The organism is Pullulanibacillus pueri (assembly GCF_014639255.1).
GTDB classification, from domain to species: Bacteria; Bacillota; Bacilli; order Bacillales; family Sporolactobacillaceae; genus Pullulanibacillus; species Pullulanibacillus pueri.
In genome coordinates this window covers 1-54417 of sequence record NZ_BMFV01000032.1, presented here as the reverse complement: position 1 = coordinate 54417, position 54417 = coordinate 1, and the positions used below count along the sequence as shown (strand labels likewise).

39 protein-coding genes and 1 pseudogene are annotated in these 54417 nt (G+C 39.0%); 6 read left to right on the top strand and 34 right to left on the bottom strand.

Going from position 1 to position 54417, the window contains the following annotated elements; genetic code table 11:
* Nucleotides 1-872: 872 nt before the first annotated feature.
* Nucleotides 873-2030 (top strand): SEC-C metal-binding domain-containing protein, encoded by a 1158-nt coding sequence (locus IEV91_RS16885; protein ID WP_188498604.1) that lies wholly within the window; start codon nt 873-875, stop codon nt 2028-2030.
* A 135-nt stretch (nt 2031-2165) separates the two neighbouring features.
* On the opposite strand, the gene IEV91_RS16880 is transcribed toward IEV91_RS16885, so the two are convergent.
* The 6 genes from IEV91_RS16880 to IEV91_RS16855 all read right to left on the bottom strand — a co-directional run bounded on the left by IEV91_RS16880 (nt 2166) and on the right by IEV91_RS16855 (nt 9490).
* Nucleotides 2166-2585 (bottom strand): MaoC family dehydratase, encoded by a 420-nt coding sequence (locus IEV91_RS16880; protein ID WP_188498603.1) that lies wholly within the window; start codon nt 2583-2585, stop codon nt 2166-2168.
* 343 nt (nt 2586-2928) lie between these two features.
* Nucleotides 2929-3534, bottom strand: a complete 606-nt coding sequence (locus IEV91_RS16875; RefSeq protein ID WP_188498602.1) for a pyroglutamyl-peptidase I — start codon at nt 3532-3534, stop codon at nt 2929-2931.
* A gap of 1094 nt (nt 3535-4628) precedes the next feature.
* Nucleotides 4629-6215 carry an alpha-amylase family protein gene (locus IEV91_RS16870; protein WP_188498601.1) on the bottom strand — a complete coding sequence of 529 codons (1587 nt, stop codon included), beginning with the start codon at nt 6213-6215 and terminating at the stop codon, nt 4629-4631.
* Between the two features lie 105 nt (nt 6216-6320).
* Nucleotides 6321-7154 carry a carbohydrate ABC transporter permease gene (locus tag IEV91_RS16865; RefSeq protein WP_188498600.1) on the bottom strand — a complete coding sequence of 278 codons (834 nt, stop codon included), beginning with the start codon at nt 7152-7154 and terminating at the stop codon, nt 6321-6323.
* A 12-nt stretch (nt 7155-7166) separates the two neighbouring features.
* Nucleotides 7167-8063 (bottom strand): carbohydrate ABC transporter permease, encoded by an 897-nt coding sequence (locus IEV91_RS16860; RefSeq protein WP_188498599.1) that lies wholly within the window; start codon nt 8061-8063, stop codon nt 7167-7169.
* 140 nt (nt 8064-8203) lie between these two features.
* Complete coding sequence (locus tag IEV91_RS16855) at nt 8204-9490, bottom strand: ABC transporter substrate-binding protein (protein ID WP_188498598.1); 1287 nt, start codon at nt 9488-9490, stop codon at nt 8204-8206.
* A 135-nt stretch (nt 9491-9625) separates the two neighbouring features.
* Between IEV91_RS16855 and IEV91_RS16850 the strand changes: the two genes are divergently transcribed.
* From IEV91_RS16850 to IEV91_RS21990, 4 genes are all read left to right on the top strand, one after another.
* Nucleotides 9626-11479: a cache domain-containing sensor histidine kinase gene (locus tag IEV91_RS16850; protein WP_229745628.1), complete on the top strand. Its 1854-nt coding sequence runs from the start codon at nt 9626-9628 to the stop codon at nt 11477-11479.
* Entirely contained in the window at nt 11467-12942 is a 1476-nt protein-coding gene (locus IEV91_RS16845) for a response regulator transcription factor (protein WP_188498597.1), read from the top strand. The genes IEV91_RS16850 and IEV91_RS16845 overlap by 13 nt, the downstream gene beginning before the upstream one ends.
* A gap of 320 nt (nt 12943-13262) precedes the next feature.
* Nucleotides 13263-14108, top strand: coding sequence for a class A beta-lactamase (gene bla / locus IEV91_RS16840; RefSeq protein WP_188498609.1), 846 nt, complete (start codon nt 13263-13265; stop codon nt 14106-14108).
* 252 nt (nt 14109-14360) lie between these two features.
* Nucleotides 14361-14669: a helix-turn-helix transcriptional regulator gene (locus IEV91_RS21990; protein WP_308420044.1), complete on the top strand. Its 309-nt coding sequence runs from the start codon at nt 14361-14363 to the stop codon at nt 14667-14669.
* A 441-nt stretch (nt 14670-15110) separates the two neighbouring features.
* Here IEV91_RS21990 and IEV91_RS16830 read toward each other — a convergent pair whose 3' ends face one another.
* The 28 genes and pseudogenes from IEV91_RS16830 to IEV91_RS16695 form a co-directional block, all read right to left on the bottom strand.
* Nucleotides 15111-17396: a glycoside hydrolase family 95 protein gene (locus IEV91_RS16830; RefSeq protein WP_188498595.1), complete on the bottom strand. Its 2286-nt coding sequence runs from the start codon at nt 17394-17396 to the stop codon at nt 15111-15113.
* A gap of 139 nt (nt 17397-17535) precedes the next feature.
* Complete coding sequence (locus IEV91_RS16825) at nt 17536-19929, bottom strand: glycoside hydrolase family 95 protein (RefSeq protein ID WP_188498594.1); 2394 nt, start codon at nt 19927-19929, stop codon at nt 17536-17538.
* 188 nt (nt 19930-20117) lie between these two features.
* Nucleotides 20118-22418 (bottom strand): DUF5703 domain-containing protein, encoded by a 2301-nt coding sequence (locus tag IEV91_RS16820; RefSeq protein ID WP_188498593.1) that lies wholly within the window; start codon nt 22416-22418, stop codon nt 20118-20120.
* Between the two features lie 225 nt (nt 22419-22643).
* Complete coding sequence (locus IEV91_RS16815; RefSeq protein WP_188498592.1) at nt 22644-24299, bottom strand: type 2 periplasmic-binding domain-containing protein; 1656 nt, start codon at nt 24297-24299, stop codon at nt 22644-22646.
* A 27-nt stretch (nt 24300-24326) separates the two neighbouring features.
* Complete coding sequence (locus IEV91_RS16810; RefSeq protein WP_188498591.1) at nt 24327-25226, bottom strand: carbohydrate ABC transporter permease; 900 nt, start codon at nt 25224-25226, stop codon at nt 24327-24329.
* A 27-nt stretch (nt 25227-25253) separates the two neighbouring features.
* Complete coding sequence (locus tag IEV91_RS16805; RefSeq protein WP_188498590.1) at nt 25254-26207, bottom strand: ABC transporter permease; 954 nt, start codon at nt 26205-26207, stop codon at nt 25254-25256.
* 260 nt (nt 26208-26467) lie between these two features.
* Entirely contained in the window at nt 26468-28765 is a 2298-nt protein-coding gene (locus IEV91_RS16800; RefSeq protein WP_188498589.1) for a helix-turn-helix domain-containing protein, read from the bottom strand.
* A gap of 1359 nt (nt 28766-30124) precedes the next feature.
* The gene (locus IEV91_RS16795) at nt 30125-31423 is read right to left on the bottom strand and encodes an MFS transporter (protein WP_188498588.1); all 1299 of its coding nucleotides are present in this window, start codon (nt 31421-31423) and stop codon (nt 30125-30127) included.
* Between the two features lie 142 nt (nt 31424-31565).
* The gene (locus IEV91_RS16790; RefSeq protein ID WP_188498587.1) at nt 31566-32990 is read right to left on the bottom strand and encodes a sulfatase family protein; all 1425 of its coding nucleotides are present in this window, start codon (nt 32988-32990) and stop codon (nt 31566-31568) included.
* Between the two features lie 596 nt (nt 32991-33586).
* Complete coding sequence (locus tag IEV91_RS16785) at nt 33587-34300, bottom strand: GDSL-type esterase/lipase family protein (protein ID WP_204871322.1); 714 nt, start codon at nt 34298-34300, stop codon at nt 33587-33589.
* Nucleotides 34301-35011: 711 nt separating this feature from the next.
* A complete protein-coding gene (locus tag IEV91_RS16780) occupies nt 35012-35872 on the bottom strand; it encodes a manganese catalase (RefSeq protein ID WP_188498586.1) in 861 nt (286 codons plus the stop codon).
* 296 nt (nt 35873-36168) lie between these two features.
* Nucleotides 36169-36495: a gamma-type small acid-soluble spore protein gene (locus tag IEV91_RS16775; RefSeq protein ID WP_188498585.1), complete on the bottom strand. Its 327-nt coding sequence runs from the start codon at nt 36493-36495 to the stop codon at nt 36169-36171.
* 49 nt (nt 36496-36544) lie between these two features.
* Nucleotides 36545-36841, bottom strand: a complete 297-nt coding sequence (locus tag IEV91_RS16770) for a spore coat protein (protein ID WP_188498584.1) — start codon at nt 36839-36841, stop codon at nt 36545-36547.
* A 16-nt stretch (nt 36842-36857) separates the two neighbouring features.
* Nucleotides 36858-37046: a spore coat protein gene (locus tag IEV91_RS16765; RefSeq protein WP_188498583.1), complete on the bottom strand. Its 189-nt coding sequence runs from the start codon at nt 37044-37046 to the stop codon at nt 36858-36860.
* Nucleotides 37047-38173: 1127 nt separating this feature from the next.
* Nucleotides 38174-38731: a sporulation initiation factor Spo0A C-terminal domain-containing protein gene (locus IEV91_RS16760; protein WP_188498582.1), complete on the bottom strand. Its 558-nt coding sequence runs from the start codon at nt 38729-38731 to the stop codon at nt 38174-38176.
* A gap of 173 nt (nt 38732-38904) precedes the next feature.
* Entirely contained in the window at nt 38905-39042 is a 138-nt protein-coding gene (gene sinI, locus IEV91_RS16755; protein ID WP_188498581.1) for a DNA-binding anti-repressor SinI, read from the bottom strand.
* Between the two features lie 793 nt (nt 39043-39835).
* Nucleotides 39836-41140 carry an MFS transporter gene (locus IEV91_RS16750; RefSeq protein WP_188498580.1) on the bottom strand — a complete coding sequence of 435 codons (1305 nt, stop codon included), beginning with the start codon at nt 41138-41140 and terminating at the stop codon, nt 39836-39838.
* Nucleotides 41141-41263: 123 nt separating this feature from the next.
* Entirely contained in the window at nt 41264-42652 is a 1389-nt protein-coding gene (locus tag IEV91_RS16745; RefSeq protein WP_188498579.1) for an aminotransferase-like domain-containing protein, read from the bottom strand.
* A 377-nt stretch (nt 42653-43029) separates the two neighbouring features.
* Nucleotides 43030-43785 carry a sugar isomerase domain-containing protein gene (locus tag IEV91_RS16740; protein ID WP_229745627.1) on the bottom strand — a complete coding sequence of 252 codons (756 nt, stop codon included), beginning with the start codon at nt 43783-43785 and terminating at the stop codon, nt 43030-43032.
* A gap of 18 nt (nt 43786-43803) precedes the next feature.
* Entirely contained in the window at nt 43804-44979 is a 1176-nt protein-coding gene (locus IEV91_RS16735; protein ID WP_188498577.1) for an N-acetylglucosamine-6-phosphate deacetylase, read from the bottom strand.
* Between the two features lie 2 nt (nt 44980-44981).
* Nucleotides 44982-45752 (bottom strand): glucosamine-6-phosphate deaminase, encoded by a 771-nt coding sequence (locus IEV91_RS16730; protein WP_188498576.1) that lies wholly within the window; start codon nt 45750-45752, stop codon nt 44982-44984.
* A gap of 14 nt (nt 45753-45766) precedes the next feature.
* A complete protein-coding gene (locus tag IEV91_RS16725; RefSeq protein WP_188498575.1) occupies nt 45767-47038 on the bottom strand; it encodes a neutral/alkaline non-lysosomal ceramidase N-terminal domain-containing protein in 1272 nt (423 codons plus the stop codon).
* 19 nt (nt 47039-47057) lie between these two features.
* Nucleotides 47058-48329 (bottom strand): AGE family epimerase/isomerase, encoded by a 1272-nt coding sequence (locus tag IEV91_RS16720; protein WP_188498574.1) that lies wholly within the window; start codon nt 48327-48329, stop codon nt 47058-47060.
* An 80-nt stretch (nt 48330-48409) separates the two neighbouring features.
* Nucleotides 48410-49888 carry a sodium:solute symporter family protein gene (locus tag IEV91_RS16715; protein WP_188498573.1) on the bottom strand — a complete coding sequence of 493 codons (1479 nt, stop codon included), beginning with the start codon at nt 49886-49888 and terminating at the stop codon, nt 48410-48412.
* Nucleotides 49889-50010: 122 nt separating this feature from the next.
* Nucleotides 50011-51159, bottom strand: coding sequence for an ROK family transcriptional regulator (locus IEV91_RS16710; RefSeq protein WP_188498572.1), 1149 nt, complete (start codon nt 51157-51159; stop codon nt 50011-50013).
* Between the two features lie 414 nt (nt 51160-51573).
* On the bottom strand, nt 51574-51873 hold the full coding sequence (locus IEV91_RS16705) for a retropepsin-like aspartic protease (protein ID WP_229745626.1): 300 nt from the start codon (nt 51871-51873) through the stop codon (nt 51574-51576).
* A gap of 80 nt (nt 51874-51953) precedes the next feature.
* A complete protein-coding gene (locus IEV91_RS16700) occupies nt 51954-52211 on the bottom strand; it encodes a hypothetical protein (protein WP_188498571.1) in 258 nt (85 codons plus the stop codon).
* 538 nt (nt 52212-52749) lie between these two features.
* Nucleotides 52750-53520 (bottom strand): annotated as a pseudogene (locus IEV91_RS16695) (glycoside hydrolase family 130 protein); the annotation flags it as partial.
* A 58-nt stretch (nt 53521-53578) separates the two neighbouring features.
* Between IEV91_RS16695 and IEV91_RS16690 the strand changes: the two are divergent.
* A complete protein-coding gene (locus IEV91_RS16690; protein ID WP_188498606.1) occupies nt 53579-54352 on the top strand; it encodes a substrate-binding domain-containing protein in 774 nt (257 codons plus the stop codon).
* Nucleotides 54353-54417 lie beyond the last annotated feature (65 nt).

The following is a 54417-nucleotide window of genomic DNA, read 5'->3' as shown; positions in this document are numbered from 1 at the left end:
CTTGAAACCTTCCCATTCCGGTCGCACACCCGAACGAGATTTATTACTAATTTCAATAGCTTGCCTTATATAATCAACATGAAACTGTTCAATTCTTTCCTGTCTTTCTGTATAACCAATATCTGTGTGTGAATGATGAATAACATGAATTTTCCACTTCTTTTTTGGCCTCTGCATTCCCTACGTCCTTTCTAATATCCTTATATTTTCTCCTCTAGGGTCTTTAAAGGTTAAATTAAAAACTCTACTAACTAACAAGTCACCACCCTTTTAAAATAACAGGATAATCCGGTCCTGTTTTGCTAAACATTAACATAGTAATATTGTTATAACATTATGTTATCCTCAAAAACTTAAAGAGTCAATACTGATGCCAGTATCGTGACATAGAAATTTCGAATAGTAGTTTTTCATTCTAAATGATAGGGTAACGATCTCTTATCGGTTACCGCAGTGGTGGTTGAGGACTATTTAAAACTAGTTGAAAGAAGATGAACATTTCGGCTCTTATGTCACCTACCAGCACGATCTATCAATGGCGTTCACTTATAGTGAAACATTATCCATTTTCTTTTTATCTCTCCCCTATGTTTGGGGAAGAGAGACAAACTCTACTAGTTATATGCGAGTGACTTTAGCTTCAATATATGAGATCAAGCTAGTGAAAGGAGAAAAGGCTTGCCCAAAACTGAGCTAAAAAGAGGTAAACACATATCCAGCCGAGGTAGAGTGGCTATCCTTTTGTACTATCATGATGACAATCTGGGTAATGGTTGCAGTATGCACAGCTTCTAAAGTAAAATGGGCAAAGAACCTAACCCCTTAATCCTGTGAAAATCGTTCGTAAACTTTGCAAAAAAGGAGGATCTGTAGTGTCATTCTTGGAAAAAGTTGAACCCTATATTTTAAGTGATTATAAATTCTTACGTAAATTCGCCTTGGAATCTATTCATAGTAGTTATTTAGGCACTGAGCAAACCTACTTCTATGCCCTTGAGGCTCTGGACAAGCTTCCTGTACATAAAGTAAAAAACTCAATTATGCCTTATGTTCGAAACATCCCAATCACAGAGAATATTTTAAAAGAGTTACTTCATCGTTTGGAAAAAAATGATGGGAATGGTGTATGGTATACCCTTGCACTCGCGAAGCTTGATACCGATTTAATTGTCAAATATCAGGATTCTCTTAAATCCCATATGTCAGCAGATTTCCTTAAATCGGTGACTGCCATTAAGACACTGAGTGTGGAAGAGTTATTTATGGAAGCCGGCGAAGTCATGAGTATGCTAGAAGAAAAATATAATCAAGGTTTATTTGAATACGGTAAACGAATTTTTAATGAACTGATTGACCGCAAGGAATATAGCGACAAAAACATTTGGGAAATCGAAGTCGCCATTAAAGATAAATTAGAAAATGACTTTCTACCAATGAATGTCCTTTTCAATATCTATCTCGCAGGCGCTCTAAAAATTCATTCGCTTGTCCCACTGCTTACAAAATTATTGAGTCGAGAAGACGATGGCTTCCTTCAAGAAAGTTTAGAAACGACACTAATTAAAATAGGTACAGACGAAGTCGTGGAGAAAGTAGAACCCTATGTTCTAAAGGGAGACGCCGCTTTTACTGCTATAGGAATCCTTGAAAACATCAAAAGCCCACGAGCAGAGGAAATCCTGCTTCGACAATTTCATAAAACGGATGATATCACTATAAAAACCTTATTGGCCGACGCCTTGTGTAAACAACTATCGACTAAGGCCATCCCATTAGTTGAAACCCTTATAGATAAAGGCTATGACGAAACCATGCTATCTCTTGAAGAATCACTATATGCCAATTGTGTGATGAATCAAATCGATCATCCCAAACTCAATGATTGGAAACAACACATCACAAAAATCGATGACGATATAGCCCTCAGAGAAAAAGAACTCACCCGTCAAATGGCCAAAAAGAACAACGTTGGCAGAAACGACCCCTGCCCTTGTGGGAGTGGGAAAAAATTTAAGAAGTGCTGTGGTTGATTGGGACAGAGGGACAGGTTTACTGTCCCAGTAGAGGTTCTCAGCAACCTAGAAAAAAGTCATTGCTGAATTCTATCTCTATAACAAAGTTCAGCAACAGCTCATCGTCGTTTCAACCCAATAACCCATTCACTCTTACAACTCAAAAAATTTAACAATATGTTTAATTGATGTACATAGCTTACCATGCTGGTTATAAATTCGAACATTGGAGATCGCCGTCAGGTTTTCGTCATCAATGTCTTTAACCGTATATTGTACAGTAATTGTATCTCCAATAAAGGTCGGGCGAATGAAACGGAGCTTATCGTAGCCATATGAAACAGCACCCATGTCCAAGTCATTTAACAGAGCGGTTGCCGCAGCAGTGGAAAAACCAACAGAAAGCAAGCCTGGCGCAATCCGTTGCTCAAACTTGGTAGATTTCATATACTCTTCATCAATGTGAAAACGATTAAAATCCCCAGTAATGCCAACAAACATATAGACATCTGATTCACTAATCGTTTTCGTAAAGGTTGTGTGATCACCAATTTTAAGTGGCACTTTACTCATAACGTCCATCCTTCTTTCTAGTAAAATTTTGTAAGAAACGCCCTTGTCCAACGTCCATATTTGCCTATGTATTAGTATAGCCAATAAGCAGATCTCAGAAAAACCAGCTCACTCTTAAATCTTCTCAAACAGTGAAAGGTTTTACAATTTATTTGTATTGGGTTTATGGGATCTTGAGTCTGGAGGAGAAAGCCTAGCTAGTGGTAACTATAGCTTCAAGAATAGAATTATATTCCATAATACTTTATCCTTCTAGCTCATAAAGAAAGCCACTTGATTAGGAATATATTCCAATTAAGTGGCCAGCCTTTATTAAATCATATTTCCTGATATTCAAACACGATTATTCTTCCAGTGTCCGAATAATTATTTTTATTCCTTCTAGCAAATCATTGAGAGACCAACTTGGTAATTTCCTATTTGTTAGCGCCAGTTCATGAGAAGCTGGAATATGCACAAAACCTGCCCTCACGTTGCTATTGTTTTCAGAAAGATAATGAAGCATAGTGTACATAACGTAATTACATAAATAAGTGCCCGCTGTATTGGAAACATCGGCTGGATATCCTGCCCCATTTAATTCATTCAAGAATGAACGAAGAGGTAATTTACTAAAATAGGCATTCGGACCTTCCTGATCAATTCTATCATCCTCATAAATTATCCCTCGGTTATCTTTTGCACCACCTTTACAATTAATTGCAACACGTTCAGGTGTGATAAGATGCCTACCTGCCGCTAGACCTAAGGATATTACATCATCAGGTTCAACGTCTTTATAATGCTCGATTAATTGATTTCCCGTCACATTGTATTCAACAGGGAGTACTCGCCCATATATTTTATAGCCCCCCAACTCTTTCTCATCAAGCGCCTCAACAATGTCACTGGTTGGGTTAATTGGAAAATCAAGAAAGGGTTCAAATCCCGTTAACAATAACTTTTTCATAATTTATCATTCCCTTTGTATGAAGATATAATTTTATACTGTATATCATATGACTATGGGGCGCTGTCTCGTATACTTCCTTAAACCGTCCTTAACACAAGACTGAATAGATGATTTACTCTCAGCAATTGTTTCAAATACAGCCAAATCGAAATCGAATAGCTGATGCGCTCTAATACATTCCTCAAGAGGCTCTCCGTAAACCGTTTCATAGGCTGCTTCAGAAATAAGTTCCAGACTACACCATTATCTCCCTCTCATTAACATTGGTACAATCTCAATGGAGAAACTTTTTATAACTGTGGTACTATTAATTTATAAAAAGGACATCCTACGAAAGACAATTGAAGTTTGTAGCATTAAAGATGTGTGATAAGGAGATTAAAATGGTGTGGGGATAATATTTATACTTTTAGGGATTAGCCTTACGTTTGGATCTTATTGGTACATAAAGAAAAATAATTTATTTGATTATTAAAATCGAGGAAAAAGTGGGTTAAAGATAAAATATTGGATCATCCATTTTTTTGAACTCGAACTTTTATTGTTATATCTAGGAATAATACTATTTTTTGGTATTGCATTAGCAATAGGGGAAATCTAGGATAGCTTTAGTATTTGTTTAAATCTATTAGCCTTAATGTTGTTTTTAAATAGAAGTTACAAGTCTAATTAATAACTTCTAAAGTATTTAGAGATTAGTTTTTTCCTGTATTACACTCGTATTCTGACCTCTTATCCTTATGCTAGCTGCTTGCATGGAGCATCTTTTGCTTGTGTATGCTTTATATTGTAGTATCCCTCGCAAACTTATTTTCAATTAGTTAAATTAAAACGAAGCGTACAACTCATTTTTTTCTGCATTTTCTTTCCAATTCACGATTACGGTTTATTTCCTCACTACTGTTCTTCACAACTTTGTTGTGAAGAACAGTAGTGAGTGGAGTACTATCTTAAATGTCCACTCACGACTACCTTCTCTAGTAAGCTATATTCCAAAAGGCATCTTCCTTTTAGTATGCATCATTTACACACAGTGCTAGAAAATTATTGGATCAAATGAAGCTATATATCAATAGCTAAGAGCGATATACTTATTGATTAAACCAATCAAAAGAAGCCCTTTCTCCGTTTAATGACCATTTTACCGGACATGTGGTATTTAGCCAATCCAACGGTTCCCCAATGGTTAGTGGTCTAGAAGCCCATTCAAACGCATTTTTAATTGCTCTTTTTTGCTCTTTTCCTACTGCATCTGGATCTGCAGAGATGAACAAAGGTGTACCGCTCCTCGATAATAAATCCAACCATTTACTGTTAAGAGACCACGGAATCTCTTTAGTTATGCCAACGCAATCGGCATCAACCGCATAAAAAGTCTTGTGTTGAGGCATGCGAAAGGCTAGTGTGTTGATTCCATACTTCCGAGTCCTTTCCCATTCCTTTCCGCTAGTGTCATCTCCAGTCCGCTGTATATCCATGATACCGGCTGCTAAATGGCTAATGGTATTACATCCTATCACCAATGATTCTCCCGCCGCTACACGAATAGTTTGATATAACTCTAAAATTATTTCAGCTGTAGTTTTCATAGGATTTGAGAATGACCATCCCTCATGGGTAATTTGTTCCCCCATTTCAAAGCCCCATCTTCCAAAAATATCATAAGTACTAAAGTCGTGCTTAATCAATTCATATCCCCAATTAGACAGCCGTCTTACATCATTAAAAATGAATTCCAAAACTCCTTCCACACTCGGATCCATCACTTGCCCATCAAAAGAAAATTGTTGTTTATTTTGATTCTGCAATATCCAGGACGAAGGGATACTTTCTGTCGTTAGCATAGGTCTCATCCAGATGCCTGGCCGTGCACCTATTTCTTTAATTTGTGTTGCTAACTTCTCCATATCAGGAAACTTATAATTTCCTTTAAACCAAGGCCCCCCATTACATGCTTTAGAATGACAAATTTGCCATCCATCATCAATCACCATAAATGGTCGATTGTCTGCATTTGACGCTAACGAGGCAATTAATTTAGTATCATCTAATATCTCATCGTGGGAACTATTTCCATATGCATAATACCAGTTATTCCCACCATAAATAGGTACTTTAGGTAAACGTGGACTCTCACAAAGAAGTTGGCAAAAACGTTGGACCGCTACAAAAGGCTTCTCTGATTCCCTCCCTCTTCGCTCCACAATTGAGGCTGCATGTAACTGACGATGGCCTAACTGAACACCCTTACCCCCATTTCTTACATCAAGGCACAAACTCACACCAGATGAATCTATCTGCCAAAAACATAAAGAATTCGGACCTGTTTTGACACCATATCCATGTGTAGATGTATGATCATAAGTAAGGAAGTACCAAGGTAAGATACGTTCAGGAACTATTCCTCTCCATTCCAAATCTCCATATCCTCGTTCCCAGTGATCTCCCAGTATCTGTAACTGACTTGAGACGGCTCTATTCCAACGAATCATTATACGTTTAATCCCATCGCTTTGAGAGGATAAAAAAATCCTCATCTCTTTGTTTTGTATAGGGACATGCACCTCTATCCCACTTTTGTCCCATTCGTTTGTATTACTCCTATCTAAATCAATCCAGTTGATGTCAGTCTCAACTGAGATTTTATCAGGGGTCTGACATATTGATAGAAACGACATTGCCTACCTCCTTCATTTAGTTGATCTATTAAAATAGTTATTTCCTTAGATAGAAAGTGCACTTACTTGAAGAAATGTTTCTTTACTTTATGTGCTTCTGCATACTTAGCCTTTTATACCTGTCATTGTAATTCCTTCGATGAAATACTTTTGAGCAAAAAAGAAAAGAATTAATATAGGGGCACTCACAAATGTTGCTGCTGCCATCATTGCTCCCCAATCAGCGGTTCCGTATTGACTTTGGAAGGAGGCTAATCCGACCTGTAAGACCCGCAGCTTCTCACTATTTGTAACAACAAGTGGCCAAAAGAAGTTATCCCAAGAACCCATAAAAGTAAATATCCCCAAAGCGGCGACAGCAGGAGTAACAAGTGGTGTAATTATAGAAATAAGAATCTTTCCATGCCCAGCACCATCTATTAAAGCAGACTCGACAAATTCTGTGGGAATAGTGGCAATGAATTGCCTCATTAAGAAACATCCAAAGGCATTGGCTAGCCCTGGAATTATTAACCCTGCATAAGTATCAATCATATGCAATTGCGATAGAATCATATAAACAGGAATAATGGTAACTTGAGCCGGGACCATCATTGTCCCAATATAGGAAATAAAAACTAAATTCCTACCTTTAAATTTTAATTTTGAAAATGCATACCCACTCATAACGGAAGTAACAATGACACCAACAACCGTGCATACGGTATAAAAGGCTGTATTAAAAAAGTATCGACCCCAAGGTGCCATATTCCATGCTGTTACAAAATTTGCCCAATGAATTTTACTCGGCCAAAATTTGGGTGGATATGAGAAAACTTCTGCTGGTGCCTTTAAAGCGGTTATAATCATCCACCATAGTGGTAATAAACAAAGTATCGTTATAAAGATTAAGACTATATAGATGATAGTCTTACCCAGTAATTTTAAGGACTTATTCATTTGAAGACCTCCTTATTCTTCTTTCGTTTGATAGGATCTCCACTGCCAAATTGCTATAGCAAATAACAGTATAAAGAGAAGAATACTTACTGCAGCTCCTCGACCAATATTAAAAAACTCAAAGGCATACTGATAAATATAATAAGCAATAACATTAGTCGAATTTATTGGCCCACCTTGAGTCAAAACATAAATCTGGTCAAAAGCCTGAAAAGAGCCATTTATGGAAGTAATCAAAACAAAGAAAGTAGCAGGTCTAAGTCCCGGAATAGTGATATGAAAAAACTTTCTCATACTATTGGCACCATCTATCTCTGCTGCTTCGTAAAGTTGACGTGATATCCCTTGTAAAGCTGCCAAATAAAGAATCATATTATAGCCAAATGATTTCCAAATTGAAAAAATAATAACAGCTGTCATAGCCGTATTAGGCGAAGCAAGCCATTGAATCGGTTTAGAAGGATCGCTTATCCCAATCATTTGTAAAAAATAATTTAACAGGCCATAGGATGGCTCATATATCCAATTCCATACTTGTGCAATAGCCACAATTGGAAGAATCGTTGGCAAAAAAAATGAGGCCCGTATAAACATTCGGCCTTTAATTTTATTATTGAGCAAAACAGCAACTACTAGCGAGATAGCCATTCCAAATGGTACTGTGAACAATACAAACATAAATGTATTTTTAAGCATTTTTGCAAACAACGGATCAATTAAAGCCTTTGTATAATTTTCAAATCCTACAAATTTAAACGTATGTGCGAATAGATCAACGTTGTGAAAGCTAAGGTAAAAGGAATAAATAATCGCATATACAATAAAAATAGCTGCTAAAATAAGGTTTGGGGCCAGCATAATCATAGCCATCGGCGCATCTGGGCCAAATTTTTTCTTGAATCCTCCCATACTCGTAGACACCTCTTTTTCACTATATTAATAACAAGGAGATTCCAAGTACCTAGACCCATTAAAATGAAGTGTTAAGTAGACAATAAACTTCAGATCTAGACACTCGGAAAATCACTTTGTGAAAGATTGATTTATAACTAATTTGTTAACCAGCTTTTAACAAGAGGTTTACTCTCCTGATACGCCTTTTTGATGGCTTCCTCAGGTGTTTCCTTCTTATACAAAGCAGCTTGCACGTGAGAAGCTACAACTTGAGAGATTTGATCGTAGGATGAGAGATTATAGGGACGAATCTTTCCATACTTATAAGCATCTACATGAACTTGAACACCTGGATTTTCTTTGATAAAATCCTGCCAAACCTTTTCTTCAGAACTACTTTTCCGGACAGGGATAGATCCATAACCAGCAGCAAATTTTGCTGTGACTTCGGGTGAAGCAAGCCATGTTAAGAAATCCCATGAAGCCTTTTCCTTTTCAGAAGTTGATTTAAATATCAAATTATTAGTCCCGCCAAGACTTGTCGCCTTCCCACCAGGACCTTCAGGTAATGGAACAATGCCGAAATCTACTTTGGCTGATTTTAGATTGGGTATATCATACGGTCCGTCAATACTCATCGCAATTTTACCTGATTGGAATCCATTTTGCGGCGGTGAGATACTGGCTACTTTATATTTATTAATCAAGTCCGTCCAAAATTGAGTTGCTTTTACACCTGCTTCGTTATTGAACAATAGATCCGTACCTTTTTCATTAGCATATTCTCCCCCGGCCTGCCATAAGAAATTGTCCCATATAAAATCCATATGTCCGTTACCTTCGGTTGGGAGCTCAATGCCCCATTGTTTTTTAGCTGGATTTGTAAGCTTTTTAGCTACAGTCACTAAATCATCCCAAGTTTTCGGTGGCTCAACTCCAGCCTCTTTGAAAAGTTTTTTATTATAATAGAGTGCTAAATTGTTCGTTTCCATTGGAAAACCGTAGGTTACATCATTAAAGCGTACATTTCCATCGAGAAGTGAATCTAAAAAGTCATCTTCGTTCCATTTATCAGGATCTTCCTTAATAAAATCATCCAAGGGTTGAATGATATCCTTCAGAGGGCCAGTCCACTGTGGCCACATTAATAACCCCATATCTGGAAGAGCATTTCCGGCAGCTGCTGCAGTAATTTTCTGAACCATGTTATCCGTTGATACATACTGTAGCTTCACTTCCACTTTATCTTGTTGCGAATTATATTCTTTGACTAAACTCTGAAGAAACTTCCCCCCTTCACCACCAGCACCATGCCATGCAGTAACGGTAATCTTTTTATCCGAATGACTCTTTCCCTTAGTTCCACTACTGCCTGACGAGCAAGCATTTAACACCAATAGTACTAGAGTAATAAATAAAAAGACTCTGATAAATCTTCTCAATTGAACCCCTCCTCTTTTTAGTGGTAATGTGGGTCCTTTAGCTGATTGCTTAAGATAAGCGACCCGTTAGTACCATTTGACAACCTTAGAATAAGAATTATATTAATACTGTAAGGGCTTCCAAGGTTGCTTATTATGTTAAAAGATCGCTTTAAAAAGATAAATAGAAAAAGTATAGAACCTATGTGTAAAAATCTTATATTTCTGAAACCACTGTTAGGATCTGCTACAATAAAGGATGCGAATGCCATGACAGCAAGACGAAAGATGTTTAGTTATCTCTACATTAGAAACATCACTTATATTATTTGTTCTGTATTAGTTGTAACAATTCCATTCCTAATCATGTTATATCACTATTCGAGAAATGAAATCATCAAACAAGATAATGAGGCCATCCGTTTAATCAATGATAGACTCGATGAGTTTTTCCAATCCATACAACTCACAGAGGATACTGTGGCTACCGACTCTAATTTCATAGTTCCGCTTACACTTCACTATGCACTGCCTGATTATGATTCTGCAAAAACAGAAGTTGCTTTTCGTAATGTGAAGAAAACTATCTCAAATTTGACACTATTTCAGGAGGGGATACAATTTTGTGTTATTGGAAGGGATGGGCATTTACCCATTAATTCTACAAACCAGATGATCAATAATTCATTTGTTCCAAAAGAAGCAAATTGGTACCAAAAGGTGCTAAGCAACACGAAAATTAGCCATATTATCTTTAACAATCAACGTGATTATTATCTTTCTTCTTCAAATGCTATTTCAATCATTAGAGCGATTACAGATAATACGGATAAACCCATCGCATTTATAATTATGGATGTCACATATCCCACCATTAGAAATATTATTGCGAAGTCAGAACCCAAGATCCCAATTAAAATTTATGATCGAACAAACACATTGCTCTATACAAATATAAAAAATCCAACTAAAGATGTTCAAGATAGTGCTATTTTGAATCGTCAGACCTCACAAGAGACAGGTATAACAATAACGAGCTACACACGTAACCACTTCTTTTCCGGCGGCATCGGTCAAATTGTAATTATCAGTTTAATCACATTATTATTTTACTTAATTTGTATTTTTATTATTTCTTTATTATCTACTCGACGATTTACAAGACCTATTTTTTCCTTAATGAAAAATATGAAGGAAGTAAACGAAGGAAATCTTAATGTCACGGCAAAATATAAGGGGAACATCGTTGAGCTAAATGATTTGTTTCATTCATTTAACATGTTAGGGCAGGGTTTGAGACATATGATTAAAGTTAACTATGAAACCAATCTTTTGAAAACACGAGCTGAATTGAATGCTCTTTACCAAAAGACGGATCCTCATTTTCTTTACAATGTGTTGGAGACTATTTCAAGTCAAGCTATTATCGATGGCTCAGAATCCGCAAGTGTTATGTGTCAAAAATTAGGGGCAATGCTAGCCTATAATTTACACGGGCAAGATATCGTCTCTCTTAATTCCGAAATTGAACATACTAAGGATTATGTCTTTATCACAAAAAATTGTGTTTCCTTCCATAATATTCATATTAATTACGACCTTGATGCAGTAACCTTAAAACAACTTATACCCAAAATGACGATTCAACCCATTCTAGAAAATTGTTTTAAACACGCCTTTGATTTAGATCCAGTAATACCTCCTCAAATACTCATTAGTTCTAAAAAGGCTGATGAATTTGTAATCATTAAAATAAGCGATAATGGAAAAGGCATGTATTCAAACCAATTAAACGGGTTAAATAATCGCTTAAAACAAATGGTGAATAATCTTTCTTTTGTCTCTAAAGACCGTATTGGTATTGGCCTTCGTCAAGTACACGCACGTTTGAACGATTATTATGGATCTCTATATTCTATTAAAATACATTCTACTTTAGGAAAAGGCACAACTGTGGTCTTAACTGTTCCAAAAAAAGTTGAAGAGGATGAAACTTCATGTATAAAGTGATCATTGCTGACGACAATCCCATCATATGTCAAGCATTATTGAGACGTATTCCTTGGAAAGAACTTGGACTTGAACTAGGTGGAATATGCAATAATGGTAAGGAAGTAATAGAAAAGCTTTCTGAAGTATCACCCGATATTATTATTACAGATATACGGATGCCACTAAAAGATGGGTTATCACTTATTGAACAATTACGATCACGTCATATACACTCACAAATTATCATTGTGTCTGGATACAACGACTATATGTATTTAAAGAAAGCCATTGAATTTGATGTTATTAGTTATCTCTTCAAGCCGATCCAAGATGAAGAACTACTAAAAGGCCTTAACAAAGCGATCAACAATCTCCGTCAAACTGAGGAACTTAACCATATAAGTAATTTCGCTAAAACCCTTGAACAAAGAGAACACATAAGAGCTTTTAATGACTGCTTATTATACTTAATCAACAGTTACCACTTTCAGAATCTATCCTCCCCATCACAAGGGAGATGGATCCTATTTCAAATACCGTTTAATAATGAGCATCAGTTTCATGAAATTGATGTAGAAAAGCTATTAGATTACAAAAAAATTTTGAATAAAAAATGGCCCTGTGAAATTCAAGTATTAGCTCCCGTTAAAACCTTAGTAGCAGTTCTTTGTCCGCCCGAATCAAGGTTAGCAGAAGATGTTACTAATTTTGTTCATAAACTTTTTAAATGGGATGGTATTTTAAGTCCTCACTATTTATTAAGTCATACCTTTAATAACCCTAATCAAATGGGGAAAGAGTTTATTACTTCTCTAACACATTTATATAGCCAAATATTCGACAGCGTCTTTTCCGAGGAATCTAATAATGATAGTACCCAAGTTCTTACCATGGATATACAACAAACATTAAGAACACACCTTGCCCTTTCTGATTATAGCGGAGCTTCACAGCTTTTAATGAATAAACTAAATAGCTACCTTCACAAAAACCCTGAACTCACTGGCTTTGAATCTTTCATCAGAACTACATTGCAAATTTATTCCGAGTATATTCCTTCTCTTACAGACCTGTCCAAACTAATGGCATCTAATATATTATCACCATTAGCATTTGATTCACTTGAGCGTTTTTTTGAATTAATTAAGAATATTAATAATGAACAGCTCAAACCAGTGGATATTACTGAAGAAATCCTTAAATATATTAAACGAAACTACACTCAACAGTTAACACTGACCATAATAAGTAAAAGGTTCCATTATAATAATATTTACCTTGGTCAGCTCATTAAGCAAAAGACTGGAATGTCCTTTAATCAATATCTTAATAAGTTAAGAGTGGAACAGGCTGTTGAAATCCTTAAGAAAAATAATCAAGTGAAAATTACCGATCTATCCTTTCAATTGGGCTATTCCGATAGCCGATATTTTTCTAAAGTTTTCAAGAAAATTACCGGTGTTTCACCAAGTTCCATTTAAAGGGTAGACCCCATTTCATATATAAAAAGCCTTGGGACATGAACATAGACATATTATGCACCTCTCCTTATATAGTCGTAATAAAGAACAATGATAAGTCACAGTCTTTATCCCTAAAGCTAAAAATTTCATATCTACACGACAGATTAGCGAGCATATTTTCGAAATATTTGTAGATCTAAGTTTCCCCTGAAAGGAGAGACTTAGATCCACTTATAACTCTATTTGCTTTGGGAGGGATAAACGTGAGATCAAAGTCTTACAAAAGGAGCTTCAGTAGATTATTATTATTTACCTTAGGCATTTTAGTCTTCACCTTTATGTCAGCCCTTTCACCTCTGACAAAAGCGCATGCAAAAGACGGTGATGCTAAAGATAGGATACATAGTCAACAAAAGTTTCGTCATTTAGAAAGAAAATATGATGCTAGACTCGGAATCTACGCCATTGACACCGGGACAGGCCAGACGATAGCCTACAGACCTGATGAACGCTTTGCCTACGCCTCAACATACAAAGCACTCGCTGCAGGAGTCATCTTGAAACAAAACTCAATTAAAGATCTGAACAAGGTGATCACCTATACCAATAATGATTTGGTAGCTTATTCTCCCATTACTGAGAAGCATGTCAATACCGGAATGACACTACAGGCACTCTGTGATGCTGCTATTCGCTACAGTGACAATACAGCCGGAAACCTTTTGTTAAATGAAATCGGTGGGCCAAAAGGTCTTGAAGCCGCACTTAAGCGGATGGGTGATGATGTCACCCATGCTGATCGTTTCGAGACAGAGCTGAATGACGCTATCCCTGGAGATATTCGAGACACGAGCACACCCAGAGCACTTGCTACTGATCTTCAAACCTTTACAATTGGTCACAACATCCTTCCATCTCACAAGCGTGCACTTCTCAAGCAATGGTTGCAGACAAACACTACTGGGGATACGTTGATTCGTGCAGGCTTACCCAAAGGATGGGTCGTTGGAGATAAGAGCGGCGCCGGCAGTTATGGCACCCGTAATGACATTGCCATTTTATGGCCACCAAAAGGAGCTCCTATTGTAATGTCCATCATGTCCACTCGAGATACACAGGATGCTGCCTATGATGATGCACTTATCGCTGAGGCAGCTAAAATCGCTATTAAAGCTATTAAATGAAAAGTAACTACTATTGCTTTCGGAAAGATGTTCAGAGAAAGCCATTAGTATTCAGCAAAGACCTGGTGATTGCCAAACTTAATTACACTCCTTTCGAGAACCAGCTTTGGGCTAGTGACAGCATGAAGTGTGGTTCTCTTTTTATCGTGAAATTTTTCTTAAAGATGCTTGCACACCTAATTATCTAAGCTATAGCACTTACATCCCCTAGCGCTTAATGGAGTTCTTTATGTAAAGCATCCTTTACATTTAATGCTTTCAGAAAAAGGGAGAGCGTTTTATTTGAAAAATCGTTTGAAGGATTTAAGGAGGAAACACGGTTATTCACAGGACCGGCTTACTGAGGTCCTTAACGTTTCAAGGCAAACTATTATTTCAATTGAAAAAGGAAAATATAATCCTTCGCTCTCATTAGCACTGCAAATGAAAAAATCCCACATTATAGTTAAAGATATCTTTTTTTACGAGGACGATAAAAAAAGAGAGGGAAAATTCATCTTACCCTTAAATCTTCTCAAACACAACGAAAGGGTTTACAATTTATTTGTATTGGATTTATGAGATTGGGACTGGGGGAAAAGTTCCTAAAAGAGTAGTGGCTTACACTCAATAAGTTGTCATTGTAAGCTATGGCCTTATGAGTAGAAATAATTATTGTCCAACAAAGATATCAAAAAAAGCATCCATTCCCTCACAAAAGGAATGGATGTTAAACATATTATTCTTTAATTGTTATTCACTATCGTTTAACAACTAACCTTTACTATTTTTACCTCATATTTATCAAGTGTGATTTCACCCGCAAGTATTTCATTCGTTTCTGGATCGATTACATCGGTTTGAAACACAGTAATGGTTTGAACTTTATTAAGATACAGCACTCTTAAAAAGTGACAAATAACATCTATCACCACGTTAAATTGATATAGAAAATAGATTATAATAAAAAGATCTTATACTCCCGCCCTTGAATCAAACAATTATTAACTTATCAATATAATATTAATTTGGTTGGCGACTCAGTGTATAGATACCATTAACTTCAGTGTTAAAACTAATGGTTTCTTTATTTTTGGTTAAACCCTCTAACCCATCTTTCACATTTAAATCATAATCCGTCCTAATCTTGCACCTATTCCCGTTCAACGATTTAATCGTTGCCATGATAACCTTTCTATCCCGCCATTGAATATTAACCTCGAAACCACCTCTCGCTCGTAAGCCGCGAAAACTCCCATTTTTCCACGATTTCGGTAAGGCTGGAAGTAGATAAATCTCCCCATTATGACTCTGTATCAACATTTCGGCGATTCCGGCTGCCCCCCCGAAATTTCCATCAATTTGAAATGGTGGATGATTATCAAATAAATTAGGCAAGGTAGATCGTCTAAGCAATTCCAATAGGTTTAAGTAAGCGAGTTCCCCGTCTTCTAAGCGCGCCCACATATTAATGATCCACGCACGGCTCCATCCTGTATGTCCCCCACCGTGAGATAAACGTCGTTCTAACGTCTTTCTTGCAGCCTTAGCCAGTTCCGGAGTTTGTCGGGCCGTGATTTGATCACCCGGGTATAGAGCAAATAGATGAGAAATATGACGATGCCCAGGTTCTTTCTCCTCGTAATCTTCCAACCACTCTTGAATTTGTCCGTATTTCCCAATTTGGGGTCGCGGGATGTGGTCAAGGGCATTGCGTAAATGTTCCCTAAAAGTGTGATCAATAGATAGAATTTCACTTATCTCTAGACAACATTTAAAAAGCGCATAAAGAATTTGACTGTCCATAGAAGGAGCTATGCACAATGTCCCTGACTCTCCGTTTGATAATACATATGTGTTCTCGGGTGAGGATGAGGGGGACGTTACAAGATAACCGTCCTCAGTTTCTATTAAGTGATCCAAGAAAAACTCAACGGCCTCTTTAATGGTTTCATAGCTTTTTTCTAGGTAACCTTTTTCACCATTAAATTGATAGTGTTCCCATAAGTGCAAGCAAAGCCAAGCCGCCCCCATAGGCCAGAAAGTTGCCGGAGGATAAAGATCCTGAGGTGCTGTGTCGGCCCAAATATCCGTATTGTGATGAGCAACAAAACCACGAGCTCCGTACATAACTTTGGCAGTATGTCGCCCATTTTCCCTCATTCTTTCAATCAGATCAAACAAAGGCTCGTGACATTCTGCTAGATTGCACACTTCCGCAGGCCAATAATTCATTTCAGTATTAATATTAATGGTGTACTTGCTGTCCCATGGGGGCCGCATTTTGTCATTCCATATCCCCTGTAAATTAGCGGGGAGGGATCCTGGCCGACTGCTTGAAATCAACAAATATCTTCCAAATTGAAAATACAAAGCGATTAGACTATGATCTTCGTGTCCGTCCTGCAATCTTCTTAACCGTTCATCGGTAGGCAAGCTTTCATTCTTACCATTGCTGTCATCGATTAATTCCAGATTGACTCGATTAAAGAAATAGGAATAATCCTTTATGTGACTATTTTTTAAAAAAGTAAAATTCTCTTTTTCGACAGCATCAAGAATCTTGAGACAGGCAGCTTCTGGATCATCATGGTAAAAACTTGTTTCAGCAGCTATTAACAGTGTGGCGGCGTCCGCATTATTCACAAGTAAATTTCCACCAATAGTTTGAATGGTACCTCCTTCACAACTTACCGATAGAACCGCTCGGAAATCAGAACCACCTTCCCCGCCACAATTCCCTCTCATCACAATACGATGACCGCTTAATGCTTTTACCTCTTCCATAAGATGGCCTTGATCTCTAGTTAACCGAGTTGAAAAGGAAATAGACGCTGACTGATCAGCCGTGAGCCGTATAACAATAACGTTCGCAGGATGGCTTGAAAATACTTCTCTATGATATTGAATACCCTCACATGTGTATGTAACGGATACAATCCCGATTTCCAGATCGAGTTCACGTCTGTAGTTCACAACCCTTTCATGGTTGAAATCTAAAAAAAGATCCCCCAAACTCATATAATGCCTTTGCGTTTCAGGCGTACCTGAAAGAGCCATCAATGCTAATTTCTGCGCCTCTTTTAGCTGTCCATTTTTGAGTAATCCCCTCACCTTTGGTAAATACTCCAAAGCATCTGGATTATTACGGTCTCTTGAACCGCCGTACCAAACTGAATCCTCATTAAGTTGAATATGCTCTTGTTGGGTTTGTCCAAAAACCATCGCCCCTAAACGTCCATTACCAATCGGCAACCCCTCGTTCCATTCTTCTGCAGAACTCTTAAACCAAATAGTACTATTGCCCACGTCCGTTTCCTCCTTCGAGATAAAATAGATGCATTGGACTTTCTTAATATCCCCGTTTGAACTCCTAGTTGGATAATTTAAAAATAATTTTCCTTAGGTTATTTCAAAAATTAATTTTATAAAATTCAGATAACAATGTTTAGCCTTTAATATTTGCCTTTAAGGAGTATTCTTTATTAACCATGGTAGGAAAACTCATAATTCCTTCTTTCATTGAAATAGATTGACTGTAATTATCATGATTACTTGTAAGTTTTACGGATCTTTCCGTTTTAACCTTGCAAATACTTCCACTCAATGATCTAATCTTCGCCTTAACCAATTCTCCGTTTTCCCATTGAATATCCACTTCGAAACCACCTCTGGCTCTTAGGCCTTTGACACAACCGCTACGCCATGCCTTTGGAAGGGCTGGCAATAGATCAATATATCCGTGATGAGACTGCACGAATAATTCCGCTATTCCAGCAGTTACACCAAAATTTCCATCAATTTGAAAGGGTGGACAGGCAGTGAAAAGGTTTGGATAAACACCACCTTGAGCACCTACATTATACTCTTTATTTTCTGATATTCTGAGTAGACTGGTGATCAATTTTAGAGCCCTATCACCTTCATGGAATCGGGCCCACAACCCAACCTTCCAGCTTAGGCTCCAACCTGTACCCTCGTCGCCACGGCGAATGAGTGCTTGTTTGGCCGCCTCTAATAACTGAGGCGTCTCCTGTTTTGATAACTGCCTGCCAGGATACACACTAAACAAATGGGAGACGTGACGATGATTCACATCCTCATCTTTAAAATCGTGAATCCATTCTTGCAGTTGTCCGTGCTTTCCTATCTGCATCGGAAAAAGTCGACTAAGAGCCTCAGAAAGTTTTTTTGCGAAATTTTGATCGACTTCTAAAACTTTCGAGGCGTCAATACAATTCGTAAACAAGTCCCAAATCAACGCCAGATCCAACGTTGACGCCACGCCAACTCCGGAGAGCTCTCCATTTTTTAACATGAACTTATGTTCGGGTGAAGTCGATGGAGCTGTGATCAAACGTCCTTCTTCATCTTCAAATAACCAGTCTAGGAAAAAGCTGGCAGCCCCCTTCATCACCGGATAAGCCCTGTCTCGAAGAAAAACCTCATCCTTGCTGAAGGCATAATGTTCCCAAAGGTGTTGCGACATCCAAGCACCTGCCATGGGCCAATTTGCCCAAACCGGATCACCGTGTCCATAATTCCCTACCGGCGTTGTCTGACACCATATATCCGTATTATGGTGGGCAGTCCAGCCATTCGCGCCATAATTCACACGAGCAGTATCCTTGCCGTTCTCTGCCAAATGTTCAACCATATCTAAAAACGGCTCATGACATTCTGGCAGATTGCACGTCTCAGCTGGCCAATAATTCATTTCCACATTGATGTTCAATGTCCAGTTACTGCTCCATGGAGGTCGAGTCTCTTTATTCCATATCCCTTGTAAGTTGGCAGCCTGCGTGCCAGGGCGAGAGCTGGCGATGAGGAGATAACGGCCATATTGAAATAACAGTTCAACCAATTCTGGATCGCTGGCGCCATATTCAACAATACGCCTATCTGTCGCCACATCGTCCGATGTAATAGATTCTCCTAGATGTAATGTTGTGCGATTGAAGAGGCTTTGATAATCTGCAACATGACGCTTTCTCAATTCCTTAAAAGAATAGTCTAGTGCCTTCTGTAAATGAAATGCCGAAATTGCTAATGGATTTTTTCCGTCACGGTTCGGAGAACGTTTGAAGCCGTTAAAGCTGGTTGCGGCACTAAGACAGAGGGTCGCCTTGGATGCGCCATAAATATGTAGCCCATCTTGATTGACAAACACATCACCATCATCATCAACTCTTGCGTGAATACGACCAACAAAGGACATTGCCTCAGTAAATTTGGGATCCATATACTCAATAGGGACGTTACTCTTAAAGTAATTAGGATCTACATTGTCAGGAGCCTTCCCCGTTATTATAAACTGATTATCCTCAGCCTGAGTAAAATAACGCAACGGGCTATCCAACTTAGCATGGAAGGTTAACATCCCCGGCTGACTTGCTTTAAGGTGTAATACGATCACCTGATCCGGAAAAGAAGCAAACATGTTGCGAGTATAGATGACATCACCAATAGTGTATTCGACTCGGGATATCCCTTGATTGAGGTCAAGACTACGCTGATAGTCTGCTGCCTCATCACCGTGTTCAAAATGAACATGTAAATCACCAAATGGCAAATACGTTTGAGTATAAGGACCCATCATTTTTTTACAAAGTTGTTCTGCTTCAACATAGCGACCAGCAAGCAGCAATTGTCGTACTTCAATCAATACTTCCTTTGCCTCTGGATTATTCCAATCCTTTGGAGCCCCGGACCATAATGTATCCTCGTTAAGTTGAATAAATTCCGATTCCACACCTCCAAAATGCATAGCACCCAATCGGCCATTCCCAATTGGCAAAGCTTCCGTCCAAACATGAGCTGGTCTTTCATAGTGCAATCTCATAGATAGTGATTCCTTTCTATAAGGAAATTTTTTAAATAACTATTATTATCTCTGCTTAAAATATTCCTTTTTTGAGATACAAGTTTGGCAATCTTGATATATAGTTAGTCTTTTTGTCGTATAATAATTAACTAATTCATCGGATTTTATGGAAATTACTGCGAGTGTTTATAACAATCATACATTTATCAACCCCAGCAATTCACAACATCTACCGATCGACTATTAGGTGTTACCACTAAGTCCTCAAGGCATCCATCACGAACACACCCCTCGATGACAGTCCGACCAGACGCATGCAATTTAAAGTCAACATCCCAATCCTTCGGCCATGCTGGGAGAATGTAAATTTTCTCCCCCACCTGCTGCATCAACATATCTTGCAGGCCAATCATTCCTGTCCCACCCCAATTATGGTCCGGCAACCAGTCGTGGCCTGGTCCCCAAAAGGCTGGAAATCGGCAATTCCCATTTGAAAGCTTCTTTATGGCAATAGCGGCAGCCTCGTCAGTCAAGCCTAATCTTGCACAAAAAATACCATCCTGATGCCAACTAATATGGTTTTTCTGCTCTGGAATGTCCGTGCCATAATGCCAAGTATCTATAGCAACTTGCATATCTCGTTTTCCAATCCCATATTGTTCATATGGAAATACAGGATACAGCTGTGGAATTTCAACATTGATAATGCCTTTCCATGACTCAGCTGGAGCAATGGTCTTCTTACCTTTTATTTCCCTAAACTGTAGCTCCGGAATACGACCTCGGAGTTCTCTGTAATAAGCCTTTCTCTCATCGGTTATATACTTTTCCGGTAAACCTAGTATTGCTTGGACATTAGCATCTAAAGCTGCCACTAAATCACTTGGATTCATTGCTAATTTATATGTTTCACAAGCTGTCGATGGAAATAAAACAAGTTTTCCGTTCTCATCCAATTTCTTTGTTGTTTCAAGCGCATACATATATTGATAATGTTCATCAAAAAAGGTTAGTGAACTTTCAATAAAAGGGATATACTCTTGAATATCTGCCCCACTGTAAAAGTGATATTTCATGATCATAAACGAGAATTCTAATTGATTGACATAATGATACTTAATCCACGGCGCCATCTGTTCCGTTGAATCATTAAATGGCCTTCTGCAATGCACTTTATCAGGACTGTCCAACCAGCCCCAACCCCATCCAATAGGCAAACCGAAATTTTCCAATTGTTCAGTGAAAGAACAACCACCATGTCCCCAATATACATTTGTCCGGATCTCCGCGTTAGTGAGAGCCCTGCTGTAAAAATCGAACTGTGGCTTCATCAATTCATAATCTCCACTTTTCAACAATGGCCAATAAACAAGCCTTTGATTTTGCGCGGTAAAACTACCGCCTCCCCATTTACGAAAATCTGGTGTCTCATTCTCCCACGCCTCATCCTTCATGACAAAGGAAGGGTCGCTAGTGAATAAGCCTCCATTAAATTTCGTAGGATAGGTACCAAATGCATTACAACCAAGCATATAACGAAACAAGTTGTAATTTCTCCCAACCTGCCAAGGTTGTTTATCCTCGATTTTACGATCTGGATCGATCGATATATAGCTTCGCTTCCAAAAATTATTCCACCATTGCTTGGAGTATTCTTTTGACTCATCAACTTTGGATTCTGTTTTACTAACCGTTTCATAAAGCCGATTCTGCCATTGTTCGAAGGTTTCCGTCTGCTCTGTATGTAAATAAATAGCGATATGGTGATTTGTTTGTGGTTGGACGGAAACCAGTTTCCAAGTCATATGCGGCGTTCGGATATAGCTGCCCCCCTCTATACTACTTGCTTTCATCCCTTCTCCACGGACTATCCCACCAAACGTATTATTTTTTTGGGGATTCCATAGTTTATCCTTATAATCGGTTAATCCCTGTTGGTCAACCACTTTATCAAAGAATAATTCGTCATTTCTATTTCGGTGATAAAACAAAATATCATCTTCATGAAAATTCACGTAATCAGGTTTTGTTGTAACCTCGCCGGGATATCCTACCGTGCTCAAACAGGCCATGCGCCGATCATGAGGAATCTTTCTTTCTTGCATTCGCCAGTTTTCATACGAGATTTCCGTTTGTATGGGTTGTTTGCACTTGATCTCAAGATGTATAACCGGATGGAAAACATCAACCCACAATAAGACACAAGCTTCTAGCCCGTTTGCCGTCTTACCCTTAATCTCCATATAGCCATCCAATAACTTCAGCTCTTGTGTGAATTCTGTTCCGTTGCGAAATGGATTGGGTGATAATCTTAGTTTTACCCTCCCAAGCTTTAGCATTTGATTATTCTCATCAAAGCTCCCACTTCGATCAATATAAAAGTATATATCACCTTGCTCCACCCACACATTCAGTCCGATATCATGTCCCCCGACAGGCATACTTTCACTAGAGTTTTGACTTTGTGAATGCCATATAATATTGTAATTATTTAAATCCACTTTCATAAAATCACTCCCAACTGATAGAATGTTTAATCAAAGAAACATATAGAAAAGGGAAATAATTTTTCTGACTTATTTCACCAATCAAAATGATTCTTTTCAAAAAGGCAATCTGAATCCCAAACATTCTTACTCTCTATCCATCTCAATTTTGTGATCTAGAGTACCCGGGTATGTAGAAACAGCACCATCTTTTCTGAATTAGAAGATGGTGCTAGACTACAATGATTATTTAGAAGGCTTACCCGAATTGTCATAGGCTTTCTGCATCAGTTCTAAGTATCGCTTAAGGTTTAATTGGTCAAAACCTTTAACATACGCTTCCCAGTCCTTGTCCAGATCTTTATCTCCAGTAATGAATTTTAGCGTATTCTGGTCAATGTAACTTTTAAGATTTGTTTCAATCATAGATACTTCGTCGGCATCGGAAGGGTCAACCCAAACTGACCAGAATGGAAATAAATTATCTGGTTCTTGTCCGTCATAATCATGAGTGAGATTTTGTAGCCTGCGTTCATAGCCTTCCTGAGAATAGACTTCAGTAGATTGAATTTGACCATTTCTTACTTCCTTGGTATTGCCATATTGCGCCAATGCTCCCCAAGCATTGTTATCAGGTTTTGCACCCTCTTTTGCTGGGATCGTAGCATAGATTGGCTCAGTACCCTCCTCAATCGCAACTTCACCCTTTTTAGGTTTCCTCCAATCAACACCTTCCTTACCAAACTGACCTACTATGTCACCTTCCGTTGTAAACAAGTAATCCATCATTTTTATTGCAGCAATACGATCCGCATTTGTCGAACTTTGCGTTAGAACAAAATCTGCACCGGGTGCAATTGGAGATATATAAGTAGAATAATCCGCATTTGGACCCTGAAGTGGCGGGACTGCTAGATAATTTTTAGAATATAGACGCTTTTGGTCACTTACAAATTCACCTGGATGTTTTGTAGCAGCAGCACCAAGGATTTCTGTTTTAGCATTATCTCCTAATTTTAGAAAAGCATCACCATTTTGAGTAAAAGCACCAGGATCGATTAAACCCTCCTTATATAAGGAGCGTATATACTCCAGCCCCTCCTTCCACTCAGGTTTGTTGGCAACTAAATCAACTTTGCCATCATTAAGTATGAGGTGCTTTACCCCATCATCGTAAATAAATCCGTTCATAAGAAATGGAATAATGGAATTCTCGGGAATATTGGTCGCACCGCTAAGTGGCACCTCATCTTTTTTACCGTTGCCATTGGGATCTTGATTTTTAAAAGCCTCTAATACTTTTTTAAAGTCTTCGGTGGTCTTTGGCATTTTTAAATTCAATTTTTCTAACCAATCATTATTGATATACATTTTGTTCGGCCACGAACAATGGTAACATTCAACCAATTGTGGGATGCCGTAAATGTTGCCATCAGGCGCTACTGTCATTGCCTTAAATTGCGCATTGCTATCTAGTGTCTTCTGAATATTCGGGGCATATTTCTTAATCAAATCATTAAGCGGAATAAGCACACCTTGTTTTCCATATTTGAGCAACTCATTTGTCGAAAACTGGTCAACCCAAGGGATCAACATATATGCATCTGGAAGATCTCCACTAGCTAACGAGATTTGCCGTTTTTGACTGGCTGAACTTGCATCTTGCGTGGTGGTCTGCCATTTAAATTTAATATTGAACTTATTTTCCATCTGTTTCGTAAACCAACTGGTCTTTAAATTTTGTTCCGAGCTTTGTGGTGCAAAAACCGTTAACTCCGTGGATCCTCCATCACTATCGTTAGTATTTCCGTTTGCATCCGTTTGTTTGTCGTTGCTACACCCAGCCAGCACTACGCTAAGGGTGAATAATAAGAGCAATAACAAGATTCCTCTCTTCTTCATAACAATCTCTCCCTATTTAGATATACTCTAACCCTTTATGGATCCAATCATGACACCTTTCATAAAATGACGTTGTACAAATGGATAAATAATGAGCACAGGAATACTTGCAACGACAATCAAAGAATACTTCATTAAATCTGCTAGTTGCTTTAGTTCCATCATTTTGCCCGCATCCATACCTGCACTTGAAGTTGTATTCACAATAAGTATATTTCTTAAAACTACTTGTAATGGGAATAGCGACTCCGATTTCAAGTAAATCATCGCATCAAAATAGGAATTCCATTGAAAGACTGCATACATCAGTACCAAAACTGCAATGATTGGTTTTGAAAGTGGTATCACGATCGACATTAAAAATCGTAAATCGCTACATCCGTCCATTTCACTTGCTTCCACCAATTCATCCGGAATACTTGTCTGGAAAAAGGTTCTAGCAATGATCACCTGCCAAACAGCGATTGCCTTTGGAATTAACATGGCCCATCGCGTGTCCAACATATGAAGGTCTTTTACAATCAGGTATTCTGGAATTAAGCCTCCGGAAAAAAGCATCGTAAATAAAATGAAAAACATGAGTGGTCCTCGTCCGAAGAACGACTTTCGTGAAAGTGGGTAAGCAAATAACACCGTCAGCGTGACACTGATCAAGGTACCAAAAAATGTATAAAATAATGAGTTGGCATAACCTACAATGACTTGTGAATTATTGAAAACTGCCTTATAACCTTCCAAGGAAAAATGTACTGGCCACAACCACACCTTTCCTGATGATACCGCTAGCGGACTACTGAATGATGAACTCACAATGTAAATTAACGGATATAAAATCACGAGTATTACCAAAATTAAAAAAATATAAATTACAGTTAAGAAAACCTTGTCCCCAAATGTATCCTTTATTGTACTTTTTTTGGCTGTCATGGTTCATACCCTCCAAACCTTCATAAATCACCACAAACTATTTCCTGATATTCGTTTTGCCAAGACGTTTGCAAATAAGATCAGGATTAAATTAACAACTGAGTTGAAGAGTCCAATCGCCGTAGCAAAACTGAAGTTCGCATTCAGAAGACCCATTTTGTAAACATAAGTTGCTAGAACCTCTGAGGCACTTAAATTCAACGGGTTTTGCAATAAATAGATTTTTTCAAAGCCGACAGCCATGAGATTCCCGACAGTCAAAATTAAAATAATTGTCATCGCCGGCAAAATTCCTGGTAGATCTACATGAATAATCTTTTGGAATCTCGATGCTCCATCCATTTTGGCAGCTTCATATAATGCAGGATCGATGCCAGCAAGCGCCGCAAGGTAAACAACAGCTGAATAACCTGTATTTTGCCAGACGTCAGACCATACGTATATTGAACGGAACATCCCCGGCTCCCCCATAAAATTAATTGAGTGAAAACCGAGTGCCTCCAATATATGGTTAAATATTCCTAACCGTGGTGATGTTAACATAATAATCATGGAAACTAGGACGACTGTAGAAATAAAATACGGCGCATAGGTGATCATTTGGACACTCCGTTTAAATATGCCCTGACGAATCTCATTAAGAGCTAGTGCTAAAATGATGGGTAACGGAAAACTCACTGCAATGTGATATAAACTAAGAACCATTGTATTTTTGATTAAACTCCACGCCATTGGATTATCAAAAAACATTTTAAAATATTTGAATCCCGCCCATGGGCTTCCTAATATCCCCTGAACCACACTGTAATCTTTAAATGCAATAATAGAACCAAACATAGGAATATACTTAAAAATAATAAAGTAAAGGACAGGAGGAATAATTAACAAATAAAATTGCCAATGTTTTCGGAAACTACGAACTGCCCGTTTTCTAAGACCTGTCTTTCTTTTCGATATCGCCAGCGTTTGCTGTTTTGCCATAATGGGTTTCAGACTGATCCCTCCTTTTATTTTTTAAAAATTCAGTACATTATCGATCCATCCCTCCCTTTTCACGTTAAGCATTATAAAAACTCCTTATATTGCTAACGCTTTCATTTTTCCCGCAGAACACTTTGCAACTTTTTGTGTTATCAGTGTATCATCCCCCCATTCTGTGAGGGTAGGTACAAATCAAATATAATAGTACAATCGAAAGGTACATTCTAGATTTATAGGTACAAATGTAGATCTCTATAGTGCTAAGAACTCTCGCAATCCCTTTCACGGATTGATTTTCGGTATTGATTTGGTGTCACATCTAACAGGCGTTTGAAAGCTCTCCTAAAAGAATGTGGACTGTTATACCCTACTTCACAGGAAATAATTTCAATTGTTTTATCAGTATTAACTAAAAGTTCTGACGCCTTCTTAATCCTTATCTTTTCTAAACGTTCCATGAGATATGTTCCGGTTTGTTTCTTGAAAAGTTGTGACACAAACTTCTCTGGACGCCCAACCTTTTCTGCCACCTGATAAAGCGACATATCGGGATCACAGTAGTAGTCATTAAGATAATTTAAAATCTCTTGGACAATTTCATTATCTGTTTCGCTTCTTTTATTAACTATCAATAGACAAAATTGATCGATTACTTTTTCCAAGATCTTACGGATATGTTCAAGACCATCAGCCAACCGAATGCCGTTTACTTGTTGTTTTAATTTTTCTACTGAATCTAATTCCTTATTAAGATTACTAAAGGCCTTAAGAAACGTTGCCTTTATCTCATCGATCAATTGTAATGCCATATCTACAGACAATGTGTTTTGAAGAAAGTTCTGCTTAAATACCTGAGCTAAAATTTGCTTGGCTTGAATGGATTCACCCATCTTTACGGCATTCATGAGACGCAATTCTTGATCAATCGTATACTCATACATATCAGTCTTCTCCGCTACTCTCTCATACCATAAAACACCATATCCATTCGTAAGCAAAGTATATTCGAGTACTCGAATTGCTTGGTTAAATGATTGACTAACATCAGAAAAGCTTTGAAAGACTCCCCCCATTGCGACAGTAAATGTAATTCGATAGTTTTTTTCAACGAAAACTCCTAACGCTTGAACTTGCTCTTCAATGAGTACTTTTGATGACTCCTTTGTCTCTTCTTCACTTATCGGGAAGATTATAATAAGCTGATCTGATTGAAGATCTCTTACAAATAGCTCTAAATTCATTTGTTCAAGTCTCTTTTTAAGCAATAGTCGGGTAGCACTTAACTCATTATAAATTTCCGTACTCCCCATATCCCCATAACCGTTAATATGAAGTATGCCTACGTAGCCTCTCTCAGGAATGTTAAGATTAGCCTGAACTGCCGCCGGCTTAATTTCAGTATCAGAACGAAAGTCGCCATAAATCAAACGACTCAAAAAAACCTCTCTTAATATCGGTAACTGTCCCTCTAATTCATGTTGCAATGAAGTATTTTTGGAAATGAGATTGGCAATATTCCCTTGTAGGAAGTCATAGTCACTGGCAGATCTTTCACCCTCTGGATCAAGTTGTTCTTTAATCGTCATCACTAATGAATGGATAGGACCACTATTTCTCAATGCTAACCAAAGGCAAATGAAGAATCCAATGACTAAAGTAATCGTGGTAACTGTCCAAGAAATCTTTTTGATGCTGTTGGCATTTTTCATCAAAGCTTTCTTGGGGATACCAGCCACATAGTGCCAGCCATTGGTATCTGATTGAGTTGTTATCAACAGTGATTTATTATCCAAATAACGATGGGTTTCACCGTCGTTATTTTGTGATTGAATGTTCAAGGCTGAGATTTTCTTTTTACTTATGCCACTTGTTGCTAAGATCTGACCGTCTTGATCTGCTACATACGCCCACCCACCCTTGTACTGCTGAGTTACATTCTTTAATAAACTTGTAATCTTGCCACTGTTAATTTGAACGACCACCGTTCCCATCGGTTTATTAAAATTATTCAATGGAAGTGATTGTACATAGGCAATTACCGTGTGTTTCCCCTGTCCACGTAAAGGAATGATGTCATTTTGATGTTTATTTTCCAATATTGTTTTTATCCAATTTGAATAGGACAAATTTTGATACTCATTAAGTTCGTAAAATTGCCTCAGTCTATAAAACACTGATTTTGGTGTAATGACAATCTGTTGCCTTTTGATATAAAGAAAACAGTCCTGTAAGTAATCATTGGTTGCAGCGTAACTCGATAAATCCTGCGAAACTTTCCAGGAGCGAAAAACACGGCTGTTATTATTCAAGTCATTTTGATCAAGTAGTTCAATGGCATCATTATTAAGAGCCAATTGCCTTGTAAAACTCCCGACTTCACTCAGTCGCTGCTCTAATACTTTTTTACTTTGATTCAAGATCGATAAACTACTTTCGATAGAACTCTTTTCTGCTAGATTAATAGATACTTGATAGGAAAAAAAGCCTGTAATTAGCGGAAGTAACAAAATAATAATATAGGACACAAAAAAATTCTTAAATAAGCTTGTAAATCCCATCCTCACATCCCCCGTTTTTTGGAAAATACATAAAAAGTATTAGATAGCACTCCAGACATCAACATTAACCCCAAAATAAAGCTGAAATTTCAGAAAACTTTATCTATGTTTTATTATAATATTTTTCTTTTTATAATAGTTTGCAGCTTTTATCGTTTTTATACTGTTTATTGACAAAACGGTGGGAACGTTAAAATTTAATAAAGATCATTAAAGGATTGAACAATTCAAAGACTGTTCCATTCTCCCTCTCTTGCATGTTTGATGAAGGAAGCGAAGTAACTACTTTCAGAACATAGTCGCAACAAATGGTAGGACATTTTCGTATATAACGGAGGTGAAAAATTTTAATTAATAACTTTTATTATTAATTAAATAGAGAAATGTATTGAATATCCCAAGAAATACGACTCACCATGACAATCAGAATTAATTTGAAAGTCAACAGTTATATTCCCTTTTTAGATATTAAGATGATTGAATTTAATTCATATGAATGATATCAAAAGATAAAAAAGGATTAGCTGCTTTTTGGGATTACTGACGCTTTTCTGGTTCCAAAGGGTGTATAAATTCACCATAGTATAGAAAAACATTATTCCCTTATGAAATAGCCTCTAATCCTAACATAATCACAATTTGTTTTTTCCTATTGCCAAGCCAAATACAATCAAGAGTTGATAAAACCCTCACAGGTTTAATCCATCTTTGAACATTACCATATTACTTCTATCCCGTTGCTTATAATTTTATGGCCTAGTTAAAATATAGACACTTTCGCTAGTCTGTCCATTAAAAACAGTGCTACAAACAATTTGATACACGCTACTGACGTGTTGAGCTTTTTTAATCCCTATATCTGTGAGAATATTACCTAGTCTTAGAATAAATAGCTCAGTCTTGTTTCAGTAAAACTAATAGGTCTATTTTAAAAACATTACTATATTTGCCTGCAAAATGGCCGTATGGTTGGGTTGGTGGTCGATTGACCGCCGACCCGACCATACGGCAACCAAGCGAAAGCGCGGTAGTTTAAACAAATTTAAGGAAAAAGGACTTTCTTTTTGTATAGTAGTGTTTGCCGACAAAACCTACAAAAGAGAAAGTCCCTATGAAAGAAAATACTATAAAACTGCCTACTGTCTACATTAAAAGACGAGGATAACAAAGATCCTATCCTCTAAAAATGGAATAATCACCACTTTATCATCCTGTTATTACCACATTATGGGTATTGAACAATTGAGTTTCAGGATTTCCGAAGGAAAACTGATTTAAAAGCCTACTTTTTCAGTGGCTTCTTCCTGTCTCTCCGTCCCACTAAAAATGCTGGGACAGGGTTCCTGACCCCCTGTCCCGCTACATATTCAACTCGGAAATTTCCTCTAACGATTTTCCTTTGGATTCGATGTTGATGACAACCAAGATGATGAATAGGATAATGATGCCGGCGCCTATTCCCGATAGATATAATAATTTCATAGAATGCGATAAGATAAGGGCAATGATATAAGAGGAGACAAAGCCGCTGAGTCGGTTGGCGGAGCTGTTGACTCCCATGGCAAAGCCTCTAACGCTAGTCGGGAATAATTCGGATGCCCATGTCCACGTGACACTTGCCCCTAGTGAGCCGAGGAATTCCATACACACCCAAAGGACAAAGAACACACCAGCTGGCACATTAACGGCCAGAAGTACGATCAAGATCAACGTCATAACCCCAAAAGAAATAATACCTATAGGTTTCCGACCTGCTTTATCTATTAAGAGGCCTCCCACAACAAAGCCGGCAATATTAAAGAGCCAAACAAAGGCTGATCCCAGAAGTGATATTTTCAGATCGCCCGTTAGGCCTACCGTTTTTAGCACTTGTGAGGTAAATAAGTTTATCGGCGCGATTAAGAAAAAAGCGAGAAAGGTTGAGAAAAACACACCGATCAATAAACGCATCAGTTTCCCACTAAACAAAGCTGACCATTTATACCCCTTTGTACGTTCATTCAATACTGTCAGTTCTTCTGCAGATACTCCGATGTCAGAGTGTTTTAAAGTCTCTTGGGCCTCCGCGATTTTACCCTTGGAGACTAACCAACGTGGGGATTCTGGGATCGACTTTCTGATCGCAAGGACAACAATGGCAGGAAGGATGCCAATCAAGATCGCCCATCGCCAGGCCACAGTTCCAAAGAGAAGGAGAAAGGCATCCAATACTAAGAAGGATAACACTGCACCAATGCCCCACATAATAAACTGCAAGGATAATAGAAAGCCTCGGCGTTCCTTAGGTGCAAATTCAGCCACCAGTGTCCAGCTCACCGCTAAATCAACGCCAATGGCTAATCCGGTAAGAAACCTCCCTATAAATAGCATCGGTACGTTAACAGCAAGACCAGCAATTAAAGTCCCACCAACAAATAGAAACAAATCAAACACAAACATCATTTTTCGACCTGATGTGTCCACAAGCCTGCTTAAAAAAATAGAACCAAAAAAGCCTCCAAGAAAGGCAATACCAATCAGTAAGCCTGAAACGGTTGAAGATGTTATTGAAAATGTTTTAGTGATTAATGAAATAGCACCCGATATCACAATGAGATCGTATCCATCGAGCAATCCCCCCATCCCCGCTAGCACCGCGACTTTCGAAGACAGTCTCATCACGCGATTCCTCCCCCATATAAAACTTATTTTTATTCATTTATTCCTCTTAACTCGATTGTAATCGCATACATAATTTCTCATTAATAAATCTTCTACATGACTCTCACCCCCATTTTCAAAAAGACATCAAAGCCCGCACCTATAGTTTTCTCCCCTCTATTAATTGAGCCTTCATCCAATGATTATCCACTAGGGTGTCCCCTTCTTCTAACAAAATTGTATAAAGACGCGTCCGCAATTGCTGAATAATAGGAAGATAGCGTTCATCGTCAATTGCATTGTTCAATTCGTTAGGATCTTCCTTCAAATCGTAGAATTCATCAACATCCGTGGTGTTCCAAATATATTTCCAGTCAGCGGTGCGTATCATTCGCTGAGTATAGAGGCCAAATTGTTGGCCATTATAAGTGGACACTACTTCTTTTCGCCAATCAGAGATCTTCTCGCCTTTTAACAAGGGGACTAGAGATCTTCCCTGATGTATGGCAGGCGGTTCAATCCCACAAAGCTCCAGAATCGTCGGGGAAATATCCAATAAGTTGTAGATAAACGCCTCGCACATCACACCCCCCTTAAATGACTTCGGCGCTTTTACAATTAAAGGGACTTTCACAACATCGTCATATAACACATAATGTTTATCTATCATACGGTGGGCCCCACACATATCACCATGATCTGATGTGAAGATAATGACTGTATCCTCCTCTAACCCTAACCGTTTAACCGTTTGTAAGACCTGACCAATTGCCTCATCCACCTGGCTAATCATTGCATAGTAATGTGCCACTATCGGCGCCCATTCTTCCCAAGTAAAACCTTCGATCCCCCAGCTGACTAACTGCTGCCTCTGAATATACGGTTTATTCACAAACGTTTCTTGAAAACTGCCCCATTTTTGAAGAGTTTCTGGGCGATAACGTTGAACAAACTTTTCATTCGGCCTATAGGGTAAATGCGGTTCAGTAAATTCTAAATTAATATGCCAGGGCTTTCGGCTCTTAGCATATCTTTCTATCGTCTTCATTGCCTTTTGCGCCAACCAATGTGTTCTCGTATCTTCTAAAGGGACAGGGTCAGGACTCCCAAACCAACTCGAAAGGGAATCACTCTCCTCAATTTTAATCCCATCCATATACTTATATTCCGGATACTTTTGGGTTCGATAATTGGCATAGTCCGCCTCACTTACATAGTCGTCATAGCCAAAATGCGTTGGATCACAAATTGGATGCACATGCCACTTGCCTAAATAAGCAGTTTGATAGTCCTTTTTCTTCAATTCCCGCGGCCAAGCATAGGCTTTAGGATCAAGGGTCAATGTTTTCAGCCCAAGATCATAATTCCACAAAGCACCAAAGGTTTCCGGTCGCCTCCCATGAAGAAAGGATTGTCGTGCAGGACAACAGAGAGGAATATGAGTGTAAGCATTGGAAAATACGACTCCCTCAGCGGCTAATTGATCAAGATGAGGAGTCTTGACGGGATACTTTTGGCTGAATCCCAAGCAATCATATCTTTGTTGATCAACCATGATATATAAAATATTTGGCGTTCGGTCCATTGATTTTCCTCCATCTAATGGTATCGTTTTATAGATTCCAGCAAACCAGAAGTTAAAATGCTAAAACTCTAACCAATTGCTGCTCCACTTCACTTATTAGCTGGGGTGTCCCTTTGCCTCTATTTTCCCCTCTCCACTTAAAGGGATCGATCTATAGGGAGTCGCCCATATTTATAGAGCAATTACAGAATGGACTTAGTGACACTTTCAACAATAGAAGCAAACTACATTTTACCGAAGGCCATCAGCAAGACGGTATAGGGAATAGGTAGCCTCTTTACTGCCAATGTTTTATATCCTTTTTATTGAGCAGAATACCAGTGCAATGTAGGACTCCAATAACTCCTCTCATTTAAAAAATCGTCGCTTAGCCTCATGTATATACAGGAGCGTATGGAAAGATCGTCATTGAAATAGAGTCAATGCGAGTTATAAAAACTTTATTCTATCTTCCTTTTAGATATGTTTGTTTTTATTTTGCGGTTAAATTCGAGAGGACGAGGGGCTCAGCGACTTGGCTTTCTAGGGAAATAGTCACCCCGAAGCTAAGGGGGTTATTTAGACTTCCTCCCGTTTCCGGGACAGCTAACCTGTCCCTATAGATACACTTTGAGATTATCAAGGACAACGGCGTAACCATTTGGCCACATATGTATCCCATCAATGGCATATTCCTCTTTCAAGTTACCTTCCTCATCCGTTAACCCTTCATTCACATTAATAAATGAATAACTATATTTTTGTGCCAATTGCTCAATGGCCTTGTTGGCTGATGCTATCGCTGGATTCCTTCGCGTCCTAAACAGTTCTGCTTTTTGTTCCTGACTGACTGTTGGAAAGTCAGCTTTGGCGTTAACCGGATAATAAGCCATGACGTACACCTGACATTCTGGCAATCTTTCAGCGATCTGCCCCAAAATCTCCTCATAGTTAGCTAGAAGATTTTCCTGCTTATAGTCTGGGGAAGCGATATCATTTGTACCGATGTTAATAAATAGTTTTGACGGTTCCAACTCAAAAATGCACGCTTCCATGTACCTCAGTAGTTCTTCCGTTACAAAACCACCAATCCCCCTGTTATAAATAACATTGGGTTTATCGAGTGCCTGTTGAAGTTCATTGATTGGGAAATACTCCATTAACGAGGACCCAACGAACAAGGTTTCTCCCTTTTTTACAAATTGGTTGAGCATCTTATACTTTTTAACCTTTTCAAGCTTCTGACCCTGAGCAGCTTCTTCTCCCATAGCCATTAATAGTGCTTTCACTTCAGGATTCTGTAGGACCCTTTCCCTTTCTTCACTTTTCATCAGTTCCACCCCTCATTTTCATTATTTTTTCACGACTCTTTTATATCCGATACTAACACTCTAAACAAAGAATGAGAACAAAACATAAGAAATAAGATAATATTTCGACAACTTTTCTCTTTTTTATCAAGATGAGGTAGATCCTCTCCCCAAAATGCAATTGTAAATGCATAGAGCCTTCTTTTAAGAATTTTAATCAAGAAGTTTTTAAAGAAACACTTACTTGCTTTAAAGTCAATAAAAGCTCCCAAAAACAAAATTTAAGAATATGTTCAAATAAACGAAAAGACACCTTCAAATTTTTGATGGGGATGGGACAAAACATTAATGAATACAAATACCAAGCAACACAAATTTAAGATTGAATAGGAAACAGAGAGCGTAGTCTAAATTCGGAGACACCAGTGGGAACTGCACCCGTCTAAAGATCCACTTTGGAGTACTAAAAGATCTACTTCAAAGTTAGCTGGAGCCATGACCATGCGGAGTATCTTGACAGAGCGATTCACCTCTTGCTAAGAATGAAGAAAATCCGTTCATTCAAATAGAATGTTCGGATTTTTCAATGAGTGAAATACTTCTGTCCTAATCTCTAAAAAAAGAGGTGTCCTTCTATTGATAAGAAATGACCTTTACAATAAGTAGTCACATTAAGATTTATGCCATGCGTGGTCTATTGAGTTCTTTTTAAAACTGTAAAGTCCCAATTAATTAATATTTACTAGGGGGCATGAGATTCGTTCCATCTTTAAGAATAGAAGGAAGTGTGTTATGAATATATGGAGGAGCAGGTGTAAGTTTAGGTTCCGGTGCAAAGGGAACGGGCTGTTCAACATATTGGAAAGTTCCTTGTCCATCGATGCTTTGTCCGTTAGCCCATCGACCGGTAGCACTTTCGTTCCCTCTCGAAAGATTAAATAACGCATAAGATACTTCTCTTTTTTCAAGCTCTTTGGGGAATGTACTCGGAACGACTATATTTTCTTTTGATTCAAGTTCATATATAGCGGCAACCCATTGATTTTGGTGCATGGTATCCCTAGCTATTAACCACGATAGCATGTCTTTAACTCCTGAATCAGTAGCTTCTTCATACAATCTTACAGCTTGAAGTCTGCCTTGAGATTCGGCATTTAAATTAGCTCTAAAATCTGCGAGTAAGTTTCCACTTGCAATAATATAATCAGCGGTCCATCTGTTTCCAACACTATCTGCTGGCAAAGCGCCTAATCCTGAAACAATGGCGTGTTGCGGGTTCATTCCACCTAAAATTGCACCAATAATGGGATCCTTAGCTGCTTTTTCTAAATCCCCTACAGGTGCACCATCAAGGAGTCGAGCAATCATTGTTGCAAGCATTTCGATATGAGCAAGCTCCTCAGCCCCTGTATCCATTAATAAATCTTTATATTTACCGTCTCCACGTACGCTCCATCCTTGAAATAGATATTGTAAGGCCACTGAAATCTCCCCAAATTGGCCACCAAGAATTTCTTGTAGTTTTTTAGCGTATAAAGGATCAGGCTTCTCTGGTTTTGCATGATACTGCAATTCTTTCACGTGATAAAACATTTCCTTGTAACCACCCTTTTCTCATGCGTATTTTGTATTCTTTTTTAGAATATGGATAAGAGCATGTCTGGGTGCCTATGGAAATCAAGGGTAAAAAACATATTCTGTTGTAGTCAACACATATGAAAAGATGGCCACAAAAGGGAATTCCTGCGAAAAAGTATAAAGGGAAACGCTAAAGATTTCTAAATAGGGGAAAAGTGAAATGAGAAAAGATTGAGTTATCCTTGGGGAGAGCTGCCTAAATTCTTTTTAAAAAAAGCAAAGGGAGGTCCAAGCCTCCCATTAAGTTATTCTCAGGTGTTACTCTTATTTCTTTCAGACTGTTGATTTTGGCGTTTTACTTCTTGGGCATCCGTCTCCCAGGAAAACTCTGTTCCAAAATTGGATTGTTGGTTAGTATTTTGGTTATTCATTTGATTTTGAAGTTGTGAAGCGTTTTGTGCTACATTTTGTAATTTCTGAGCCGCTTGGTTTTCAAGTTGTGACATATTTTGCGCTTTTTGGCTATTCTGTTGTTGAAGTTGAGTTGCATTTTGCTGTTCTTGTTGTGCAAGTTTTTGGCTCGTTTGTTGGATTTGGTTAAGCTGTTGGTTCATTTGATTTTTGTTATTTCCTGCCATAATGCATTCCTCCTGAATGGGTTTGATATAAGCGCTTACTACTTTCCCATTAGTCACTCATTTTTAGTGCCTTTTGTGCATTTTGGTTGTCTAAAGCAATTTGTTCACCAACATCTGCTGGGTGATAATACCCATTTTGCACCATGTAATTGGTAACTTGCTCATGCATACCAATAGCATCATTAAGCTGTTGCTGTAAAGTCGCTCTCACTTTAGGAGAAGTTGTTTCACACAAAGCGACAGCATAGCTATGGATGGCCGACTTTGCCGATACAAGTAAATCGCTTGCGATGATTTGATCAGTCATACCACCCATACCCGTCATATTTTGTACAATTGGATTCAACTTCTATTCACCTCTTTTATGAAATAATGTTTTGTAGATCCTTGATTTGTTGTTGTGCTTTGGTAATGTCACTTTGTAAAATGTCTTTTAATTGCTGATCTTGAGCAAGATTGCTCATTGTAGTCGATTTCGTTAAACAAAGGTTTTTAAAATTTAGTATTTCATGGACTTCAAGAGTTTCATGTACCCCTAAGGTATCTGCCAAGTCTTTCACCTCCTAATATTATGACACCGGATTTATATTTTACTTTTTTTGTTTTTTTAGTCACTTTTTCACACATTTAGAAAAAATAAATATTAAGCCCATTTAAGAAAGATTTACTCTAACCCATATCAATATTTTTAGAAATAATTAATTTCATTAGACAAATGAAGATAATAAAAATTATAGTCATTAGAGTCTAAAAAATGATTCGTTCATATATCAAACTGACTAGATGAATGGGATCATTTTATTTAGACCTTAACTTCTATAAGTTAACGTTCGCTCCACTTTATTTTTTACACTTCAAAAATCAAAAGTTCCTCTACATTTTCTCCGAAGGATCCTCGAACTAGAATCTATCCAACTGTGTCGGTGGCAGGAGAACACCCCATACATTTCCTAATATCCCGTTCCCCACCTTTAACCGAGCCCACATCCTGACACCAATAACTGTCATAAGCTATTTTCGCAATTTATGTATAAGGATCAACCCATTCTTGTCCATAGAGGTCTGCACTTTATCGGTTCTGCAGGACCACTCAAGCTGACCATGATAATGACTGTCGTGCAATCATCAATCCAAATGCGTGACCAAGTAGATTATTTTCGGGTCTAAGTACTGCACAAATGGCTAGAACGGTCTACCCAGTTTTGCATCGGTAACATTGAACTCATCCCCAACTGAATAAAGCTTTTATGCAAAAGAAAGTTTATTAATTTTGCAGTTGTGAAGGGTAATCTCGCCTTGTTCAGAGTTTATGATAGTAGTATTATACAGTTGGTCCGCATATCCTCCGTTAATCGGGAACAGCTTAGATATCCATTTCTTTAACTTTTTGACTTAGAAATAACTACAATATCGCAGATTCGCAATTGATAGTGAGTGATTATTAAAAACAGTGAGAGGAAACAAAAGTGGATTCTTGTCACTAATCAAGAATGTAGAGGAATAGAAAGTGGAAGACTCATACTCATTATGAGGATACTTTGACTAGCATCAGCGAAGAATCCAGGGAATCTTTAATAATCAGAAGATATATAAAGTATTTTTGAGGACAAGGATAATAGAGACAAGGTTCCTGTCCCTATGTCCCACTTAAAAAAGGGTGGGACATGGTCCCACCCTTTTACTTTTCTTTTAGGTTTCTTCTTATATAATCTGCAATAAGGTGCAGGTATTCGCTATTTGTTGGTTTAACGTTAGCTTGTATAACGGCGGTGCCAAGGATAGGAGTCATAGATTCTTTATCGCCTCGGTTCCATGCAATTTCAATAGCATGGCGAATGGCGCGCTCTACTCGGGTAGCCGTTGTGTTATACTTTTTCGCAATTTGTGGATAGATGCCTTTCGTTATGCTTGAAAGTGTTGAGAAATCCTGACAAACGATTGAAATGGCATCTGATAGATAGCGGTGCCCTTTAATATGTGCGGGGACCCCAATTTCTAAAAGGAGCTTTGAAATCTCAGAGTCGAGTCTTTCCTTTAAAAAGACTGTATTTTCATGACGTGTTTTCTCGTTACCACTGTTTCTTTCTTCTCCATTATTAAGTCCCTCGAAATAGGCCACTTCAGCAAGATGATAAAGAAGCTCACTCATATATTCTTTATCATTATAATCTATCGCTTTCTGCATACGTTTGAGGGTTTTCTGTACCTTCTCTCTCGTTGCTTTGTTGATCTCCATTTTATAAACCTCTTTTTTGAGTTTCTCTCTGGAAAGGTGTGATTTTCTTTTATTGTAATACATTGTAAAAATAATTTAAATACAAAAATTAGTAATATAATATAAATTTAGTATAATATAGCATGATTTAAGACTATTTATTAACACGGCTAATCCTTCCATGGATGAGATTGTCACCTTGAATCCTTGGTTTTTAATTCTTTGACCTTTCCTTCTATAAATTTTTTAAATTCTTCCTTGGATACGTCAGATTTCATGGCTTCTTCAACCAAATCCAACCACTCACCCTGTAATTGTTCCTTTGCTGACATCTACACTCCCCCAAATCAACTTTTTAAAAAATGAAAAATGATAAGAGCCGAAACAAGACAAAAACTTTTAATGATTGACCATCCTCATTGCCATTTAAACCCTTCACATCTGCACAATCTTGACAATAATTCATGCTTCCTTAATTGAGGGAGCACTACTAAACGTTTTAAAAATCTGAAAATTTTGTCTATTATTAACCCAGCCTACCCTACATAGTGCAAATTATTAGTAGCTAAAAACTCAGGATTTAATGATCCGTCCACAGCAATAAAGCCCTTTCTGTGGCCACGTGACATATACCTCTTCCCTTTTTTTAGAGAAGTTAAACTCGGTATTTCACTTTTTTAAACTAAAAAACGAACAGAGTTATGACTTTATTTTTGGAATTAATCCCTCTCATCGATGTAAAAGTAAGTCTCTTGGTGATCCCTCAAGGATTAAAGTTGGTTAAGACACACCCCTTAAATATAGTACCATAATACCAGGTATAAAGTCCTAACCCTTATTTAAATTGAACCCTCTTATCAAGGCTTATCAGTATTACTAACTGCATGATACAACATGAACCGCTACACTAGCGTAACAATTAAGGTGCAATAGTATGCCATGTATGATCTGATTATCGCCATTGGTATGTCAATCTTTTCTTATGTTAGGGTTAACCACTTATCAATCAGACTGACTAGCCGGATAATCTTAAAAAAGCCGGATTATCAAGTTCAGGATTTTGAGAAATAAAAAAGCCTACTTCCACCGTACTTTAAGTGAAAAATTAGGCTATGAATGCTCCATTTAAAAAAAATATTGAGTACGGCTGTGTAACCAAATCACCACGGGTATCAGTAATAAGGATAAAATACCTCCAATGAATGATAAGACTGCATAACTTGAACCTGCCACAACCGTTCCCGAAACGGCTCCACCAGCAGCCCCTGACAACGCAATTAAAACATCAACGGTCCCTTGAGTCTTAGCACGTGTTGAAGGTGCAGTTGAATCAACAATCAGTGTTGTTCCACTTATTAAACCAAAATTCCATCCTAATCCAAGTAAAGAAAGGGCAATGACGATAAGTATCATAGAATCTCCTGGTGCAAATGCTGCTATTAAACCTGCCAGAAGTAATGTCATTCCAGAAGCAATAGCCATCGTAGTACGTCCTAACTTATCCACAAGGATACCCGTAACCAGTGAAGGGAGATACATGGCTCCAATATGAAACCCAATAACCAGACCTACTGCTCCTAAACCATGTCCATGATGCATCATATGAACAGGTGTCATCGTCATAATAGCAACCATAACAATCTGAGTAAGCACCATAAGCGTTGCACCTACGATTATCCCTCTCTTATTTTCTGTATGTTCAGTGGCTGTCAGATGCCCTTCATCACTGCGTTTTTGCTTAGTCGATCCTATCATTCTCGCTATAACTAACGGATCTGGCCGAAGCATGATGAATAGGACAACACCGGCTAAGATATACGCCACTCCTGCTAAGATGAACGGACCAGTAAGTGATGGAATACCAATAGAATGAGCGACGTTCCCCATCACGTCCACTAAATTTGGACCTGCAACTGCACCAAAGGTTGTAAAAACCATCGCAATACTAATAGCAGTGGCTCGCTGTTTATTATTTGCTAATTCCGTTCCTGCATAACGCGCCTGTAAGTTTGTTGCTGTCCCTGAACCATAAATAAGTAGGGAAAAAAACAATAGGAGAATACTATTTATTATGGCTGAAATAATAACGCCTAGCGCGCCAAGCCCACCAATCATAAACCCCGTTGCTAAACCTATACGGCGACCAAACCGTTGAGAAAGTCTCCCAACAAATAAGGCGGCTCCTGCTGAACCAAAAGTAAGTAAAGCTGAAGGAAGTCCAGCATACGCATCGGTACCGAGCATTTGCTGCGCAAGTAGTGCACCCACAGTAACACCCGCTGCAAGCCCTGCACCACCAAAAATCTGTGAAATACTTACAATGATTAACGTGCGCTTATATAACGCCTTTTGTTTTTCTGAAGAATTTATGTAGCTTTGTAGCGAAGCTGATCTCTTGTCTATTGGTTTTACACTATCTTTTTGAAGCATTACCTTACCTCACTTTCTGCCTTCTAACGCACTATTGTCTTCACCACAATTATTAGACTAGTTTGAATCATAATAGCACGCGCAAAAAAGCCATACAATATTATAATTGTATGGCGAACAATATTAGATAAGATTATTTAGTAAGCCTTTAAGAATCCTCAATCCTTGTTCGAGCTCTTCTAGTGTTTCGGGTGCACATACAGAAACCCTGACCGCCCTGTCAGGACAACTATTTCCAACGACAAAACGTTCAGCTGCATACACTTGTACTCCTTGTTGTGCGGCTAGCGCTTCAAATTCAGCACCTGTAATCGTTCCAAGTAAGAGCAACCAACGAAAGATCCCCGTCTCAACACCTAGGCATGTATAGTGTTCCAAATAGTGATTAACGACTTGGTTCCTGCGAATGGTTTGTTCCCGATGGCCCTCAATCAAGACCTCAAACTGATTCGATACAATCATACGTGCTGTTAGTTCCGCTAATAACGGGGAAACTGTGATATTTAAATTGTAAAGTGCCTTTGAAATTGGCTCCTTGAATTGACTTGGAACGGCTACATAAGCTAGTCGCAACCCTGGTGCTAATGCTTTAGATAAGCTTGCAATATAGATAACCTGTTCAGGTGCAAAGGAGGCGACGGCAGGAAGCGGGTTCTTGTTGAGAAGATGGTACGATCCATCTTCAATAACGAACTGATTATACTTTTTAGCGATGTCTGCTATCCTTTCTCGATTCTCAATAGACATAAAGGAAGCTGTCGGATTATGATAATCTGGGATCAAGTAAACACCTTTAATATTATAATTTTTACACGCATCCTCAAAAGCGGTTGGACTCATTTCATAGTCCTCTGATTTTATCGGGACTATTTGCACACTAAGCATTGATGCTACCGTTTTTAACCCAGGGTACGTATGTTGATCAACACCAATGCGATCCCCAGGCTTACAAAGAGCTGCCAGTGTGGCGGCGATCGCATTTTGCCCCCCATTGGCAAACAAAATATGATCAACGGTTGTGTCAAACCCACCTCTTCGGATGAGCTTGATAGCAGCATCCTTATGCCAAAGGATTTCGCCAGGTCGACCATAACCAAACCACTTCTCAAAATCCGTCTCTTGTAACATACTTTTGAGTTGGAGTAGCAGCGGCCTGTAGGAAGCGTTGTCGGGGAGTGTTGCTCCCATTTCAATCAAATGCATCGGCTTTGTTTCTTCAAGTAAGTATGCATTGGATAGAGCATCATATGATACAAATGTTCCACTTCCAACCGATGCACTTAAAAAGCCTTTTTCCTCACATACTTTAAAAGCCTTTGAAACGGTACTCACATTTAAATCCAAATAATCGGCCAGTTCTCTCTGGGGCGGAAGTTTTGTTCCAGGCAATAAATTGCCGCTTAGGATATCCTTTTCCAATTGTCCTGCGAGCGCTTTATAAATAGGCTTTTCAGTTTTATCAATCGATGGCTTCCAGCTCATCGGATAGTTTTCAAAAGAATTAATTGGCATGCTAACATCCTTTTCCACACAATGATATGATTGTAAACAATTATATCATCGTGTGCTGCTTGTTAAGTAAACTTTCAAGAAAAACAGGTATCGATCTTAATAGAACTTAAAAAACGGCATCATCGAGAAGTAATCGCTTCTTAATTTATCTAAACGGTAATCCACAAAATGCTTATTTTATAATTTTGCTAAACAATAAGAGGAAAGAGCACTGATTATTCGATTGAAATAATCAGTGCTTAGTGAAGAGTCAGCAGGCAAGCAAATAGCACTTGAATATGGGTATGTATTTACCCGAAATCCCATTCAAAGCACATTGAGTAAATCTTATCCTTCTTAATGTTTGTAAGCATTTGCCTCTAGTGTCCGTCACAAAATCAAAGTTTCTTAATCCGCCCTTTGAACTGTTCTATGAATCTCGCATTGGCTTCGTCCCCACCCGTTGCATTACCACTCATCCAAATCGGCGGTGTGATCCCTTGTGCCACTAAAATCTCAACCGCTTCGGCTGCCATAGCATTCAAAAGGTAGGCATTGGCAAAGGTTGAAATGGCAGCAACGCGTTGGTCCAATCCTGAAATATCAACCACTGCATCCCCTACATCAACTTGACTATCTAGCACAACATCGACGAGTTCATATAAATTCTTTTTACTGGGATGCCTTGCAGGATGATCCTCCGGAGTCTGCGCGGCATGCTTTACCGATGTGACACCTATCGTTGTAATTCCTCGTCGCTTCGCCTCCAAAGCAGCATCAATGGTTGCTGCGTTAATCCCATAAGCATTCACAATAATTAACAAATCACCTTGTTGGAGATTATAGTCATCAATAACAATTGTGCCATAGCCAGGTGTCCGCTCAATGGCCATGGAGCGCAGGGCCCCACCACTTAATAAGGTTCCTTCATCCAAAATGGCACTCACATGCATTAATCCCCCTGCACGGAAAAACAATTCTTGTGAACCTAGATTTGAATGACCACCTGGACCATAGATAAAAACGAGTTTATTTTGTTTGATTTGCTCAGCAACCAACACCGCCGCTTGATAGACAGCTTCACCTGCGCCATCATGTAGAGAATGGAGATGTGCTGTGATCTTTTCAAGGTATTGACTCATAACACGACTCAAAAATATCCCTCCGTTCATTTACATCAAATTGTAGACAATCTTACCCCGCTTAATCGTTTGAATGACGTTCAGCCGCCCGGTCTGGTCCATTTTAAACATGACCAAATCCGCAGGAGCACCAGCGGTCAGTCCCTTTGCTGTAGGTAGTTCTAACATTGTAGAAGGATTAATGGACGCCATTTCCCACACTTTCTGAAATTCGCAAATGTTTCCCTTTAAAAAGGTTTCCATTCCTTCTCGGATTGATTTTACAGATCCTGCAAGGAGTTGCGGTTGATCAGCCAAATGAAGCCTTCCCTCAGGGGTTAACACCACATGACCACCGACATGGGTCACATAGTTTCCAGGCGATAGCCCAGCAAGATCAACCGCATCACTTACCAATATGGTTTTTGACTGTTTCACCTTGTAAATGACTTTTAATAACGATACGGGTAAATGAAAACCGTCGCCAATAATACCGGCCCAAAGTTCATCGGCAGCAAGTTGATCCCATATATAATGAGGATGCCTTGGTAAGACCGCATGTGCGCCATTTCCCAAATGTGTTGAAAAGCTTGCCCCTGCTTCCACGGCTTGTTTAATTTGCTCAGTATTAGCCGCGGTGTGACCAATCGCAACCTTTACACCCTTAGCCACACACCTCTTAATAAAATTCGGCGCTGAAGGCCATTCAGGGGATAGCGTAATCATGCGAATATGCCCCTTCGCTACGTGCTGCCATTTTTCAAAAAGCTCCCAGTCAGGAGGCTTTACAAACGCAAGTGGATGTGCGCCTCTTGGACCATCTTCCGGTGAGATAAACGGCCCTTCAAGATGGATACCCGCAATATTCCGACCCCATTCATCTGTTTCAATAAAATGGGCAATCACCTTGAGGGCTTGTTCGATCCGTTCGTCGCTGTTCGTGATGACCGTTGGCATATAAGAGGTCACCCCTTCTTGCCATAGACTTTTGGTCACATGTCTCACACTCTCAACCTTTAAAGGGGAAGTATTAAGATCATGGCCTTGATAGCCATTGACTTGGAGATCCACCAGTCCTGGTCCGATCCAAAGGTTCTCATCGAATGCACCTTCGATATTTGAACTGATCTTTACAATAACACCATCTTTGACACTTATTTGTGTGGGTTGCCCTGTACGAAAATCACGGCCTTGAAAAGTGACAACCTCTTGTTGTACAGACTCCATCTTTAGTCTACCCCATAGGCCTTTTGATCAACAAAGAGACTAGCTTGTGGATGACGTCTGAGAATGGAGGCGGGGCATGCTTCTGAAATCGGCCCATTTAATGTCTCATATACGGCCTGCCGTTTTGTTTCGCCAGGGACAATACATACCATAGATTTTGCTGAAGAAAGCGTAGGAACGGTGAGTGTTATCGCTTCTGTTGGCACAGACGCTAGATCAGGAAAACATCCATCATGAACCTGTTGCCATCGACAGGCTTCATCTAATAAAACCGTTTTAACCACTTCTGGATCGTTAAAATCAGCGACACCCGGATCATTAAAAGCGATATGGCCATTTTCACCAATTCCTAGACACACAATATCGATAGGCGCCGCCTGAATAAGTTGCCCATAACGCTCACAGGCCGCTGCCTTATCACCATCAGAATTTAAGTAATGAATGTCACCAAAGGGAACCTTATGAAATAAATGTTCATTCAAGTAATGAGAAAATCTCGCGGGATGATTCTCCGGTAACCCGATATACTCATCCATATGAAAAGCCGTTATCCGCTGCCAATTAATATGTTCCAGTTGAACAAGATGTGCCAAAAATTCATTTTGTGATGGCGCGGCCGCAAACACCATCCGCACTTGGTCTTGCTTTTCCATTAACTCGCTTAGGAGCCGTGCTGTATGTAGCGCTGCAGCTACGCCCATTGAGTCTCTATCAGCAAATGTTTTTATCTTTAATTGATCAACAGTCATTGACTTCACTAATTGTCTATCCATGCCACGCTTCCTTTCTAATTTCCTTTTATTTCTGTCAAACCTTTTGTTATGAGGCATTCAACCTTCTCTGAATAAGGACTCGGAAGGCCGAAATAAGCGGCTGATTCTTCAGCTTCGTAACCGCCTTCCTTCAATTGCTCCGCAGTAGGAACATAGCCAATCATGCCATTGGTATACCCAAGTGACAGAACATCATGACCTAAATGCTCCCACACTAAAGATTCATAGGCCCCTAACATCTCAGCATTGGCTGTCATAAATGTCAGTTTTTCCGAGAGAGAAAAATAGCTTAGCTTCAATGATGCCGTCGTCGGGATCCCGTTTTGTTCTAGCAGCCGCGCCCATTCACTTGAAATACCTGAATCAGCTTTTCTAATAGCAAGATCATCTGTACTTGGCACACGGGCAAAAGGAAGATCAATCGTTTTTGTTTTTAAAATTACTTTAGAGGGGTGAACGGGCTCCATCCTTTGATCTAAAATGGTCCCAACCGTTTCAACAAGCTTTTGACCGACTCTCTTAACATCCTCAGCCGTTCCTCGAAAAAAGTGTCCCTCTTTTATTAATGCCGGCCGTACATCGCCACAAAAGCCTTGTAAAAAGCCAGCGACAAGCCCCTCACCCATGTATTCTAAAGCCTCCATGGCGTAGCCTGGAAATTCAGATGAGACAGCATTCTCATCTGATGTGGTCGGATGGCACGTCGCATGTACTAGTAAACCTTTTGTCGTCCCAGCCTCTTTTTTTAATTTGATGACCGTCACCTTAGGATGATGATTCCCACTGAGATTAGGTGCCATTATACATTTTCCCTTCTCAATTTTCCGGCGATTCACACCCTCCGACCAGTGACCACACCCCCGCTCTATAAATACAGGCTCAAGATTTTCAATCGATCGCCTAACCCCTTCAGCCACTTTTTCTACTAACATGGAGAGATACCTAGGATTTGACACACCTAAAGAGGGAGTGACGCTATGACTGGTTTGCGGACCTGAATGATTATGGGTCGCATGGAGCATGATATTCTTCTCTTTAATCCCATACTTTTCAATCTCCCGACATATAGCACGATAAAGACTGTCTCCCCACCAAATGAGATCCGCTGAAACCAATACATAACGTTCTGCTGAATCCTCAAATAGAAATACTCGGGCATAAAGTGAGCTTTTGACCGCTTTAAATACACCGATTCGGTGAGCAAATCCCGCTAAAGGTAAAGGGAAAGTTGGGGTAATATTCACCTTTGCCACGCCCAATCGAAGCTTATTTTTATCCGTTTCCATCACTTCACCTCACATTTATCTATACAGAGCTATCCTTATCTTCGAGTAATTCAATAATGAGTAGTACATTGCGAATAATATGGAACGGATCTTTCACAGGCAAGGCAACAACCTTATCAATCGGCTGTCCCAAGCGATCACGAATTTGAATCCATTCACCTATAGCACTATCAGGATTGGGAAAGGTATGAAAAACATAGTCATGAAACTTTTGATACCACTGACGGATCCGCTCCTCATGAGTGATCTGTTCGGCAAGAAGTGTAGCATACAAAGCCTCAGAATGGGGCCACCACAGCTTCGTATCCCACGTCTCTAAAATCAACGTCTCGTAAGGTTCCTTTATCAATGACCCGCTAGGTTTACCACCTTCTCTATCAACAAAACGCAATAATCCCCCGTAGTCTTGATCCCAACCCACTTCCAAAGCAACAGCAATCGATTCAACAGCTGGAGAGATCCACTCTAGATGATGTGTCGTTCTTCCTGCTTGAATAATAAACCACATATCCTCAATTGTATGTCCCGGATTGATATGCCTGCAAAGGAGCTCCGTATTGGGTCGGCTTCTATCCTCATGGACCATTTCGGTCACAAGCCCAGTTTTCTCACGATGTATCGTCAGTATTTCTTCCACAAAGGCTTCGACATTCACCTTAAATTCTTGAACTCTATCATGTTTAAAGGACTTAAGACATTCATAAAGTTCTGTTGTGATATTTAAAAGAATCATAGGAACAGAGTGGGCCTTTAACCCTTCTGGAATTGGATAGGGTTCACTACGGAGGTCCCCCTTTTTAAGGCGCTCAGTTAATCGATCGTATAAAGTGAGGGCTCGATCAACAACCTGAATCTCCTCCGTCACACTGGCAAAACGCGATAGACCTAAAATGACGAAACAATCGGCATAAAAACTTGTATCAAACCCATTCCCCGGAAGACTTTCTTTTAATTCCCCATTCCGAGTCAAAAGAAAGGCACAATGGCCGTTTGGCAATATCGCATGGTTCCACAGAAACTCGATCGTTAACCTCGCCTGATCCAAATAAGGGCTAGGATCACCCTCTAATATTCCTTTCTGGCACAGTTCAGCAAGCTTTGACCAAAGCCAAATAAACCGCCCTTGTGACCACGTATATTTATCATGACTGACTAAGGTATCCCCTGAATTATTAAAACAGGTATAAATTCCTCCATATTCCTGATCAATAGCGTGCTGCCAGAAAGGGAGAAGATGGGTTTCCAAGTGATTTTTATAAAAATTTAAAAGTTCCTTGCTTTGTAATGCCATGACCATGCTCCCTTTCTGCTTATGATAGATCTACCCCTGATTACTGATTCACCATAAATGATTATCCTTCTATATTATTATTAGAGTGCACGATCTTTACTAATCGAACTTAAAATGTCCGTCACCTCTTGGCGCACGCCGACACTTCTTGTAAAGTAACCGACAACAACAAATAGGATAAAGGAAACTAAAATCGGTAAGCCAACGGTTGCTGCTGTTCCGACATCAAAAACAAATTTATCAAGTGAGAACATCACGACACCACCGATAATGGACGTGATCGCAGCGGCTGGACCACAATAACGAAAGACCGGTAATAATCCAAGAAGCATGGGGATCGATACAGGTCCGACTAAGGCACCAAACCAAGTAATAATCAATCCTAAAACACCGCCGAAGCTATTTTGTTCAACAGCAATTAACAAAGTAAGTAATACAAAGATCAGCGTTGTCAAACGACCCGCAACTAAAGCCCCTTTAGAGGACAAACTATGCTTTTTCCCCGTCAAAACCGGTAAAATATCTCGCGTAACAACAGAGGATATCGCATTGGCATCCGAAGTGGTCATCGCCATAGTGTGACTAAACATCCCCGCTAAAACTAAACCAATAAGTCCTGAAGGCAATAGATTGGTCGCTAGGATCGCATAAGCTTGATCAGGTTGTTCTAAATTCGGGAATAAAATGGGTGCAGCCCACATCGGGAAAAATAAGATCAATGGCCATAGTAAGTATAGAAAACCGGAAAGAAGAGCTGATTTTTTCGCCTCTTTAGCATTTGGTGTCGCAATATATCTTTGTGCAAGATTCCATGTTCCGCCGTTGTAGCTCAGAAAATCGATAAACAGGTACGCAAAAACAAACCAAAACGTGTATGGCCCGGCAAGAAGATCACTATGATGAGCAGGTAATTTACTCCACATCCCGCCGATTTCGCCAAATCCGCCAAGCTTCGCCAGAACAATGAAGAACATAGTAAAGCCTGCCACTAATTGAATGATAAATTGAACAAAATCTGTTAAGGCATCCGCCCATAAGCCCCCGATGGTTGAATAAATTAGAGAAACACCACCGGATATCAATATCCCAACCCATAATGGTAGACCAGAAAAAACTTGTAGGACAATCGCAATAGCCGCCCACTTTGCCCCTACATCAAAGACCTTTAATATGACACCACTCCAAGCCATGATTTGCTGTGTGGGGACATTGTATCTAGAGGCCAAGTACTCCATTGGAGAAGCAATATTATACTTTTCGCGTAATCTCGCCCATCGTGGTGCAATCGTGAAGGCACCAACAAAAATAGCAATCGAAACGGGAATGGCCCACCAAAAGTAAAGTGTGAAGCCATACTGGTAGGCTACCGCAGCATAGGCCACAAAAACAGCGGCACTATACCCTGACATATGGTGAGAAATCCCCGATAACCACCAAGGCATTTTCCCACCAGCAGTAAAGTAATCCTCAGCATCTCCAACCCTTAGGAAAGACCAAACGCCTATGCCAATCATCAAGAAGAAAAATAAAATAAGGACAAACCAATCAATTCCACCCATTGAATTCCCTCCTCTTAGTTTAATTAGTCCTAACTTATGACTAATTAAACATAAATATATCACAAATAAATCTAAAGGTAAATTATATTCTGAAATTTTTAAAATTGGGTGGAATTTCCTTATTAACGTTTTGGCGTTTCAAATTTCGTGATGACTGCTAGTGCCATCCCCCATGCTGAGGATAAAGATGGACTGGCAAATACTAAGTTGGCATGCTTCGCAGGATGAGATAAGGCTTTATTCATCATGGAAGACAATGTCGATTGTTTAAATGCCTCTATTCCATTATAAGGACTATCTACCACAATATACTGGGGATTGAATAGATTAATAATCGTGGCTAAGCCCGCCCCTGTATGCTGGCCAATTTCTTCCATCACCTGATTTAGCGCTTTAAATCCATCCTGAATGAAAAGAAGTTCGGATAAGGGTTTTGTTTGCTCCTCATCATAAAGCAGATGAACCCCCCGTTCCTTTAACTCCTCTACGACAAAGGGAAGAGAGACTAATCGTTCAAGGCAGCCGTGCTGGCCACAAGAACAAAGCGGCCCATCCGCCTGAATGCTAAGATGACCAATCTCACCTGCAGTATTACTAAACCCATTTAAAATATCATTATTTAAAACTAGCGCCCCTCCCACTCCCTCATCGATTCGGAGATAAAAGGTACTCTCGGCCCCTTCTGGGATAACCTTTACTGGCGATAACGCTGCCGCCTTAACGCGATTAAACACTTGAATGGGAACAGAAAGACTTTCTAACCGTTCTACAAAATTCACATTCTCCCATCCGAGATGCACTGAATAATGGAGCAGCCCTTGTTCAGGATCCACTAATCCCGGAACAGCGATCCCAAGACCCAAAATAGTCTCGTATTTCTTTTCAAGCTCCGACCATAGCATTTCTATTTCTTTAAAAAAGTGATCTGGATCTTGAATTTCTACTTTAATCGTTCGGCTATCTACAATAGTCCCAAGATAATTGGTGACGACCACCTCTATGGAATAATGCCTAATATGTACGCCTACAGAAAAAAAGATATTAGGATTAATCGCTATTTTCTTCCTCGGTCGCCCCACTCCGATAGAGTCAATCCCCACTTCACTGATGACACCCTGCTTATGAAACTCGTCTATGATTAAGGAAACAGTATTTTTACTAAGGCCCAGGCTCTCAGTTATTTCTTGTCGTGAACTCACATTATGCGTTCTTAAATAAGCCAGCACACGTTTTTTATTGACCTCACGCAGCAAAGCAGGACCTTTTTTCATCTCAAATCACCTTTCATATACACTATTAATGCTATTATAATCTACTTTTTCCACTTTTCTTATTTCATTTTTATTATAACTTATCTTAAACCAGTGGATATCTTTGATATCATCGAAATTACCTAAGTTGTAGAAATTCTTAGCTGACACTTCACCGCTTCGCTAAGCACAACCTGATGTCCAGGCATACACCTTCACACATTAGGGTTGTCACCAAGTCTAATGACGATAGCCATAAGGTCTCAGCAAGTTAAATATTTTGACGTTATAGGAAAAGAGAGAACATGATGTCCTCTCCTCATTCTTTCCAATATGGCGTAACTTTTGATTTTTTTAAAAGTTAATGACGTCTTCCAACCGACGTGGAATACTTCAGCAAAAAAATTTCGAGCGATGGTAGCATTTCGCTAGGGATTAACCTCCTTTAGTAATCCGAAGGTCTTTTAAGTCAATAACAAGATTTGTAGATCTGATGAAGTAAAATCCAAGAATACCGTCCATTTCCAACCCGTAATCCATTTCCCCGATCTCAACTTCAAAGTTTTCTAACAAAATGTCATCAATCTGAATATGGTCAAAATGCTTGGAATAAACAACTTCCATACCGCCAACTCCCCTAATTTTGTTCAATATATCCCCTGGTTCTACCTTAACACCAATTTTCTCAACAACATTTGCATTAAAAACAGTTCCAGCAGATCCTGTATCTAGCAAAACATTATTTAATTGAAGACATTTTCCACGGAAGTTGATAATAACTTTTACAAACGGCTATCCATATCTCACATCTATATTCATCGCGGGCCTCTTATACCTGTCCATTTCTCACGAAGTTGTAATGTTTCACGGGAAGTGTGAAAGAAACCATATACCCGAAATGGATCTTCACGATGCAACCTATAATAGTGCTTCATAGCATCAGCAGAATCGGGAAATCGGTCAATAATTGATACCTCATCAATGATGCAATAACCATCCTCTGAACGAGATTTCAATGCCTCACAAACTATCCACTCATTTGGAAACTGCTCCCTGACTTCTTGCCACTTCAAGGACTACGCCTCCCACTTATCCTTATTTTACTTCATTATATCAAATTCTCACTTTTCGATTCTAGCTCATTGATTAATGTGTTTCAAAATATCCTTCTAATCCATGGAGACAATATTCGATATTTAGTAACCATACTCGTCTCTAGGACATACTCTTCGTGTTGGTCTTTCTTTTCTTTAACCTTAGAAGCTTATATGTAGGATAATTGGAAGTTTCCAAGCGGATATTTTAGTGCAATTTTATCGTTAATAAAAAGTATTTTTCAAGCATTTTCAAACTTCATTATGAGTTTCCTCGAGCTTTCGCTAGAGTATGCCGATTACGCCTTTTTTCCATCCTTATAGAAAACCTCTTCACTTTTAAAGGTGAATATAAAAAATGGCAGACCGTTAAAAAATAAAAAACAAAACCTAAAAAAAACTCCGAAACCAGGGAATCCCCCAATTTCAGAGTAAAAATATACTTCTATTCGTTTACCTTCTTCAAACGAAAAGAGACGTAAAAAACTTAGCTGTTCTCTTGCCACATTATAACCGACTAATCTAAGTAAACTAAAGTATCAAGTATGTCTTGCAAGCTCAGTTCTGCACCTGCCATTGAAGTATCAGCGACACCATAATAGATCTTGACCTTATCCCCTTCTAGTAAAGCCCCACAGGAAAAGACGACATTTCCAAAGAAACCTTCGACTTCATAATCGGCTTCTGGTTCGAGAATCGGTTGATTCGACCGAGCAATAACCTTAGTAGGGTCATTTAAATCGAGTAAAACAGCCCCCATACAATAACGATGGTCTTTATCTGCACCATGGTAGAGTTCCAGCCAGCCTTTATCCGTTTTTATCGGAACAGCACCGCCACCAATTCTACCGTTATCCCACATACTTTCACGTAACCCTAATAAATGCTTATGATTGCCCCAATGGACTAAATTCGTAGATTCAGCAATCCAAACTTCGGGTCCCCCTACACTCTTGGGTACAGGACGGTGCAGAGCATAATACTTACCGTTTATTTTCTCCGGAAAAATCAGAACATCTTTATTTTCTGGAGCAAAGATCATGCCTTTGCGTTCTACCGTTTTAAAGTCTTTTGTCGCCACAAGAGCTTCACCGACCCCTAATGGAGAAACAGCACTGAAATAAATGTAATAAGTATCCTCAATGCGTGTGACTCTTGGATCCTCAATCCCAAAGATCTCTAAATCATTCGAGGGGTAAACAAGGGGATTGTCATCAATGGTAAAATGCTGCCCGTCCTGACTTCTCGCAATCCGTATATAGGAAAGCGATGTTAGATAGGCAAACTCTGCACTTTCACCTTTCCTTCATGAATTTGCCTTTTCTTTAAAAGACTTTTTCGGACAAATTTACTTAAGTGTTGAAGAGGAAATTAGAAATCGTGGGATGCATTTATTCATTGAGTCTATTAGTCATCATACCGCAGAGAAGCTCGTCTTACCCTCTTTACTTAACAATCTTAACATTGATGGGCTACTCATCCTCTCTCATCTTCCAACAGAATATATATCCAAGGTTCTCTCTACAGGAATCCCCTCGGTGCTCATTGATCACCATGATCCCCACTTTCAGGCGGATTCTATTCTCATTAATAATCGCTTCGGAGCTTATAACGCTGTTGAGCATCTTATCCAGCTCGGACATAAAGATATCGCCTTTGTCGGTGATATTGAGTTCTCACCAAGTTATGAGGAACGCCTCGAAGGGTATCTTTTAGCTCTAAGAAAACACAACATTTCTCCTAATAAAAACTTCATTTTCTCAAGCGCTAAAGAGAAGGAAGAGGAGATTGAACAATTTATAACTGCTTTATCGGAGCAACCGACCGCGTGGTTCTGCGTCAATGATGGGCATGGCTTCCTTGTCTCTTCAAGGCTTAAGCAAATGGGCCTCAACATTCCAGGCCAAGTCTCCGTTTGTTCATTTGATAACGGCCAGCTGTCGCAAATCGCCACTCCTAAAATAACAACCGTAGATATTGACCTTAAACATTACGGAAAAAAGGCAGTCGAACAACTTTTTCAAAGAATAGAAAACCCCAATAAACCTTTTGAAGAGATCCTCATCTCTACTCAATTACTCGTAAGGGAGTCGACGGCGATTAGAGTTAAAGCTTGGTAATAATCATAACCACCCTTCCAAAGGGTGGTTTGCACAAAGGCTATAAGCCTAAACTACCGGCCGGC

Coding starts and splice junctions, on each gene's coding strand:
- IEV91_RS16880 (WP_188498603.1), bottom strand. CDS start 2,585: ATGAGTAAAGTGCCACTTAAAATTGGTGATCACACAACCTTTACGAAA.
- IEV91_RS16875 (WP_188498602.1), bottom strand. CDS start 3,534: ATGAAAAAGTTATTGTTAACGGGATTTGAACCCTTTCTTGATTTTCCA.
- IEV91_RS16870 (WP_188498601.1), bottom strand. CDS start 6,215: ATGTCGTTTCTATCAATATGTCAGACCCCTGATAAAATCTCAGTTGAG.
- IEV91_RS16865 (WP_188498600.1), bottom strand. CDS start 7,154: ATGAATAAGTCCTTAAAATTACTGGGTAAGACTATCATCTATATAGTC.
- IEV91_RS16860 (WP_188498599.1), bottom strand. CDS start 8,063: ATGGGAGGATTCAAGAAAAAATTTGGCCCAGATGCGCCGATGGCTATG.
- IEV91_RS16850 (WP_229745628.1), top strand. CDS start 9,626: ATGTTAAAAGATCGCTTTAAAAAGATAAATAGAAAAAGTATAGAACCT.
- IEV91_RS16845 (WP_188498597.1), top strand. CDS start 11,467: ATGTATAAAGTGATCATTGCTGACGACAATCCCATCATATGTCAAGCA.
- bla (WP_188498609.1), top strand. CDS start 13,263: ATGTCAGCCCTTTCACCTCTGACAAAAGCGCATGCAAAAGACGGTGAT.
- IEV91_RS21990 (WP_308420044.1), top strand. CDS start 14,361: ATGCTTTCAGAAAAAGGGAGAGCGTTTTATTTGAAAAATCGTTTGAAG.
- IEV91_RS16825 (WP_188498594.1), bottom strand. CDS start 19,929: ATGAGATTGCACTATGAAAGACCAGCTCATGTTTGGACGGAAGCTTTG.
- IEV91_RS16820 (WP_188498593.1), bottom strand. CDS start 22,418: ATGAAAGTGGATTTAAATAATTACAATATTATATGGCATTCACAAAGT.
- IEV91_RS16815 (WP_188498592.1), bottom strand. CDS start 24,299: ATGAAGAAGAGAGGAATCTTGTTATTGCTCTTATTATTCACCCTTAGC.
- IEV91_RS16810 (WP_188498591.1), bottom strand. CDS start 25,226: ATGACAGCCAAAAAAAGTACAATAAAGGATACATTTGGGGACAAGGTT.
- IEV91_RS16805 (WP_188498590.1), bottom strand. CDS start 26,207: ATGGCAAAACAGCAAACGCTGGCGATATCGAAAAGAAAGACAGGTCTT.
- IEV91_RS16800 (WP_188498589.1), bottom strand. CDS start 28,765: ATGGGATTTACAAGCTTATTTAAGAATTTTTTTGTGTCCTATATTATT.
- IEV91_RS16795 (WP_188498588.1), bottom strand. CDS start 31,423: ATGAGACTGTCTTCGAAAGTCGCGGTGCTAGCGGGGATGGGGGGATTG.
- IEV91_RS16790 (WP_188498587.1), bottom strand. CDS start 32,990: ATGGACCGAACGCCAAATATTTTATATATCATGGTTGATCAACAAAGA.
- IEV91_RS16785 (WP_204871322.1), bottom strand. CDS start 34,300: ATGAAAAGTGAAGAAAGGGAAAGGGTCCTACAGAATCCTGAAGTGAAA.
- IEV91_RS16780 (WP_188498586.1), bottom strand. CDS start 35,872: ATGTTTTATCACGTGAAAGAATTGCAGTATCATGCAAAACCAGAGAAG.
- IEV91_RS16775 (WP_188498585.1), bottom strand. CDS start 36,495: ATGGCAGGAAATAACAAAAATCAAATGAACCAACAGCTTAACCAAATC.
- IEV91_RS16760 (WP_188498582.1), bottom strand. CDS start 38,731: ATGGAGATCAACAAAGCAACGAGAGAGAAGGTACAGAAAACCCTCAAA.
- sinI (WP_188498581.1), bottom strand. CDS start 39,042: ATGTCAGCAAAGGAACAATTACAGGGTGAGTGGTTGGATTTGGTTGAA.
- IEV91_RS16750 (WP_188498580.1), bottom strand. CDS start 41,140: ATGCTTCAAAAAGATAGTGTAAAACCAATAGACAAGAGATCAGCTTCG.
- IEV91_RS16745 (WP_188498579.1), bottom strand. CDS start 42,652: ATGCCAATTAATTCTTTTGAAAACTATCCGATGAGCTGGAAGCCATCG.
- IEV91_RS16735 (WP_188498577.1), bottom strand. CDS start 44,979: ATGGAGTCTGTACAACAAGAGGTTGTCACTTTTCAAGGCCGTGATTTT.
- IEV91_RS16730 (WP_188498576.1), bottom strand. CDS start 45,752: ATGGATAGACAATTAGTGAAGTCAATGACTGTTGATCAATTAAAGATA.
- IEV91_RS16725 (WP_188498575.1), bottom strand. CDS start 47,038: ATGGAAACGGATAAAAATAAGCTTCGATTGGGCGTGGCAAAGGTGAAT.
- IEV91_RS16720 (WP_188498574.1), bottom strand. CDS start 48,329: ATGGCATTACAAAGCAAGGAACTTTTAAATTTTTATAAAAATCACTTG.
- IEV91_RS16715 (WP_188498573.1), bottom strand. CDS start 49,888: ATGGGTGGAATTGATTGGTTTGTCCTTATTTTATTTTTCTTCTTGATG.
- IEV91_RS16710 (WP_188498572.1), bottom strand. CDS start 51,159: ATGAAAAAAGGTCCTGCTTTGCTGCGTGAGGTCAATAAAAAACGTGTG.